Origin of the sequence: Bacillus proteolyticus, from assembly GCF_001884065.1 — a bacterium.
Classification (GTDB): Bacteria; Bacillota; Bacilli; order Bacillales; family Bacillaceae_G; genus Bacillus_A; species Bacillus_A proteolyticus.
The window spans coordinates 115,343-173,013 of sequence record NZ_MACH01000002.1 but is presented as its reverse complement, the minus strand read 5'-3'; the positions used below and the strand labels follow the sequence as shown (position 1 = coordinate 173,013).

General features: G+C 35.0%; 52 protein-coding genes (2 of these 52 running past the window's edge). 38 read left to right on the top strand and 14 right to left on the bottom strand.

The window, feature by feature from the left end:
- Together BAQ49_RS00905 and BAQ49_RS00900 are read left to right on the top strand one after the other, a co-directional pair.
- A protein-coding gene (locus BAQ49_RS00905; protein WP_116733410.1) for an ATP-binding protein crosses the window boundary here: on the top strand, positions 1 to 176 show its end. It extends 1,429 nt beyond the left edge of the window; the window shows 176 of its 1,605 coding nt (coding positions 1,430–1,605); the start codon falls outside the window, past its left edge; the stop codon is at positions 174 to 176.
- Positions 176 to 868: a response regulator gene (locus BAQ49_RS00900; RefSeq protein ID WP_071743844.1), complete on the top strand. Its 693-nt coding sequence runs from the start codon at positions 176 to 178 to the stop codon at positions 866 to 868. Before BAQ49_RS00905 ends, BAQ49_RS00900 begins: the two co-directional genes overlap by 1 nt.
- 45 nt (positions 869 to 913) lie before the next feature.
- Here BAQ49_RS00900 and BAQ49_RS00895 read toward each other — a convergent pair whose 3' ends face one another.
- Positions 914 to 2,218: a CitMHS family transporter gene (locus tag BAQ49_RS00895; protein WP_071743843.1), complete on the bottom strand. Its 1,305-nt coding sequence runs from the start codon at positions 2,216 to 2,218 to the stop codon at positions 914 to 916.
- A 256-nt stretch (positions 2,219 to 2,474) separates the two neighbouring features.
- On the opposite strand from BAQ49_RS00895, the gene BAQ49_RS00890 reads away from it, so the two are divergent.
- From BAQ49_RS00890 to BAQ49_RS00805, 18 genes are all read left to right on the top strand, one after another.
- Positions 2,475 to 2,729 carry a hypothetical protein gene (locus tag BAQ49_RS00890; protein ID WP_071743842.1) on the top strand — a complete coding sequence of 85 codons (255 nt, stop codon included), beginning with the start codon at positions 2,475 to 2,477 and terminating at the stop codon, positions 2,727 to 2,729.
- A 134-nt stretch (positions 2,730 to 2,863) separates the two neighbouring features.
- On the top strand, positions 2,864 to 3,367 hold the full coding sequence (locus BAQ49_RS00885) for a nitrous oxide reductase accessory protein NosL (protein ID WP_071743841.1): 504 nt from the start codon (positions 2,864 to 2,866) through the stop codon (positions 3,365 to 3,367).
- Positions 3,368 to 3,629: 262 nt separating this feature from the next.
- Positions 3,630 to 4,502, top strand: a complete 873-nt coding sequence (locus BAQ49_RS00880) for an ankyrin repeat domain-containing protein (RefSeq protein ID WP_116733409.1) — start codon at positions 3,630 to 3,632, stop codon at positions 4,500 to 4,502.
- Positions 4,503 to 4,634: 132 nt separating this feature from the next.
- Positions 4,635 to 5,333, top strand: coding sequence for a GNAT family protein (locus BAQ49_RS00875; RefSeq protein ID WP_071743840.1), 699 nt, complete (start codon positions 4,635 to 4,637; stop codon positions 5,331 to 5,333).
- Positions 5,334 to 5,641: 308 nt separating this feature from the next.
- Positions 5,642 to 6,238, top strand: coding sequence for a glycerol-3-phosphate responsive antiterminator (locus BAQ49_RS00870; RefSeq protein ID WP_071743839.1), 597 nt, complete (start codon positions 5,642 to 5,644; stop codon positions 6,236 to 6,238).
- On the top strand, positions 6,204 to 7,301 hold the full coding sequence (locus tag BAQ49_RS00865) for an ABC transporter ATP-binding protein (protein WP_071743838.1): 1,098 nt from the start codon (positions 6,204 to 6,206) through the stop codon (positions 7,299 to 7,301). The genes BAQ49_RS00870 and BAQ49_RS00865 overlap by 35 nt, the downstream gene beginning before the upstream one ends.
- Complete coding sequence (locus tag BAQ49_RS00860; protein WP_071743837.1) at positions 7,301 to 8,233, top strand: carbohydrate ABC transporter permease; 933 nt, start codon at positions 7,301 to 7,303, stop codon at positions 8,231 to 8,233. Before BAQ49_RS00865 ends, BAQ49_RS00860 begins: the two co-directional genes overlap by 1 nt.
- Entirely contained in the window at positions 8,230 to 9,051 is an 822-nt protein-coding gene (locus BAQ49_RS00855; protein ID WP_071743836.1) for a carbohydrate ABC transporter permease, read from the top strand. The genes BAQ49_RS00860 and BAQ49_RS00855 overlap by 4 nt, the downstream gene beginning before the upstream one ends.
- Before the next feature lie 21 nt (positions 9,052 to 9,072).
- Positions 9,073 to 10,449, top strand: a complete 1,377-nt coding sequence (locus BAQ49_RS00850; protein WP_071743835.1) for an ABC transporter substrate-binding protein — start codon at positions 9,073 to 9,075, stop codon at positions 10,447 to 10,449.
- Positions 10,450 to 10,856: 407 nt separating this feature from the next.
- The gene (locus BAQ49_RS00845; RefSeq protein ID WP_071743834.1) at positions 10,857 to 11,561 is read left to right on the top strand and encodes a metallophosphoesterase family protein; all 705 of its coding nucleotides are present in this window, start codon (positions 10,857 to 10,859) and stop codon (positions 11,559 to 11,561) included.
- Positions 11,562 to 11,773: 212 nt separating this feature from the next.
- A complete protein-coding gene (locus BAQ49_RS00840) occupies positions 11,774 to 12,445 on the top strand; it encodes a response regulator transcription factor (RefSeq protein ID WP_071743864.1) in 672 nt (223 codons plus the stop codon).
- Positions 12,442 to 13,713, top strand: coding sequence for a sensor histidine kinase (locus BAQ49_RS00835; protein WP_071743833.1), 1,272 nt, complete (start codon positions 12,442 to 12,444; stop codon positions 13,711 to 13,713). The genes BAQ49_RS00840 and BAQ49_RS00835 overlap by 4 nt, the downstream gene beginning before the upstream one ends.
- Before the next feature lie 236 nt (positions 13,714 to 13,949).
- On the top strand, positions 13,950 to 14,771 hold the full coding sequence (locus tag BAQ49_RS00830) for a transporter (protein WP_071743832.1): 822 nt from the start codon (positions 13,950 to 13,952) through the stop codon (positions 14,769 to 14,771).
- Between the two features lie 43 nt (positions 14,772 to 14,814).
- Positions 14,815 to 15,543, top strand: coding sequence for a C39 family peptidase (locus tag BAQ49_RS00825; RefSeq protein ID WP_071743831.1), 729 nt, complete (start codon positions 14,815 to 14,817; stop codon positions 15,541 to 15,543).
- Positions 15,544 to 15,936: 393 nt separating this feature from the next.
- Positions 15,937 to 17,541 (top strand): sensor histidine kinase, encoded by a 1,605-nt coding sequence (locus tag BAQ49_RS00820; RefSeq protein WP_071743830.1) that lies wholly within the window; start codon positions 15,937 to 15,939, stop codon positions 17,539 to 17,541.
- Positions 17,538 to 18,245, top strand: a complete 708-nt coding sequence (locus BAQ49_RS00815; RefSeq protein ID WP_071743829.1) for a response regulator — start codon at positions 17,538 to 17,540, stop codon at positions 18,243 to 18,245. The genes BAQ49_RS00820 and BAQ49_RS00815 overlap by 4 nt, the downstream gene beginning before the upstream one ends.
- A 122-nt stretch (positions 18,246 to 18,367) precedes the next feature.
- Positions 18,368 to 19,714: a 2-hydroxycarboxylate transporter family protein gene (locus BAQ49_RS00810; RefSeq protein ID WP_071743828.1), complete on the top strand. Its 1,347-nt coding sequence runs from the start codon at positions 18,368 to 18,370 to the stop codon at positions 19,712 to 19,714.
- 60 nt (positions 19,715 to 19,774) lie between these two features.
- Complete coding sequence (locus BAQ49_RS00805; RefSeq protein ID WP_071743827.1) at positions 19,775 to 20,977, top strand: NAD(P)-dependent malic enzyme; 1,203 nt, start codon at positions 19,775 to 19,777, stop codon at positions 20,975 to 20,977.
- Positions 20,978 to 21,270: 293 nt separating this feature from the next.
- Here BAQ49_RS00805 and BAQ49_RS00800 read toward each other — a convergent pair whose 3' ends face one another.
- Positions 21,271 to 21,795 carry a DUF4871 domain-containing protein gene (locus BAQ49_RS00800; RefSeq protein WP_071743826.1) on the bottom strand — a complete coding sequence of 175 codons (525 nt, stop codon included), beginning with the start codon at positions 21,793 to 21,795 and terminating at the stop codon, positions 21,271 to 21,273.
- A 183-nt stretch (positions 21,796 to 21,978) separates the two neighbouring features.
- A complete protein-coding gene (locus BAQ49_RS00795; protein ID WP_071743825.1) occupies positions 21,979 to 22,905 on the bottom strand; it encodes a DMT family transporter in 927 nt (308 codons plus the stop codon).
- 120 nt (positions 22,906 to 23,025) lie between these two features.
- On the opposite strand from BAQ49_RS00795, the gene pdxR reads away from it, so the two are divergent.
- Positions 23,026 to 24,426, top strand: coding sequence for a MocR-like pyridoxine biosynthesis transcription factor PdxR (pdxR, locus tag BAQ49_RS00790; RefSeq protein ID WP_071743824.1), 1,401 nt, complete (start codon positions 23,026 to 23,028; stop codon positions 24,424 to 24,426).
- 33 nt (positions 24,427 to 24,459) lie between these two features.
- Here the strand turns inward: pdxR and BAQ49_RS00785 are convergent, their stop codons facing one another.
- From BAQ49_RS00785 to BAQ49_RS00775, 3 genes are all read right to left on the bottom strand, one after another.
- Positions 24,460 to 24,972: a GNAT family N-acetyltransferase gene (locus BAQ49_RS00785; RefSeq protein ID WP_000351210.1), complete on the bottom strand. Its 513-nt coding sequence runs from the start codon at positions 24,970 to 24,972 to the stop codon at positions 24,460 to 24,462.
- 146 nt (positions 24,973 to 25,118) lie between these two features.
- Positions 25,119 to 26,564 (bottom strand): HAMP domain-containing sensor histidine kinase, encoded by a 1,446-nt coding sequence (locus BAQ49_RS00780; RefSeq protein ID WP_071743823.1) that lies wholly within the window; start codon positions 26,562 to 26,564, stop codon positions 25,119 to 25,121.
- 65 nt (positions 26,565 to 26,629) lie between these two features.
- Positions 26,630 to 27,301, bottom strand: a complete 672-nt coding sequence (locus BAQ49_RS00775) for a response regulator transcription factor (protein WP_071743822.1) — start codon at positions 27,299 to 27,301, stop codon at positions 26,630 to 26,632.
- 329 nt (positions 27,302 to 27,630) lie between these two features.
- On the opposite strand from BAQ49_RS00775, the gene BAQ49_RS33830 reads away from it, so the two are divergent.
- On the top strand, positions 27,631 to 27,753 hold the full coding sequence (locus tag BAQ49_RS33830; RefSeq protein ID WP_071743821.1) for a hypothetical protein: 123 nt from the start codon (positions 27,631 to 27,633) through the stop codon (positions 27,751 to 27,753).
- A gap of 447 nt (positions 27,754 to 28,200) precedes the next feature.
- Here BAQ49_RS33830 and BAQ49_RS00765 read toward each other — a convergent pair whose 3' ends face one another.
- Together BAQ49_RS00765 and fdhD are read right to left on the bottom strand one after the other, a co-directional pair.
- On the bottom strand, positions 28,201 to 28,707 hold the full coding sequence (locus BAQ49_RS00765) for a GNAT family N-acetyltransferase (RefSeq protein ID WP_071743820.1): 507 nt from the start codon (positions 28,705 to 28,707) through the stop codon (positions 28,201 to 28,203).
- A 238-nt stretch (positions 28,708 to 28,945) separates the two neighbouring features.
- On the bottom strand, positions 28,946 to 29,752 hold the full coding sequence (fdhD, locus tag BAQ49_RS00760; RefSeq protein ID WP_071743819.1) for a formate dehydrogenase accessory sulfurtransferase FdhD: 807 nt from the start codon (positions 29,750 to 29,752) through the stop codon (positions 28,946 to 28,948).
- 298 nt (positions 29,753 to 30,050) lie between these two features.
- Between fdhD and fdhF the strand changes: the two genes are divergently transcribed.
- The 8 genes from fdhF to BAQ49_RS00720 all read left to right on the top strand — a co-directional run bounded on the left by fdhF (position 30,051) and on the right by BAQ49_RS00720 (position 42,317).
- Complete coding sequence (gene fdhF / locus BAQ49_RS00755) at positions 30,051 to 32,993, top strand: formate dehydrogenase subunit alpha (protein WP_071743818.1); 2,943 nt, start codon at positions 30,051 to 30,053, stop codon at positions 32,991 to 32,993.
- A 12-nt stretch (positions 32,994 to 33,005) separates the two neighbouring features.
- The gene (locus tag BAQ49_RS00750; protein WP_002091031.1) at positions 33,006 to 33,488 is read left to right on the top strand and encodes a helical membrane plugin domain-containing protein; all 483 of its coding nucleotides are present in this window, start codon (positions 33,006 to 33,008) and stop codon (positions 33,486 to 33,488) included.
- Between the two features lie 164 nt (positions 33,489 to 33,652).
- On the top strand, positions 33,653 to 35,524 hold the full coding sequence (locus BAQ49_RS00745) for a glycerophosphoryl diester phosphodiesterase membrane domain-containing protein (RefSeq protein WP_071743817.1): 1,872 nt from the start codon (positions 33,653 to 33,655) through the stop codon (positions 35,522 to 35,524).
- Between the two features lie 369 nt (positions 35,525 to 35,893).
- On the top strand, positions 35,894 to 37,027 hold the full coding sequence (gene ald / locus BAQ49_RS00740) for an alanine dehydrogenase (protein WP_071743816.1): 1,134 nt from the start codon (positions 35,894 to 35,896) through the stop codon (positions 37,025 to 37,027).
- 103 nt (positions 37,028 to 37,130) lie between these two features.
- On the top strand, positions 37,131 to 38,546 hold the full coding sequence (locus tag BAQ49_RS00735) for an amino acid permease (protein ID WP_071743815.1): 1,416 nt from the start codon (positions 37,131 to 37,133) through the stop codon (positions 38,544 to 38,546).
- Positions 38,547 to 38,688: 142 nt separating this feature from the next.
- Positions 38,689 to 39,261, top strand: coding sequence for a class I SAM-dependent methyltransferase (locus tag BAQ49_RS00730; protein ID WP_071743814.1), 573 nt, complete (start codon positions 38,689 to 38,691; stop codon positions 39,259 to 39,261).
- A gap of 291 nt (positions 39,262 to 39,552) precedes the next feature.
- Complete coding sequence (locus BAQ49_RS00725) at positions 39,553 to 39,930, top strand: ArsR/SmtB family transcription factor (RefSeq protein WP_000829679.1); 378 nt, start codon at positions 39,553 to 39,555, stop codon at positions 39,928 to 39,930.
- A 20-nt stretch (positions 39,931 to 39,950) separates the two neighbouring features.
- The gene (locus BAQ49_RS00720; protein ID WP_071743813.1) at positions 39,951 to 42,317 is read left to right on the top strand and encodes a heavy metal translocating P-type ATPase; all 2,367 of its coding nucleotides are present in this window, start codon (positions 39,951 to 39,953) and stop codon (positions 42,315 to 42,317) included.
- 203 nt (positions 42,318 to 42,520) lie between these two features.
- Here the strand turns inward: BAQ49_RS00720 and BAQ49_RS00715 are convergent, their stop codons facing one another.
- Entirely contained in the window at positions 42,521 to 43,984 is a 1,464-nt protein-coding gene (locus BAQ49_RS00715; RefSeq protein WP_071743812.1) for a nicotinate phosphoribosyltransferase, read from the bottom strand.
- Between the two features lie 198 nt (positions 43,985 to 44,182).
- Between BAQ49_RS00715 and BAQ49_RS00710 the strand changes: the two genes are divergently transcribed.
- The 3 genes from BAQ49_RS00710 to BAQ49_RS00705 all read left to right on the top strand — a co-directional run bounded on the left by BAQ49_RS00710 (position 44,183) and on the right by BAQ49_RS00705 (position 47,456).
- Positions 44,183 to 45,460: a tetratricopeptide repeat protein gene (locus BAQ49_RS00710; protein WP_071743811.1), complete on the top strand. Its 1,278-nt coding sequence runs from the start codon at positions 44,183 to 44,185 to the stop codon at positions 45,458 to 45,460.
- Positions 45,457 to 45,585 (top strand): NprX family peptide pheromone, encoded by a 129-nt coding sequence (locus tag BAQ49_RS31960; protein ID WP_098888237.1) that lies wholly within the window; start codon positions 45,457 to 45,459, stop codon positions 45,583 to 45,585. The genes BAQ49_RS00710 and BAQ49_RS31960 overlap by 4 nt, the downstream gene beginning before the upstream one ends.
- A gap of 170 nt (positions 45,586 to 45,755) precedes the next feature.
- On the top strand, positions 45,756 to 47,456 hold the full coding sequence (locus BAQ49_RS00705) for a M4 family metallopeptidase (protein ID WP_071743810.1): 1,701 nt from the start codon (positions 45,756 to 45,758) through the stop codon (positions 47,454 to 47,456).
- Between the two features lie 63 nt (positions 47,457 to 47,519).
- Here the strand turns inward: BAQ49_RS00705 and BAQ49_RS00700 are convergent, their stop codons facing one another.
- Positions 47,520 to 48,068 carry a TVP38/TMEM64 family protein gene (locus BAQ49_RS00700; protein WP_071743809.1) on the bottom strand — a complete coding sequence of 183 codons (549 nt, stop codon included), beginning with the start codon at positions 48,066 to 48,068 and terminating at the stop codon, positions 47,520 to 47,522.
- Between the two features lie 399 nt (positions 48,069 to 48,467).
- On the opposite strand from BAQ49_RS00700, the gene BAQ49_RS00695 reads away from it, so the two are divergent.
- Together BAQ49_RS00695 and BAQ49_RS00690 are read left to right on the top strand one after the other, a co-directional pair.
- Positions 48,468 to 48,986: an RNase A-like domain-containing lipoprotein gene (locus BAQ49_RS00695; protein ID WP_071743808.1), complete on the top strand. Its 519-nt coding sequence runs from the start codon at positions 48,468 to 48,470 to the stop codon at positions 48,984 to 48,986.
- 15 nt (positions 48,987 to 49,001) lie between these two features.
- Positions 49,002 to 49,274, top strand: a complete 273-nt coding sequence (locus BAQ49_RS00690) for a hypothetical protein (RefSeq protein ID WP_071743807.1) — start codon at positions 49,002 to 49,004, stop codon at positions 49,272 to 49,274.
- Positions 49,275 to 49,321: 47 nt separating this feature from the next.
- Here the strand turns inward: BAQ49_RS00690 and BAQ49_RS00685 are convergent, their stop codons facing one another.
- The 3 genes from BAQ49_RS00685 to BAQ49_RS00675 form a co-directional block, all read right to left on the bottom strand.
- Positions 49,322 to 50,584 carry a VanW family protein gene (locus BAQ49_RS00685; protein ID WP_071743806.1) on the bottom strand — a complete coding sequence of 421 codons (1,263 nt, stop codon included), beginning with the start codon at positions 50,582 to 50,584 and terminating at the stop codon, positions 49,322 to 49,324.
- A 234-nt stretch (positions 50,585 to 50,818) separates the two neighbouring features.
- Positions 50,819 to 51,835 carry an LCP family glycopolymer transferase gene (locus BAQ49_RS00680; protein ID WP_279626789.1) on the bottom strand — a complete coding sequence of 339 codons (1,017 nt, stop codon included), beginning with the start codon at positions 51,833 to 51,835 and terminating at the stop codon, positions 50,819 to 50,821.
- Between the two features lie 186 nt (positions 51,836 to 52,021).
- A complete protein-coding gene (locus BAQ49_RS00675; RefSeq protein WP_071743804.1) occupies positions 52,022 to 53,200 on the bottom strand; it encodes a NupC/NupG family nucleoside CNT transporter in 1,179 nt (392 codons plus the stop codon).
- A gap of 91 nt (positions 53,201 to 53,291) precedes the next feature.
- Here BAQ49_RS00675 and gloA2 point away from each other — a divergent pair, with 91 nt between their 5' ends.
- The 3 genes from gloA2 (at position 53,292) to aspA (ending at position 56,701) form a co-directional block, all read left to right on the top strand.
- Positions 53,292 to 53,678 carry an SMU1112c/YaeR family gloxylase I-like metalloprotein gene (gene gloA2, locus BAQ49_RS00670; RefSeq protein ID WP_071743863.1) on the top strand — a complete coding sequence of 129 codons (387 nt, stop codon included), beginning with the start codon at positions 53,292 to 53,294 and terminating at the stop codon, positions 53,676 to 53,678.
- Positions 53,679 to 53,787: 109 nt separating this feature from the next.
- The gene (locus tag BAQ49_RS00665; protein WP_071743803.1) at positions 53,788 to 55,086 is read left to right on the top strand and encodes a hemolysin family protein; all 1,299 of its coding nucleotides are present in this window, start codon (positions 53,788 to 53,790) and stop codon (positions 55,084 to 55,086) included.
- A 178-nt stretch (positions 55,087 to 55,264) separates the two neighbouring features.
- Positions 55,265 to 56,701, top strand: a complete 1,437-nt coding sequence (gene aspA / locus BAQ49_RS00660) for an aspartate ammonia-lyase (RefSeq protein ID WP_071743802.1) — start codon at positions 55,265 to 55,267, stop codon at positions 56,699 to 56,701.
- A gap of 183 nt (positions 56,702 to 56,884) precedes the next feature.
- Here aspA and BAQ49_RS00655 read toward each other — a convergent pair whose 3' ends face one another.
- Positions 56,885 to 57,671 carry the 3' portion of an L-lactate permease gene (locus tag BAQ49_RS00655; protein WP_071743801.1) on the bottom strand. 833 nt of this gene lie beyond the right edge of the window, so only the last 787 of its 1,620 coding nucleotides appear in the window; its start codon lies beyond the right edge, outside the window — the gene reads right to left on this strand; its stop codon occupies positions 56,885 to 56,887.

Genomic DNA, 57,671 nt, shown 5'->3' with positions numbered 1-57,671 from the left:
TTACTAGCATATTCTATAAAGGTTTTTCAACGAAAGAAGGAGAAAAGCGAGGATATGGATTAGCAAAGGTAAAAGAGTTAGTAGAAGATTTAAATGGAAGTATTGCAATCGAAAAAGGGGATTTAGGTGGTGCATTATTTATTATTGCATTACCGAAAGAGAGAGGCGAGTTGTAATGGGTGAGGAGATTGAAGTATTGATTGTAGAAGATGATATTCGGATTGCGGACATTCATCGTCGTTTTACTGAAAAAATTGAAGGGTTTAAAGTGATTGGAACAGCAACGACCGGAGAACAAGCGAAAGAATGGCTAGAACTTGTGAAGCCACAGCTTGTTTTATTAGATGTGTACTTACCTGATATGCAAGGAACGGAACTTGTCACATATATTAGGCATTATTTACATGATACAGACATTATTATGATTACAGCTGCGTCGGAAACAGATGTAGTACGACATGCTTTACGAGGCGGAGTAACAGATTATATCGTAAAGCCACTTATGTTTGACCGATTTAAAGCAAGTTTGGAAAGTTACCAAAAAAAGATTGTGCAGTTAAAGAAAAATAATCAATTATCTACAGAACAAATTGAACATTTATGGTCTCAAAGGGGCGTGAAGGGAAATCCAATCGAATACGCTCCAAAAGGAATAGATCCTTTAACTTTAGCGAAAATAAAAAAGCATATGTTAACAGTTAATGAAGAAGGAATTACCGCAGAAGTGTTAAGCTCAATGGTCGGGGTAAGTCGATCAACAGCGAGGCGCTATTTAGAGTATTTAATATCTGGAAAGAAAGTACATGCAGAGCTTATATATGGAAGTGTAGGGAGACCAGAGAGAAGGTATTTTCTTGTTTCTTCATAACAAAAAACAGTAGAGGATTGCATTTTCTCTACTGTTTTTTGCTTCTTATATTGGAATAATCCCAATTACAATTCCAGTAATCAACATCACCATTGTAGTTCCAACAGCCCATAATAAAGTAAAGCGTTGGTGTTCACCAAAATCAACTTTTGCCATTCCGACTAATAAATAAGTGGAAGCAACGAGTGGGCTTAATAAATGAACGGGTTGACCGAGCAAGGAAGCACGTCCCATTTCAGCTGCGCTAACTCCGTAAGCAGCAGCCGCTTTTGTTAAAATAGGTAATACACCGAAGTAAAAAGCATCGTTGGACATGAAAAATGTAAACGGCATACTTAGAAGAGCTGTAATAATTGGAAGCTGGGGTCCAAGTGCATCTGGTATGAGAGTAACTACACTTTGAGCCATCGCATCTACCATTTTTGTTCCAGATAGAATACCTGTGAAGATTCCAGCAGCGAATACGAGAGAAACAACCGCTAAGACGTTTCCAGCATGAGAAGCAATACGTTCTTTCTGTTGTTCTAAGTTCGGATAGTTAATCATAACAGCAATAGCAAAAGCGACTGTAAATAAAACAGGTAACGGCATAACTTCTAGTATGAGACAGACGAGAAGAGCGACGGTTAATAAAAAGTTAATCCATAGCAGTTTAGGGCGTTTATGCACGGCAGCTTCTACTGTGGCAGCTTGCTCATCCATTGTTTGCATTTGTTTTAAATATTGTACATCCATAATGCCTAAACGTTTTCTTTCTTTTTTTCCAAGATAGTAGGCAACGAAAACTACCCAAATTGCACCAGCAATCATTCCTGGTATAAGTGGTGTAAAGAGCTCTGATGCATCTAGTCCAAGTGCACTCATAACTCGAGCAGTTGGTCCACCCCAAGGTGTAAGATTTGTCACACCTGCCCCTAACATAACAACCCCAGCTAATATAAGTGGATTCATTCCGAGACGTTTATATAATGGGTACATTGCGGAAACAGTAATCATATACGTTGTTGTTCCGTCCCCATCTAATGAAACGATAATAGTAAGAATAGCTGTACCAACAACAATTTTTAAAGGATCCCCTTTTACAAATTTTAATATTTTACTAATGACAGGATCGAATAAACCGCTATCAATCATAATTCCAAAATATAAAATGGCAAACATAAGCATAATACCGGTAGGTGCTAATTTTTGAATACCCTCTAACATCATAGGACCCATGTCTGCATAAAAGCCGCCAATTAATGCGAAAGTAATTGGAATTAATATTAATGCTACTAATGCTGACATACGTTTCGTCATAATTAAAAACATAAAGACAAATACCATTGCAAATCCAAGTAGAGCTAACATTTGATCTCCCCCTCAAAAAAAATGATTACGCTTTCAAAATAAATCAAAAATTCAGAATAAGGTTTTTTGTTTATCATAAAAGCATCTATTCAAATGGTAAATAATTTGAAAAATAACACCATTAGAAGCATAATTTTTATTTTGGTCATATTGTTCACGAAGGTAATTTTGAATTTTTAAAAATATGATTTACTTCTAACAAGAATGATAGAATAAGGTGAAAATAGTGAAGTGCGAAGTAGGGAGTAGATTTTGAATGGAAACGAGAATAGAAGAAGTTTATAGTTCTTATGAGGGGAAAATAGAAGAGATTTTTGTTAATGAATCTTCTTACGTATATGAGTGGGAAAAATTAATGATGATTCGAAAAAATAACGGTGAGCTTGAAAAAGTCGCGGTCGGTATCAGTGGAAATATAAGATTAGTAAATGTAGAAGTTGGGCAGAAAATTAATACAGATACATTATTAGTTAAGTTAGAAGATGATTTATTAATTACAGGCTGTGAATGATGAGAGATGTGTAGAAATAGCTACACATCTTTTTTGTTTCCTATATTACAAAAAGCACATTGTTTTTTCACAAATCCCACACAAGTTTTTGATATTCTCCTTGTGGAGTATACGGTTTTTAGGGAGGAATAGTGATGAGAATAAAGTATGTTGTGCTTGCTATATGTTTATGTTTCTTATTTACGATAGTGGGATGTGGGAAAAAGGAAACAACAGCTGTGGCAATTGATGAGAAACATGATAAGTGTGATATTTGCCAAATTGGGGTAACGGATAATCAATTTGCAACAGAAATCATTTTAGAAAATGGAAAAGCTTTAAAGTTTGATGATATTGGTTGTATGTATAAATGGATGGAGATTAATTCAGGTGAAAAGACGAAAGAAAAATTTGTTCGAGATTATGATTCGAAAGATTGGATTTCGTTAGAAGATGCCACTTACGTATATGATAAAACAATAACGACACCAATGGATTATAATGTAATTTCTTTTAAAAATAAAAAAGATGCAGAGAGTTTTGTATCTAACTATAAGGGGAAAGTTCTTTCGTATAAAGAGCTAACAGAGCATAAATGGGAAATGAATAAAGAGATGATGGGGAAACCGAAAACAGGGAATCACGGTGGGCATCATTAATAATAGAAAAAGACAACTATATAGTTGTCTTTTTCTATTATTAATGAGATGAAAATAAGAGGATAAAAGGTGTAAAATATTTAAAAGAACGGTTACAATGGAATATAGTAACCTAAAGCAATCATTTATGTACTTTTTAGAAATGTATACAAATGCGGTAAAAACGTGCTAAACTAATTGCTTCGCTAATATAGGTTGAGAAACATCGATATAAGTTTAGGATAATCCGATTAAAGAAGGAATCTAAAGGGCTTATGGATAAATGTACTCAAGAAGAATTATTGTATGTGATGGAGGAATGGTTAAGAAAACATTATCTTTCATAGGAGCTGTAGTTGTGAGAAAACAAAAAATTTTATTATGTATGTTATTAGGACTTTTAATGACGGTAGTGGCTTGCGATAAGCAAGAAGAGCCAGAATCAAAACCGGTTCATGTGAAAAACGAAAAGAAAAAAGAAAAGCATAAAGAACAGGAAGAATTTAAAGAAGAAAAAAGTATAAATTTAATGGACAAACAGTTGCTACTTTCTGCGACACTTGGAGACACAGAAACAGCTATGAAGCTGATCCAAGATGGAGCGAATATCAATGTAGAAGGTGACAACGGAGAAACGCCTGTCCTTGCAGCGACGTATCAAAATCATGTAGAAACAGTTAAAGCATTAATTGGTGCAGGTGCTAATATTGAAATTAAAGATGAGAAACAAAGCAATCCACTTCTTTATGCAAGTAGAGAAGGATATACGGATATTGTAAAAGTATTAATTAATGCAGGAGTTAATACGAAAGAAACGACTAAGTCAGGTGGAACAGCACTTATTTCTGCATCTGAGCGTGGCCATGTAGAGGTTGTTAAAGAATTATTAGAGCATACAGATATTGATGTGAATTATAAGAATGAACGTGGTGGAACAGCTTTATTAGAAGCAATTGTATTAGGAAATGGTAGTGAAAGTCATAAGAAAGTAATTCAAATGCTTATTGACCACGGGGCAGATATAAATATGGCCAATAAGGAAAATATTACGCCGCTGCAATATGCTGAAAAAAGAGGTTTTAAAGATATTGCGAATATGTTGAGGATAGCTGGAGCGAATGAAGTAGTACAGCCGCAACCACAACTAGCGGAATAACAAGTACGAAATAATCCCATTTAGATAGACAGAATGAAGAAGTCATTTTAGTATGATGGATTCAGTAATGTGTATTTAAATGGGATTTTTGTTTTGAAAAAATGGATGGATATTATATCGAGGAGGCTGCAAATGAAATTTTCAGAACTTGAGTTAATAGCAATTCAAGCAGAGGTTTTATTTGTTCATAATCAAGTAGGAAGAATAAAGTGTGTAAATGAAAATGAAAATGAAAATGGAAATGGAAATCTGAAAGCACCACGTTTTTTTCTGAGCAGAACTCGTGAAGGGAATATAACGAGATATCATGATAAACTGCATGATGAAATGGTAAGTAAGATCGAGAAATTAATTCGAGAACATTCAAAACATATAGAGATAGCAAAAATCATTAAAGTATTAAATGAAGAGAGAACGGTGGAGAATATTTGGGTGGGTCCTGCTTACATGTTTCCAAATAATTTAATTAAGCCAACTAGAACAATACGAATAACAGAGAAGAATAAAGAGCTTTTGCGAGAAAATTTTCCTAATCTAATAGAACAGATGGAATGGAGGCAACCTTATTTTGCAATTGTAAAAAATGAAAAAGTAGTTTCTATATGTTGCAGTGCCAGAAGTACGCCCGTAGCTGCTGAGGCAAGTGTGGAAACTTTAGCGGAGTTTCAAGGGAATGGATATGGTGTTGATGTCGTTACAGCCTGGGCAATATCAATACAAGAGGAAAAGCGCATTCCGCTTTATAGCACCTCTTGGGATAACTTTGCTTCGCAAGCAGTGGCAAGAAAACTAAAACTCATTAATTATGGCATGAACTTACATATGGATTGAATTTTAAACATCGTTGCATTTTGTTGGAAAATATTCGTATATATAAATTAATGTAAATGGTGATGTGGTGAATATTTACGTTCGATTAACACCTAATTAACAATTTATCAAAACTGACTTAATAAATGCGTAATATAGTAAAGATAACAAAATAACTAGGGTAGAGAACATTTGAGAACACCCGCTTACATATAACGTGCTACTTTCTTAGGTGTGCTCTATTCCCTAGAGTTCAAATAAGGAGAAAGGTGTTCTATGTAAGTAGGTGTTTTTAGTTTGGATAAAAATAGAAAAGCTAGGTGGAATGAATGTTTAAAGAACCTTATACTGCGATGATAAAGGATTGGGAAGGGTATAAAGCATACAAAAAATTACCGAAAACAGTTTTTCTTATGACGGGTTCAATGCTGGAGTTACCAGAGCGTGTATATGAATTACAGAAACATGGACATGATGTATTTCTTCATTGTGATTTTATACAAGGTTTAAATACGAATGCAGAGGAAGCTCTTTTGTATATTCAAGATGTTATCGGAGCACAAGGTATTATTTCAACAAAGGGATCGACAATTCGAAATGCCAATAAAATTGGATTAAAAACGATTCAACGTATTTTTATTGTCGATACTTTATCTCTTACAAAATCAATTGAAAATTGTAAAACGACTAAACCAAATGCGGTAGAGATTATGCCTGGAATTATGCCTTCTATCATTAAACAGCTAGCAGGGGAAATAGAATTTCCTATTATTGCAGGTGGATTGATTCAAACGCGGGAAGATGCGGAAATTGCCATTCGTGCAGGAGCAAGTGCGATTTCAACGAGTCATTATGAAGTATGGATACAAGAAGAAAAAGGAGTGCAACCTTGTGATCGAATTGAAAGATATTTCAAAGGTATATAAAAATGCGGAAGAGACAGCGGTTAAAGACGTATCGGTTCATATTAAGAAGGGAGAATTTTTTGTTTTAGTTGGACCTTCGGGATGTGGAAAAAGTACATTACTACGAATGATCGCTGGCTTAGAAGAAATTTCTTCGGGAGATTTAATGATTAATGAACGTGTTGCAAATGATTTGGAGCCGAAAGACCGTAATCTATCAATGGTATTTCAAAATTATGCATTATATCCACACCTAACTGTAGAAGAAAATATTTTATTTGGACTTAAGGTAAGGAAAGTACAAAAAGAAGAGCGACAAAAACGATTAATGGAAGCTATTAAAATGGTAGGACTGAAAGAGTATGTGAAAATGAAACCGGGCCAATTATCAGGCGGACAAAGACAGCGTGTTGCGCTTGCCAGGGCGATCGTGAGTCAAGCACCGATTTGTTTAATGGATGAACCACTTTCAAATTTAGATGCGAAATTACGTGCGCAAATGAGGATTGAAATTAGAGAAATTCAGCAACGACTAGGAATTACGATGATTTACGTTACTCACGATCAAATAGAAGCGATGACTATGGGAGATCGTATCATGGTCTTAAATAAAGGAAGTATACAGCAAGTTGGAACACCGCTTGATATATATAACGAACCAGCAAACGAATTTGTTGCAAGTTTTATAGGTTCTCCTTCTATGAATATAAATGATGGAGAAGTGGATAAAGAAAAAGGCGTATTACATATAGGGCAATTACAAATTCCATTATCTATTGGACAGTTAAAGCAATTACCAAAAGGAACAATTCGAGTAGGTATGCGTCCTGAGCATATTGCATTGTCTGAGGAAGGACAAGAAGTTACGCTACAATCTATAGAAGTATTAGGAAATGAATCTATATTAAACTTTGCGGTAAATGGTGCAACTTGGAGTGCGAAAGTTATCGGGCAGTTACTTCTGAACAAAGGTGACAAAGTAAAATTATTATTCTCACAAGATAAACTATGCTTCTTTCACCAAAATACGAATGAACGATTAAAAGTGATGGCTGAAGAAGAGTTGAAAGTGGTGGCGAAATAATGATTGAAGTAAGTAAGTTACCAGTTCAAACAACAGTGTCAAAAAAGAAGAGTTTATGGGGCAGAACGAAAGATTTAAGAATAGGATTATTGTTTTTGGCGCCATCTATTTTACTATTTTCGATTTTTCTTTTCTATCCATTGTTTAGGACGATTTACTATAGCTTTTATTTAACAGATATACATGGAGAAGCTAATCTTTTCGTTGGCTTAGAAAATTATCAATATTTATTTTCTGATCCTGCTTTCTACAAAAATATAAAGTCAACGTTATTATTTGTTTTATATACAGTGCCTACTAGTATTATATTCGCCTTATTTCTTGCATTACTTGCAAATGAAAAAGTAAGAGGTATTGGATTATTTCGAGTCCTGTTTTCTTCAACAATGGGTATATCAGTAGCTGCTAGTGCAGTGATTTGGCTATTTTTATTTCATCCAAGTGTAGGGTTATTTAATAATATATTGGCCTCTATGAATCTTCCTGCAATCGCATGGTTAACGAGTCCAGAATGGGCACTGTTTTCTGTATCGGTTACAACGGTTTGGGTGAATACAGGATTTGCATTTTTAGTTATATTAGGCGGTTTACAAAATATTGATACGTCTTTATATGAGAGTGCATCTATAGATGGTGCTAGCTATTTATATAAGCTTCGCCGCGTTACATTACCGATGCTATCACCAACTTTATTTTTTATCGTGACAGTAACGTTAATTAGTGCGTTCCAAAGCTTTGGACAAATTGATATTTTAACGCACGGTGGACCAAATGATGCAACGAATTTAATTGTGTACTCGATTTATAAAGAAGCATTTGTAAATCATCAATTTGGAACAGCAAGTGCACAAGCGATGGTATTATTTGTTTTCATTTTCATTGCTACATTACTTCAATTCAAGTTTGCTGAGAGAAAGGTGCATTATAAATGATCGTTAAACAGTGGAAACAAAATTTCCTATTATACATGCTGCTCATTATTAGTGCAGTAATGGTGTTTTTTCCTGTCCTGTATGCGTTTTTAATAAGCTTTATGACACCAGATGATATTCAAATGAGAAGATTATTTCCAACTCAATTTACTTTTGATAATTTCATTAATATTTTTCAAAAAGTACCGCTTTTTACATACTTATATAACAGTTTAATTGTATCGACAGTTGTTATGATTGGACAACTTATTGTGTCAAGCTTAGCGGCTTATGCTTTTGTTTTTCTCCAGTTTAAAGGAAGAAACGTAATTTTCTTCTTGTTTATTTCAACGATGCTTATTCCGTGGGAAGCAACGATGGTACCGAACTTTTTAACGATTCAAAACTTTGGTTGGATCAATAGTTTTGCTGGGATGACAGTGCCGTTTTTTGCAACAGCTTTCGGTATTTTCTTACTACGTCAACATTTTATGACGCTTCCGAATGAACTGAAAGAAGCTGCTTTTATTGAAGGGATTGGAAATGTAAGATTTTTATTTAGCGTTGTAATTCCGTATTGTAAAACGAGTTTTATTACGCTTGGAGTATATAGTTTTTTAACAACATGGAATATGTACTTATGGCCACTTTTAGTGACCACTGATGAAAAAGTAAGAACAGTCCAAATTGGTATAAAGCAGCTTCAGTCTCAAGAAGTTGCGACTGATTGGGGAAGCGTAATGGCCGGTGTTACGGTTATTGTCATTCCAACACTGATTTTACTATTTGTAGGGCAGAAGCAATTACAACAAGGATTAACAAAAGGTGCAATTAAATAACGAAGAGAAGGTGAGATTTAAATGAGTCTAGTTAACAAAGGTGCTGCTCTTTTAATGGCAGCCACAATGGCATTAACCGGGGTAGCTTGTTCAAATAGTAAAACAGAGGGTAAGCCTGAAGCACAGGCAAAAGTAGCTCCAGTTGAAAAGAATGGTGATAAAACTGTAATTCGTTTCTGGCATGCAATGGGTGGAAAAACACAAGGTGTACTAGATGGGCTTGTTGCAGACTATAATAAGTCGCAGAATAAATACGAGATAAAGGCAGAGTTTCAAGGAACATACGAAGAGTCTTTAACGAAGTTTAAAACGATGTCTGCAACGAAAGAAGCGCCAGCTCTTGTTCAATCGAGTGAAATTACAACGAAGTATATGATTGATAGCAAAAAGATTACGCCTATCGATAGCTGGATTAAAAAAGATAAGTACGATACATCAAAATTAGAAAAAGCAATTACGAACTATTATTCAGTTGATGGAAAAATGTATTCTATGCCGTTTAATTCATCTACACCAGTATTAATTTATAATAAAGATGTTTTCGCGAAGGCTGGATTAGATCCAGAGAAAGCTCCGCAAACATATGCTGAGTTAAAAGAAGCGGCGAAAAAGTTAACGATTAAAGAAGGCGGAAATGTAAAGCAGTATGGATTTTCAATGCTGAACTATGGTTGGTTTTTTGAAGAGTTGTTAGCGACACAAGGTGCTTTATATGTAGATAATGAAAATGGTCGTAAAGATGCTGCACAGAAAGCGGTATTTAACGGAAAAGAAGGCCAAAAAGTATTTGGGATGTTAGATGAATTAAATAAAGCTGGTGCACTAGGAAAGTATGGAGCAAGTTGGGATGATATTCGTGCCGCGTTCCAGTCTGGACAAGTTGCTATGTATTTAGATTCTTCAGCTGGTGTTCGTGATTTAATTGATGCATCTAAGTTTAACGTAGGCGTTTCGTATATTCCGTATCCAGAAGATTCAAAGCGAAATGGCGTTGTTATTGGTGGTGCATCATTATGGATGACGAATATGGTTTCAGAAGAAACGCAACAAGGTGCTTGGGACTTTATGAAATATTTAACGAAGCCAGATGTACAAGCAAAATGGCATACAGCAACAGGGTATTTCTCAATTAATCCAGATGCATATAATGAGCCGTTAGTAAAAGATCAATACGAAAAATATCCACAGCTAAAAGTAACAGTAGAACAATTGCAAGCGACGAAGCAATCTCCAGCAACTCAGGGGGCACTAATTAGTGTATTCCCAGAATCAAGAGATGCAGTTGTAAAAGCATTAGAAGCAATGTATGACGGAAAGAATAGTAAAGAAGCTTTAGATGAAGCTGCAAAAGCAACAGATAGAGCAATTAGTATTTCAGCTCGTACGAGTCAAAAATAAGAGAAAGCCGGATCCTTTTTCAGGATGCGGCTTTCTTTATAGGGAGATAAGGGATCAAAGAAATGATGAACTCTTATCTCTTTTATATGAGTAAAGTGTCTAGAACGAATGTTGTCTTTTTCATTATTTATTTAACTCCATTGCAACCTGTTTCCCATTTACGAAAACCTCTGCCACCGCTACTACAACTTCCATCACTTTTTTCATATCTCATCTCTCCTTGTTTTTTGTTTCATTTCTTACTTTTAGTATAAGGAAATGCAGTAACTGCAACTATCGAATTGGATGACAAGAGACTTACATTGTTGTAAGGATAATAGTTTTAGTTTGTAATAAATGTGATTCGGAAATTTCTGTCTTTTTGAATTATAATTAGAAAGAGAATGTTTTAGAAAGAAGGGGATAATATGAAAAGAATTCTTGTTATTAGTGATATTCATGGAGAAATAGAAAAGTTCGAACAATTATTGGAAGAAGCTCACTACGATGCAAAACAGGATCAACTAATTTTGTTGGGGGATTATGTAGATCGTGGCCCGAATGCAAGTGCTGTCATTGAAAAGGTAAAAGAGTTAAAAGAAGAGGGAGCCTTCGTTTTAAAGGGAAATCATGAAGATATGATGATTAAGGCGTTAACGACAGATGAGGAACGTTCATGGAACCATTGGGTAAAAAGGAATGGTGGAGATAAAACGTTATATAGCTATGGATTTGTAGAAGAAGACATTGAGGTTAATGAGGAAAACTTCCAAAAAACGATTTTACAATCTCATATATTAGAGGAACATGTAACGTTTATTCAAGAATTAGATCATTACATTGAAACAGAAGAGTATATCTTTGTACATGCTGGTGTTGAGCCAATGAAACGAGTTTCTGAATCTGAACCATATACGTTAATGTGGATCCGTAATGAGTTTCATAGTGGGTATAGTGGCGAAAAGGTTGTTGTATTTGGCCATACGGAAACAAAGACGCTCCATGGAAATGATAATTGTAATGTGTATTTTGGGGATAACCGTATTATAGGGATTGATGGCGGTGCTGTGTATGGTGGTCAGTTAAATTGTTTGGAGTTGCCGAGTAAAAAGATGTATGTAGTAAAAAATTGAAAGCGATAAGTGAAATCTTATTTCTTTCAATTTTTTATTAAGCAAAATTTAAGAAAGAGCTTTTATAATAAAGGTTCAAAATTCTATATCAAGCAAAACCTTAGAAGGAAATAGTTAAAAATAAAATTACATAATATGATTACATTCTTTCGTTATGAAGAGAAGAAATGTAATAATAAAAAGAGTTGAAATAGATTGTGGAAGGTGAGAATATGCGCTTACTTGTAGTAGAAGATAATGCTTCTTTATTAGAGTCTATTGTCCAAATCTTACGTGATGAGTTTGAAGTAGATACAGCGTTGAATGGAGAAGATGGATTATTTTTAGCACTGCAAAACATTTATGATGCAATCCTACTTGATGTGATGATGCCAGAAATGGACGGATTTGAAGTGATTCAAAAAATACGTGATGAAAAGATTGAAACGCCAGTCCTGTTTTTGACAGCGAGGGATTCTTTGGAAGACCGGGTGAAAGGATTGGATTTTGGTGGAGACGACTATATTGTTAAGCCATTTCAGGCTCCTGAATTAAAAGCGAGAATTCGTGCTTTGCTACGCAGAAGTGGTAGTTTAACGACACAGCAAACTATTCGCTATAAGGGGATTGAACTGTTCGGAAAAGATAAAGACGTTCAAGTGGATGGACAAGGTATTAAGCTGACATTGAAACAATATGAGCTACTAGAGTATCTCATTCAAAATAGCGGTAAGATTTTAATGCGTGAACAAATTTTCGATCGTGTTTGGGGCTTTGATTCAGATACGACAGTAGCAATTGTAGAAGTGTATGTGCATCATTTACGTAAAAAATTAGAACCATTCGGTTATCAGAAAGATATTCAAACCGTTAGAGGTATTGGATATATATTAAAAGAACAATGAAAAAAGGAAGTATGTTTCAAAAAACACGCATTCGTCTGACTATATTAAATTCGTTAGTGTTTATTATATTAATTGGAGTGTTAGGAAGTTTAGTGTATTCATATACATCCAATGAAATTTATAAGGGAGTAGATGAATCGATAAAGGACTTTATTATAAAGATAACGAGAGAAAAGCCACTAGGACCTCCACGATTTGAGGTGGGTAAAGAATTACGTATAGGGGATTCAAAAGCTTTTTACTTAATATGGGACGAAAGTAAGCAATTGCGAGAGATTGATCCGAGAGTTCGAGATCGTAGTTTTCTGGAAGAAAACAAAATAAAGCTATCCCCAAAAAAAATTGGAGATTTCTATGATATAGAAATAAAAGGAAAAAGTTATAGAACCGTGGCAGTCAAAGAAACTATACGTTCGGGAGAGAATGTCACATTTCAAATATTACGTGAAACTACGACTGAAACAGAAGTACTGCGTACATTGTTTTTAATTCTTGTTATTGGTTGTAGCATAGGAAGTCTATGTGCAATAGGTATCGGCTTTTTCCTAGCTGGTAGAGCGCTCATACCTATTCAAAATTCATGGGAAAAGCAGCAACAGTTCGTGTCTGATGCATCACATGAATTAAGGACACCACTTGCAGTTATTCAATCAAAAACGGATGTGTTATTCCAGTCACCATCCGCTACGATAGAAGAAAAGGCGATGGATATCTCTACAATTTCAAAGGAATGTAGGCGATTATCGAAACTAGTTAGCAATTTATTATTGTTAGCGCGTTCGGATTCTAATCAAATTGAGATGGATAAGAAAACATTTGAACTAGATAAATTGTTAGAGGAAATAGTAGATCCATATAAAGAAATTGCCTCTTATCAAGAAAAAGAGATGATATTAACAGTAGAACGTGACATATCGTTTATGGGTGATAGAGAGAGAATCCATCAAATGATGGTCATATTGTTAGATAATGCGATGAAGTATACGAATGAAGGTGGGCATATTCAAATTGATTGCATGCAAACGGGCGGTTCAATTCGTATACAGGTGAAAGATGATGGAATAGGGGTGAAAGAAGAGGATATTCCAAAATTATTTAATCGTTTTTATCAAGGTGATAAAGCGAGAAGTGCATCAGAAGGTGCCGGATTAGGCCTTTCAATCGCCAATTGGATTGTAGAAAAGCATTACGGAAAAATATCAGTAGAGAGCAAATGGGGAGATGGTACTTGCTTTGAAGTGATTTTTCCTAAAAACCAAAGAATATAAGTGAGAAGACGACCTTGTTTTTACAAGGTCGTCTTTTTTTTAAGGGAAAGTTAAGGAATTGTTTATAGTATGTATTGCATATAGAAAGTTCGTTACAGGAAGAAACGATTATAGAAGTGTATTTGAGTAGATTTTATCAATCATAATGTTACCTCAAGCAGCGATGAGATGTATGTATAGTATTAAAAAAATTATGGGAATGATGGAAAAGACAGTGAAAGAGGGAGGAAGTAAATATGAAAAAGAAAATGATGACGGTATTCACTATTGGAGTAATGAGTTTAAGTATATTAGGGGGTGCCTCTCCTTCTGAAGCACAAAAAGGAAAGACAGATTACGCGCAGCGCAGTAAAGAACAATTAAACAATGGTAAGATACATGCAGTGCATACAGAAGAAAAAGCAGAGAAACTAGGTATTGAAACGGAAGGCAAAGAGCAAATCACGTTAGAAAAAGAAATTCATGAAACGGAAGTAGGAAGAGAAGCAGAACAGTTAGGAATTTCGATTGAAGGAAAAGATGTTGGGACTCTTTCAGAAGAAATCTATGAAACAAAAGTGAAGCAAGAAGCATCAAAATTAGGCATATCTATAGAGAATACATCGATTGTAAATTTAATTACTCAAATTAATACGATTAAAATTAATGAAGAAGCAGATAAATTAGGGATTTCGACAAATGGAAAAGAAATAGAAGACATTGAGGAAGAAATTTACGGAACAAAAGTAAGAGAAGAAGCAGATAAGTTAGGTATCTCTCATAAAGAGAAAGAAATAGAAGAGTTAGTACAAGAAGTGTACGAACAAAAAGTACAAGAAGAAGCAAAAAAATATCATATTGATTTATATGGGAAAGATATATATCAAGTATTAAGAGAAATCAATGAACAAAAGGTAATACAAATGGCGGATGAGCTTGGTATGGATAGAGAGAATTTGAATATTCAAGATTTGGCGGAGAAGATAAATCTTGAACAACCTGAAAAGGGAAAAGAGCTTAAGCTTGTTCCTATGGTTCAAACAGATGCTGATGCGTTTTATTCGTATTTAACGAATTAAAAAGGGCGTGAGGGTGATACGAAAATGGAAGTGGTATATATGTATGGCCGTACTTTGTATAGGGATATGGGGTGCATATACAAATGGAATTACAAAGTATGTGGAGAAAGTAAAGGGGTTACTATTTTCAAGTATACAAAGTCAAAAACGAACAGAGTTTAGTAATAATGATGAAAAAGTCATTTTATCAAATGTGCCTTTAATTCAGCAATTACCAGAGTTAGAGAGAGGCTGCGAAGTAACAAGCTTAGCGATGATGTTACAATATGCGGGTGTTTCTGCAGATAAGATGAAATTAGCAAATGAAATAAAAAAAGTTAACTTTATAGAAGATGGTGTACGCGGGAATCCGAATGAAGGATTTGTTGGGAACATTTATACGTTTTCTGAATCGGGATACGGTGTATATCATGGACCACTTTTTCAGTTAGCGAAAATATATTTACCGAATAAAGCTGTGGATTTAACAGGGAAGAGTATAGAAGAGATTTATAAGAGTGTAAAAGCTGGGCAACCAGTAGTCATGATTACGAATGCAACATTTGCACCACTAGATGAGGATGAATTTACTATATGGGAAACAAATAGTGGAGATGTTTCTATTACCTATAATGAACATTGTGTTGTACTTGTTGGATATGATAAGGAATCTGTATATATTCGAGATCCTCTCAATGATAGCTTAGATGTAAAGGTACCGAGAGAAGACTTTGAACAGGCATGGGTGCAGATGGGGAGCCAAGCAATTAGTTATGTGAAAAGTTCAAAGTAAAGTAAGGGAATAAGGGTATACAGATTATAAAGAAGGTTTTGTGAGAAGTGTTTTAAAGAAGTAAAATTGATAAGAAGAAAGAGAACTTCTATGTATGGAAGTTCTCTTATTTTGTAATTTAAACTTTGAAGAATAATTACATATGTAAAAATGCATAATCAATAAAAAAAATACGTGTTATTATTATATTTTGTTTCTAAAATTAATTGAGCAGCAGAAACAATGAAAGGTTTAGCAGGCGATGAAAATGAAGTAACGAATGCTATTGGTGAAATTGAACAGGTTACAGAAGAACTATAAGAAATTAAAGTATAATAACAGCAAATAAGTAAGGTGAAAATAATATCACCTTACTTATTTTTCTATTCAGCAATTAGGGGAGTTATTAACGGGATGAAAAAAAGAAAAAAACTATGGAATTTATGGAAAACGATTACATTATTAGTGTGCACAGTTGTAATTTTTTCTTTACTCGTAACAGATATTTTAATTAGCCATAATGTTGAACGAACGACAGAGGAAAGCCAGGCGGAGAAGGCAAAAACGATTGCACGTATTGTGGCAAATGATTCTATTGTAATTGATGGGTTGGCGGGGAAGGTAGATCCCTCTTTGATTCAAGTGTATACAAATAAGCTATTAAAGAGTACGGATGTTCAATTTATTGTAGTTATGGATATGGATGGAATAAGAAAATCGCATCCAAATCCTCAAAAAATAGGTCATCATTTTATTGGGGGAGATGAGGGACCTGCATTGAAAGGGAAGGAACATGTATCGCTAGCAGAAGGAACTTTAGGTATTTCAATGCGAGTATTTGTACCAATATTTTCTGAAACAGGTGAACAAATTGGAGCGGTGGCTGTCGGTATTTCAGCAGATAATGTAAAAGAAAGGGTTAAGGAAAGTAGACATATTATTTATATTGGTGTTGGAGTTGGAGTACTAGTCGGAATTATAGGAGCAATATTGCTAGCTAGGCATATAAAGAAAAGCTTATTCGGTCTTGAGCCACACAGGATAGCGAAAATTCTTGAGGAAAGAAATACGATGTTACAATCTGTAAAGGAAGGTATTATCGCTGTAGATAAAGAGGCGAGAGTAACGTTAATTAATAATGAAGCGAAACGGCTATTTAAAAAAAGTGGACTGGAAGAAGATTTTATTGGTAAAGATGTTGAATTGTATATGCCGAATTCACGTATAAAAGAAGTGTTGCAAACAGGAGAGGTACAATTAAACGAGGAACAAAAAATTTATGGGATTACGATTGTTACTAATCGTGTTCCTTTATATGTAAAAGGAGAAATAGTTGGTGCAATTGCAACATTTCGTGATAAAACAGAAATTAGAAAATTGGCAGAAGAACTAACTGGTATTAGGCTATATGCGGAAGCTTTACGGGCACAATCTCATGAATTTATGAATAAAATGCATGTCGTATTAGGGTTAACGCATATGAAACAGTATGAAGAATTGCAGAAATATGTAAGTAGTATGGTATCAGAGCATCAATATGAAATTGGGGGGATTATGAAAAAAATTCAAAGCCCAGTATTTGCTGGATTTTTACTAGGTAAACTTAGTTATGCTAGAGAGAAAAATATAAAGTTAATTATAAAAGAAGATTCTTACTTACCAGAAATATATGATGAACGTATCATTCATGAACTAATCACTATTGTCGGAAATTTAATTAATAATGCATTAGACGCAGTGACAAATTGTGAGAAGAAGCAGGTTGAAATTGGAATACAATATGGGGATACATTAATCATTACAGTACAAGATACGGGGAAAGGCATAAAAGAAGATGAAATTGATGCATTATTTATAAAAGGTTATTCTACAAAGGGTGATAATCGGGGGTATGGTTTGCATCTTGTAAAGGAAAGCATACAGCGAATAAACGGGGAAATTTATGTTCATTCATTGTTAGGAACGGGGACGACAATAACGATTGAAATACCTAAAGGTAGGGATGAGAGGCAAATATGATTAAAGTTTTAATTGTAGAAGATGACCCGATGGTAGCGATGTTAAATACACATTATTTAGAGCAAGTAGGAGGGTTTGAACTTGTTCATGCAGTTAATTCGGTAAAATCGGCGATAGAAGCATTAGAAAAGTCACGAGTAGATTTAGTATTACTTGATATTTTTATGCCTGAAGAGACTGGATTCGAGCTTTTAATGTATATTCGGAATCAAGAAAAAGAAATCGATATTATGATGATTTCAGCTGTACATGATATGGGGAGTATAAAAAAAGCATTACAATATGGGGTTGTGGATTATTTAATTAAACCATTTACATTTGAACGATTTAAAGAGGCATTAACTATATATCGAGAAAAACTCACTTTTATGAAAGAACAACAAAAAATTAGTCAATCGGAATTAGATTCATTAATTTTGCAAAAAGAAAAAAGAGAATCTTTTGTTAATAAAGAACTTCCAAAGGGATTAACGAAGCAAACGTTGCAATTAATTTGGCAGAAGATCGAGTCGCTGAATGGACGAGCTTTTACAACAGATGAAATGGCGCAATTAGTAGGGGTTTCAAGAGTTTCTATTCGAAAGTATGTAATGTTTTTGACTGAAATTGGAGTGTTAGAAAACGAAATGGTGTACCAACATGTGGGAAGACCTGTGAGTAAATTAAGATGCATTGACCAAAATAAAATAGAGTTTTACGTATAAGCGACTTATTATAAGTCGCTTATACTTTTTTTAATTACAAAACCAATTACAAAACTTACAAAAACTATTTTTACTATTGAAAGCGTTTTAATATTGTTATTAAGAAAACAAGGGGGTGCCATATGGAAATTCAAAAGAATGTGGAAGCGGTATCATTTCCTGAGGAGAATGAGGTACAAAGAGAATCGTTTGCTTCTAAAATTATGAATGTAAAAATCGGTGTAATACCTTTACCGTTATATGTAGTATTGGCTGCTATTATTTATGGGGCATCTGTATATAATAAATTGCCAGCAGATATGATTGGTGGATTTGCAGTTATTATGATCATGGGGATTTTCTTAGGTGACATTGGGATGAGAATTCCAATTCTAAAAAACATCGGTGGTCCAGCAATTCTTTCGTTATTTGTTCCATCGTTACTTGTATTTTTTAACTGGATGAATCCAGCTTCAATGGAAGCTGCAACTATGTTAATGAAAAAATCGAACTTTTTATATTTATATATTTCTTGTTTAGTAGTTGGAAGTATTTTAGGAATGAACCGTAAAGTATTAGTACAAGGTTTCGTTCGCATGTTTATTCCTTTAGTGGTAGGGACGCTAGCTTCTATAGCAGTAGGCCTATTAGTAGGTTCACTATTTGGATTTGAAATGAAGCAGACATTCTTCTTTATCATTGTACCAATTGTGAGTGGTGGTATTGGGGAAGGGATTTTACCATTATCGTTAGCTTACGGTGATATTTTAAATGAGCCATCAGCAACATTTGTATCACAACTTATTCCTGCAGCTATTATCGGGAATATGTTTGCAATTGTGAGCGCAGGCTATATGAAGCGTTTAGGTGAGAAGAGACCTGAGCTTAGTGGGAATGGTGTATTAGTAAAAACAGATAATCAGGCAGAGTTATTAAAAGAGCAAAATACAGAAAAACCAATTGATTTCTCATTAATGGGAGCTGGGTTATTGATTGCATGTACGTTCTTCATCTTTGGAGGATTCGCTTCTAAGTTCATCGGTATTCCTGGGGCAATTATTATGATTTTCTCAGCAGCACTTGTGAAGTACTTTAAATTAATGCCAGCAAAAATGGAGCAAGGAGCATTCCATTTATATAAATTTATTTCAAAAAATTTAACATGGCCGTTAATGGTCGGCTTAGGATTGCTATACATTCCGTTAAAAGACGTAGCAGCAGTTCTTTCAGTAGGATATGTTGCTGTGTGTGCATCAGTTGTTCTTACAATGGTAGCATCAGGTTTTCTTGTAGGGAAAGTGATGAAAATGTATCCTGTTGAATCAGCAATTGTAACGGGATGTCATAGTGGTTTAGGTGGAACTGGAGATGTCGCGATTCTATCAGCTTCAAATCGTATGGAATTAATGCCTTTTGCGCAAATTTCAACGCGTTTAGGCGGAGCGGCAGTGGTCGTAACAGCGACAATTTTATTGAAAATGTTTTCATGATCAAAACAAGCTAGCTATATTCGTATAGCTAGCTTGTCAAATTAAGGGGAGATTATAAGTATGTTAGAAAATCAAATTAATGAAAGATCATTGTTATTGCATAAAGAGTTAGTAGGGAAAATTGAGATTACAAGTAAAGTAGAAGTGAATTCAGCGGATGATTTAAGCCTGACTTATACACCAGGCGTGGCGGAATCTTGCAAAGCAATTGCAGCAGATGAGGAAACGGCTTATGACTATACAGCACGTGGGAATATGGTAGCGGTTGTCTCAGATGGAACTGCAGTACTTGGTTTAGGGAACATTGGACCGAAAGCGGCAATGCCTGTTATGGAAGGGAAAAGTATTTTATTCAAGAAATTTGCGAATGTAGATGCTTTTCCATTATGTCTAGGGACGACGGATGTAGATGAAATCGTTACCCTTGTGAAAAATTTAGAGCCTACATTTTCTGGTATCAATTTAGAAGATATTGCAGCGCCACGTTGCTTTGAAATTGAAAAACGATTAAAAGAAGAAACGAATATTCCTGTATTCCATGATGATCAACATGGAACAGCTATTGTCGTTTTAGCAGCTGTTATTAATGCACTAAAAGTCGTAAGTAAACAAATGGATAATGTGAAAATTGTTATTAACGGTGCGGGTTCGGCAGGAATTGCAATTGGAAAATTATTATTAAAAGCTGGCGCAAAACACATTACATTAGTAAGTTTAGAAGGTATTGTTTGTGAAGGTGAAGCGTGGATGAACGAAGCACAAGTAGAAGTTGCAAAGCGGACGAATCGCGAACATGTACGCGGAACGCTAAAAGAAGCGATTCATCAAGCTGATATTTTCATTGGCGTATCTGCTCCTAACGTATTAACGAAAGAACTTGTACAGACGATGAATGGGAAAGCGATTGTGTTTGCAATGGCGAATCCAATTCCAGAAATATTCCCAGAAGATGCATTAGCAGCTGGTGCAGCTGTAGTAGGAACTGGACGTTCTGATTACTCGAATCAAGTAAATAATGTATTGGCGTTCCCAGGAATATTCCGCGGTGCGTTAGATGTGCGAGCGACTGATATTACAGAAGAGATGAAATTAGCGGCAGCATATGGAATCGCTAACATCATTACGGATGAAGAGCTTCATGCGAGTTATGTAATTCCAAATCCATTAGATAAAAGAGTTGTTCCAAGTGTTGCAGAAGCAGTAGCAAAAGCAGCCATTGATTCAGGAGTGGCGAAAATTACGAAAATGCCAAGTTATAAATAGTCAAAAGCAGCGCCTTAAAAAGGCACTGCTTTTTTTGAGATAAGAAATCAAAACAATGAAGAAGTGTAAATTTATTCAAGCCCCTTTCATTATTTATTTAATTCCATTGCAACTTGTTTACCATTTACTAAAACCTCAGTTACTGCTACGATCACTTCTATCATTTTTTTCATCTCTCATCTCTCCTCGCTTCATTTCTTACTTTAAGTATAAGAGAAGAGAGATAATCCAACTATCGAAGTACGTGACGTAGAAATTACATTGTTGTAAGGAAGTGTTTCAGTTTTGTCACTTTATTCGGCGTTGATTACAAACTGATCATAATATTTTTCATTCACATATATATTTAATACCCATAATCCAGAGGAAGGTAGTGACATTACGAGAGGGAGTTCCTTTATGGTTGTATTGACTGTATTTGAAGTAGTCCAAGTTTGTTTGGAAGTTTCTTTTTGAAAGAGTACTGGTGTTGGAGTTGTAGTTCCTTGTTTTAACGCGATAATAGATAGTTTTCCAGTTGGCATTTCAGGATCTAGGAAGAACCACATTATTTCATTTTGTTCATTTGCGATAATAGAGCTATCAGCCATTGCAATTTTTCCTTCAATGCCTTTTAAGGGCATTTTCCCCTCTGTAAAGGAAGGTGCTTCTTCCCAATTTACATCTTTTAAAACACTAAGATGAAAAAAGGAAGGTGCGTTAATTTGAGAGGATGACGTTTCTAGTACTTCTTTTTTAGGTACATTTGAATCTGGTTGCACTTGTGCGCAGCCAGTAATGAGGAAGGAGAAAAGTAGCATAGTTCCGATTTTTTTCATGTTGCCACACTCCTAATTTTTATTGTTAGTGTAATTGTATTTGCTAGCAAGCGGGACAATTCCTTTAAATCATAAAAAGAGGTCGTAAGTTTTGTACGACCTCTTTTGACATTTTCTATCCCGATTGGTGAAGGCTAATAATCATTGGGGATGAACAAAACCCCCACTGATTAAAGTTTCACTTTATATTTGCTCAGTTGAAAAGGTTGGTTCTCTCTCTTTTTGAGGCATTGTTAAGAAAATAACAGAAAGAACGATACATACTCCGCCTAATAATTGATATGCTCCAAAAGATTCATTAAGCCAAGCGATTGAAACGATGGCAGCTACAAGTGGTTCAATGCTAGATAAAATACTTGTTTCTGTTGCTGCTAAATATTTAAGACTACCGATATAAAGAAGGAAAGAAAGAGTGCCGCTTATAATGATAAGAATAAGCATAGAAAAAGTTTGAAGTGTGAAAGTTTGCGAAATCTGATTCCATCCAAAAGAACGATTACAAATAAGCAGTGCAATCCCTCCGATTAACATCCCCCAGCCAATTACTACAGTTGTTCCGCATTCTTTAATGAGAGAAGCTGGATGAAGGGTATAAAATGCAAATCCTATTGCCGTTAATAGTCCGAAAATAATGGCTGCTTTAGATAAAACAATATTTTCGATTGAGCCATTTGTAATAATAAAGTATGTTCCTGTTAGCGCAGTTATAATTGCGAGTATTTGCATAGAAGCAGGGAATTTTCTTTGCTCAAATGCAACATACATTGTAATAAGAACAGGGCCTAGAAATTGAAAGAGTGTTGCTGTGACAGCATTACTAATATGAACTGTTTCGATAAAGGCATATTGCGCACCGAGCATGCCAAGAATAGAGAAAATAATAAGCTGTATAGAATGTCTAGGGTGTTTCCAAATTTGAAATATGTTTTGTTTCTTTATTAGTAAGAAAGACAAAATAAATATTCCTGCAAGCAACAAGCGAATTGTTAAAAAATCAATTGATGATACGTTCGTATGTTGAAATAGCCATTGAATCATCGGTCCAGATAATCCCCATAATGTGGCTCCTGTAATAATCATAATGAGTCCAATACGTCTACTTTTGTTCATTATCATGCATCTCCTCTCTAGTATTTGATTATTAATGCGTTACATGATAAAAGGAATTATATAGAACTTCTGGTACTGTAAAAAGTATCAGTTATGTGTTTTTGAGAGGGGTCAGTTATTGTGTTAGAATTAACGCCTAATTTGAATGCAAATAGTAAGACGGCATTGTATGTACAATTGTATGAGTATATAAAAAAAGAGATTAAAGATGGAACGATTCCGGCTTTTACGAAATTACCGGCTAAGAGGAAGCTAGCAACATATTTACAAGTGAGTAAAAATACAGTTGAAGCTGCTTATGAGCAACTTCTTGCGGAAGGATATATTGAGTCGATTTCTAGAAAAGGATATTTTGCATGTGAAATCGAGCAAATGATTCATGCGGAAGGTAGCGAAGAGGTAATAGGAGAAGCGCCTTTTCAAGATAAGGAGTATAAATTTGATTTCACTCAAACGGGTGTGGATACTAATACTTTTCCGTTTCATGTATATCGAAAAATTACGAACGAGGTATGGCAATTTGAAAATAAAGATTTACTTTTTATTGGACATCCGCAAGGGGAGGTAAGTTTACGAGAAGCAATCGCGAGCTATTTGTATGAATCTAGAGGTGTACGATGCGTAGCTAGTCAAATTGTAATAGGAGCGGGTACACAAATATTAGTAAAAATGTTATTTCAGCTGTTAAAGGGAAGTCGTTATGCAGTTGAGAATCCTGGGTACCATCGGAAAATGGTTGTTTTTGAGCAAGGGGAACAAAATGTCCAAATGTTATCTTTAGATGGAGATGGAATTTGTATGTCACAGTTAACTGATAGCCATGCAAATGTTGTATTTGTTACACCTTCGCATCAGTTTCCTTGCGGGATGATTATGCCAATTACGAGAAGAATGCAGCTTTTACAATGGGCGAAAAAAGAAGAAGGAAGATATATTATTGAAGATGATTATGATAGTGAATTCCGATATTCAGGAAAGCCGATTCCGGCGCTGCAAGGGTTAGATAGAGATGGGAAAGTAATTTATATGGGTACGCTGTCTAAAGCGCTATTGCCATCATTACGGATGAGTTATATGGTGTTGCCAAAACCGCTCATTAAGCAGTATCAGGAGCAATATTTATTTTATACACAAAGCGTTTCAAGAATGGATCAAGAGGTCATTAAGAAATTTTTAAATGATGGGCATTGGGAAAAACATATTCATAAAATGCGTGTTGTGTACCGAAAGAAGAGGGACCGTCTTGTTTCGGTAATAGAAAAATATTTTTCTAATGGAGTTGAAGTAATAGGAGAGGACTCTGGCCTACATATTTTATTAAAAGTGCATAATGGGATGGAAGAGAAAGAGTTAGTGGAAGCTGCAGCTGAGAGGAGTATTAAAGTATATCCTGTTTCGATGTATTATAAGGAAAGGACTTCCCCCGAAAATACAGTATTGCTTGGATTTGCGACTTTATTAGAGGAAGAAATTGAAGAGGCTATTCAATTATTATATACAGCATGGTTTACAAGGAAGTAAAAAAACATCCTCATAAATGGAGGATGTTTTTTATTATTTTTCTTCATCTAGGAAAAGAACCATATGCTCTTCATCCCAATATTGTCCGTTATATTTTAATGAACGTTCCTGCACACCAAATGTTTTAAATCCTAATGACTCATAAAGTTTTTTTGCACCATCGTTGCCAACAACAACATCAAGCATAACTTGCTCTACTTCTAGAGATTTAGCAAGTTCAAGACATTCCTTAATAAGTGCTTTTCCTGCTCCAAGTCCGCGTGCTTTTGGAGACACGTATACTGAACCAATTTTCGCTTTATGTTCTTGTTTTACATATGGTTTCGTTTCCAGTGTTGCAACTCCGATTAATTCTCCATCTTTAAATGCACCTAGTGTATAGTTCTCATCTTGTGCTAATTTTTGGGCTTTATATTCAATAGCACACTCTTTATTAATAATATCTTCATAAGAAGAGCTGAAAGCTTCCGGGTTTTGTTTTAATCCTTCTACTCGAAGTTCTAAGTAAATTTCTGCTTCGTCTTTTGTTAATACATGGATATCCAATTATATCACCCTCCAAATCTTTTACAGTTGTACCTATATTTTATATTGAAATAAAAATAATTTCAAAAGCTTAGCTTATATGAGCTGGTTTTATAAATAAAATAGCACCAGTAGTGTTTACTACTACTGGTGTTTTCACGCATATATTATTCAAATGGTAACTCAATTATAAATTCTGTTCCGACTTCTAATTCGCTTTTAACTTCGATAGAACCATTATGAAGTTCTACAATTTCCATTGCAACAGCTAGTCCAATACCTTTTCCACCGGTAGCCCTTGTTCTAGATTTATCGACACGGTAAAAGCGATCGAAAATGTGTGGGATATCTTCTTTTGGAATACCTTCACCTTCATCTTGTACACTTATTGTAAAAGTATTCACACTGGTTAGTACACGTATTGTGATAGAAGTGTTTTCTGGAGAATGTTGATAGGCGTTGTGTAATAAATTTAACATCACTTGTTCCATACGCCTTTCATCTATACAAACTTCTAAATCATTTTTACAGTATACATGAATTTCTATTTGTTTGTTTGTTAATGTTGTTTTTGTTTTTTCAACCATTCGTTCTAAAAATGGTCTAAGGGGCATTTTTTGTTTTTTAATAACGAATTGATGTTGCTCTAATTGTACGAGCATAAATAAATCTTGTACGAGATCAGTTACACTATCCGTTTCATCCTCGATGATTTGTAAATACTCTTCACGTTCTTCCTTCGTTAAAGAATCTCTCTTTGCTACCTTCGCATAACCTTTCATATAGGTTAATGGAGTTAATAATTCGTGAGCGACACTAGCGAGGAATTCATTTCGTTCTTTTTTCATATACGTAAGTTCACTAGATAAATCTTCAATAGTTTTTGCTAAGCTTCCAAGTTCATCATTTCGTTTAATTCCTAATTGAATTGGCTTGTTCAATTTGGACATTTTTTCAGTAGCTCTTTTCATCTTTATAAGAGGTTCTGTAATAACCCGAGAAAAAACAAAGACAGAAATAGTTGTTAAAATAATTGTCAAAATACTAATGATAATAAATTGATCCATGAGTTTAAGTAACATATTTTCTAAGAAAGATGTCTTTAATAACATATGTAAGTTACCTTGAAATCCATTTATTTCAAGTGGGCTTACTGTTGAGATGAATTTCGATTTTTTCCAGTTTTTTTCTACAATCAACCCGTTTTTAGGAATAGTTTCCGTTTTACAAGTAAGTTGCTTTTGCATTTCTTTCGTTACGGGTTCTGAGGTGGAAATGATTTTGCCGTTATTGTCAGTTATAATGATAGTGATATCGGTATTAGCAATTAATTCTGAGCCAATTAATTCTTCAGCTGCATGCTCGATAGTGAACTCTTGATACCAAGGGCGTTTAGGACGTTCGGTGTTTGGATTTTGTTTAGAATGTTCATTCCATTTTGCACGGTTTACAATTTTGTCACGATACCGATTGCCTTTCTCTAATAGAGCAACTGTTTCCTCTTCAACCCGCATTTTTGAAAGGCTTTTATAAAAAGATACGAAAGCAATTGTTTCAATACATAAAGCTAATATTAAAAAGTATGTCCCAATTTTAAGGGAAAGTTTACTCATTTTCTCACCATACCTTATTTCATATAAAGGGCCAGTGGTCAACTATTGTCCACTGACCCAATTAATTATTCACTTTTCCATTTATATCCGACTTTATAGACAGTTTCTAAGTAATCTTCAACTGGAAATCCTTTTTTGCGTAACTTATCCCGTATATTACGAATATGTGAATCGATAGTTCTGTATTCGATGTCTGTTTGATAGCCCCAAATCTTCTCGATTAAATCGTCTCGGCTGTAAGCGCGGTTTGTATTTTGTAAAAATAGTCCGAGCAACGAAAACTCAATAGGAGTTAGTGAGATTTTTTCATTATAAACTGTAACAGTATGTTTCGTTTTATCCCACTCAATACCATTGAAGCTAACAAAGCCATCTTTCTTTGTGCGGCGTAATATAGCCTCGATTCGCGCGACTAATACATGTTCATCGAATGGTTTTGTAATATAGTCATCTGCTCCCATTGTTAGGCCTTTGACCATATCGTAGTTTTGGTTGCGAGCTGTTAGCATAATAATTGGAACGTTGGAAATTTGACGGATTTGATAGCAAGTATCCCACCCATCCATATTTGGCATCATAACATCTAATAAAACAATATCGAAGTCCTTCTGTTCGATTAATTCTAGCGCTTCAAGGCCAGAAGTAGCTTTCATACAAAAATAGCCACGAGGGCTTAAGAACAGATCTAATAATCGTAACATACGTTCTTCATCGTCTACTAATAGAATTTTCACCATAATCTTGTGCACCCCAAACTATTCATTCTACTTGTATAGTTTACATGAAAATAATAAAAAACTCTTTTTATGTGATTGAATGGATGGCTGATTTTTTCAATCAGGGCAATTGACATAAAAAATGCACTAGTTTTGCACAACTATTTTTTATAATAGAAAACGTAGCGACACAAATACCCTATGTTGCGACATAACGTCATGTCATTTTATTTATAAAATGACAATTCCATTCTATTGTGTATGTGAGATAGAGAGGGTTTTCGTATTCACCTCGCATCGGATAAGAAAAATTTCCTATCTCACACTTTTTTTAAAAGGAGATTGTACACATGAATAAACAAGTAGAGCATTTACAAAAAGAAAAGCAAGATCGTAATGCGGTTGTAATGTGTGTTGCGGTATCTATGCTTATTATGATAAGTTGTGTAAATAAATTTTTCGGGATTTTATAATAGAAAAAAAGCTTATTGCCTCTTACGGAGCAATAAGCTTTTTTTATGTATTCTATATAATAAACCAAGGTAAAATTGCTAATCCAGAAGTTACAATTGCTGTAGCACATATTAAAAAGATAGCTCGTTTGTTTTGTTTCATGTCATATTCTCCTCTACATATCAATTGCATCATGCTATACGTTCATTTAATAATCAGCGGGAGATGGATCCTCCTTGCCGAGTAAAGTTTCACTTTATCCCGCTATTCGCGGGCAGTAAGACTTCCATCTCAAAATTCAGTGGGGGATGGAGCTCCCGACTGAGTAAAGCTTCACTTTATATTTTTAGTATAACGAATGGAAAGGATTGGAACGATCGATAAAGGTGACATGAAGATTACATTGTTGTAATGAAAAAAGCATCTTAATTAATAAGAAGATGCTTTTGAAAAGTTATATTAAAATGTTAATTATTTAAGAATAAAACCATATGCTCTTCGTCCCAATATTGGCCATTATGTTTTAAGGACCGTTCTTGCACGCCGTAAGTTTGGAAGCCGAGAGACTCATATAATTTTTTTGCAGCAGTGTTATCAGCAACAACATCAAGCATGAGCTGTTCTACATTTAATTTATCGGCATTTTCAATAATCGCTTTAATTAAAGCTCGTCCTGCACCGAGACCACGTGCTTTTGGAGAAACAAAAACGGAGCCGATTTTTGCCTTATGCTCTTGCTTAATAAATGGCTTTGTTTCTAGAGTAGCAATACCGACTAAATCATTACCTTTGAAGACACCTAGAGTATACTTATCCGGATTGCTTAATCGCTTTGCCATGGCAGCGACAGGGTTTTCATGTTTAAGAACATCTTCATAAGAAGAGCTAAAAGCCTCAGGGTTTTTCGTTAAACCTTCCATACAAACTTTCAAATAAATTTCTGCGTCCTCTGTTGTTAATAAGCGAATTTCCATAGTTGTAACCTCCTTGGTTGATCCTAATTTAATCCATTAACTCTATAAGAATAAGGGTAGCTAAATACATTCTGTGATTATTCTTTCTTAATTTGTAAAAGAATGAAAAGATATATGCTACTATGTTTTCATTTTATTTATGTAATGAAATTATATATTAACTTTATTAACTATTCAAGTGTTAAACATATTACGTTTTTATAACTAAAAAACACCTCCTCAATTGAGAAGGTGTTTTTTAATTATTCGATTGATAACCATCGATTCGTTCTGGATGTGTATAAATATTGCAAGATTCATTTCGAATGAATCCTACTACGGTAATGCCTAAATCGTGAGCGAGTTGCAATGCTAGCTTAGTTGGAGCTGATTTAGATAGGACAATTTCGCAACCGATTTTTGAAACCTTTAACAAAATTTCAGATGAGATGCGTCCGCTAAACGCGATGATTTTCCCTTGAACAGATATATTGTTTCGTAAACAATGACCGTATATTTTATCTAGTGCATTATGTCTTCCGATATCCATTCTTGATATGAGAATATTTTTTCGATCGCATAACGCGGTATTGTGCACACCACCTGTTTGGTGAAATGTAGTTGAAGATTGTTGTAAGGAAGTCATTAGGTGAAAACATTCTTCTGGAGTAATAGATATATGTATATCGTGTAACTCTTTTGCTTTTGCGGCATCATTGACGAAAACAAAACCTTGTCTACTTTTTCCGCAACAAGAAGTTACGTATCTTTTATTATATAAAGTTTGATAGAGCGGATTAATTTTTGATGATTTTACATGGGCAATTCCGTTTTCCTTTTGGACCCATAATTCTTCAATATCTTTATAAGAAGAAAGAATTCCTTCAGAAATTAAAAAACCAATTACCATATCTTCAATGTAATTAGGCGTGCATACAACTGTTACGTATTCTTCGCTATTCAACTTAATTGTAATAGGAAATTCTGTCACAACATCATCATTTTGTTTTGAAAATGTACCGGATTGATAGCGTACAATCGTATACGTTTCTTGAGTAGGCCCCATATTAAATTCCCCTTTATATGTATTTTTCCCCATATTTATCATAAAACATCGGAAAAATAAAAGCATCTACTATCAGAAAGATGGCAGATTATTTTGGTTATTATTGTATATGTACGATATAATAGATTTGTAGAATAGTGACATTTTCAAGCTTGCGTAGCTATACCTTATAACATCTAGAATCGACTTCATAAGAAAAGTATTTGGGCAGAGCGTTTCAAAAATATGTACAGAAATACGTTTTTGAAAACGGATTCATAATCGTATTGTACAGTGAGTTGTAAGGGGAGGGGAAACTATGACAGAACAGACAGTCCGTGTAACCGTTGATGGGAAAGAACTTTTTGCATCAGGTGAAAAGACGATACTCCAATTATTTAATGAAAGTAATTTAGAACATCCTCAAATTTGTCATGTACCAGAGGTAGATCCTATTCAAACCTGTGATACATGTATTGTAGAAGTAGATGGGAAGTTAATGCGTGCTTGTTCAACGCAAATAGAGAATGGTATGCATATTGAAAGACAGTCTCAGCGTGCAAAAGAGGCACAGACTGAAGCAATGGATCGAATATTAGAGAATCATTTATTGTATTGTACAGTATGTGATAACAATAATGGTAACTGTAAAGTCCATAATACAGTACATATGATGGGGATTGAAGAACAGAAATATCCGTATGAACCGAAAGTAAGTGCATGCGAAGTGGATACATCGCATCCATTCTATCGATACGATCCAAATCAATGCATTGCTTGTGGGCAGTGTGTAGAAGTATGTCAAAATTTACAAGTTAATGAAACGTTATCAATCGATTGGAGTTTAGACCGTCCACGTGTTATTTGGGACAATGGTGTAAGTATAAATGACTCATCTTGTGTGAGTTGTGGGCAGTGTGTAACAGTATGTCCGTGTAATGCGTTAATGGAAAAAACAATGCTGGGTGAAGCAGGATTTATGACAGGATTAAAACCAGATGTGTTAGATCCAATGATTGATTTTGTAAAAGATGTAGAACCTGGATATAGCAGTATTTTAGCGGTTTCAGAAGTAGAGGCTGCGATGCGTAAGACGAAAGTTAATAAAACAAAAACCGTTTGTACATTTTGTGGTGTAGGTTGTTCATTTGAAGTATGGACGAAAGATCGTCAAATCTTAAAAGTACAACCTGTTTCAGATGCACCGGTTAATGGTATCTCTACATGTGTAAAAGGTAAATTTGGCTGGGATTTTGTAAACAGTGAAGAGCGAATTACAAAGCCGTTAATTCGCCAAGGGGATATGTTTGTTGAGGCTTCATGGGAAGAGGCTCTTGAAGTTGTTGCATCTAATATGCAACATATTAAATCAGAATACGGTAGCGATGCATTTGGTTTTATTTCTTCTTCTAAAGTAACAAATGAAGAAAACTACCTTATGCAAAAACTAGCCCGTCAAATATATGGAACGAATAACGTAGATAACTGCTCGCGTTATTGCCAATCTCCAGCGACAGACGGTTTATTTAAAACTGTCGGTATGGGTGGGGATGCTGGAACGGTAAAAGATATTGCTGAAGCAGGTCTTGTTATTATTGTTGGTGCAAATCCAACAGAAGGTCACCCTGTACTTGCAACTAGAGTAAAGCGTGCTCATAAATTACACGAGCAAAAATTGATTGTAGCAGACCTTCGTAAACATGAAATGGCAGAGCGTGCTGATATATTTGTTCACCCGAGTCAAGGGACGGATTATGTATGGCTTGCTGGTATTACGAAATATATTATTGATCAAGATTGGCATGATAAAAAGTTCATAGCTGAAAATGTAAAGAATTTTGATGAATATAGCAAAATGCTAGAAAAGTATACGCTTGATTATACTGAGAAAATTACAGGGATTTCTAAAGATAATCTTAAAGAGATGGCTCGTATGGTATATGAAGCAGATGGTACTTGTGTACTTTGGGGAATGGGTGTAACTCAAAATACAGGAGGAAGTACAACGTCAGCTGCAATTTCAAATTTACTGCTTGTTACGGGCAACTATCGTCGTCCTGGTGCAGGTGCGTATCCGTTACGCGGACATAATAACGTACAAGGTGCTTGTGATATGGCAACATTACCGAACTGGCTTCCAGGTTATCAAGCGGTTTCAGATGATGTGCATCGTGCGAAATTTGAAAAAGCATACGGTACTACCATTCCGAAAGAACCGGGACTAAATAATATCGCAATGTTACTAGCAGCGGAAGAAGGAAAACTGCGTGGTATGTATGTTATGGGAGAAGAAATGGCTTTAGTAGATTCAAATGCCAACCATGTACAACATATTTTAGCGAATTTAGACTTCCTCGTTGTTCAAGATATGTTTTTATCGAAAACAGCTCGTTTTGCCGATGTTATTTTACCGGCAGCACCAAGCTTAGAAAAAGAAGGAACATTTACAAATACAGAACGCCGTATTCAAAGATTGTATGAAGTATTGAAGCCACTTGGTGATTCTAAGCCAGATTGGTGGATTTTACAAAAAGTAGCTCGTGCACTGGGCGGAGACTGGAATTATGGAAGTCCAAGTGAAATTATGGATGAAATTGCATCGCTTGCTCCGTTATACTCACAAGCAACGTATGACCGTTTAGAAGGCTGGAATAGTTTATGTTGGGGTAGCCATGATGGTAGCGATACACCATTATTATATGTAGATGGATTTAACTTCCCGGATAAGCTAGCTCGTTTATCATTAGATGAATGGGTACCGCCAGTAGTAGCACCAGATGAGTATGATTTACTATTAAATAATGGCCGTATGCTAGAGCATTTCCATGAAGGGAATATGACGAATAAGTCGGCTGGCATTTTATCTAAAGTGTCTGAAGTATTTGTTGAAATTTCACCTGAACTTGCTAAAGAACGTAATGTGAAAGATGGTGGTCTTGTAGAATTAGCATCACCATTTGGGAAAATCAAAGTACAAGCGCTTGTTACAGATCGTGTAACTGGAAATGAGTTATATTTGCCGATGCATGCGACAGTAAATGAAGAGGCAATCAATATTTTAACAGGAACAGCAACAGACATTTATACGTGTACACCAGCTTATAAACAAACGATGGTGAAACTGCGCGTATTACGTGAAAAAGGGAATCGTCCGTTACCATCTTCAAACCCGAGAGATAAAAAACGTCATCCGCAAAATGGTGTTGAAATCGAGCAAAAGTGGCAAAGAAAACAATACGTATCACTTGTGGACCAGAATTAGGGGGCGGAGATCATGGCAAAAGAGATTACTTTAATTAAAAAGAAGGTTGTAACAGAAGAAGAAAAGAAACAGCAAGTAACAGATGAACTGTTAAATGAGCTAGCTGAAAATAGAGAAGCAGTAGAAGAGACGATGCAGCTGTTAGGACAGTTGCAAAAAGCTGGAATTTTAGATGCAGCAATTAGTTTACTTGCTGCAAAAGAAGATGTTTCCAAAATAGCTGTTGAACAATTAAATCGTGAACCAGTAAAAAATGCATTAAACAATATGATGGGGGCAGGAGAGGCATTATCTTCAGTGGACCCAGAAATAACGAAACAAATAACATCTAGTTTAGTCACTGGATTACAATTTGCAACGGATGAGCTGAAAAATGGAAAAAAAACAAAAGTGATGGATTTCTTTAAAGTATTAAAAGATCCAGATATCAACAGGGCGATAACATTTGGTTTTAGTTTCTTAAAAGCATTTGGACAAGGACTAGAGAAAAAATAGAGTGAGTGAAAAAAGTGATGGAAGTAGCCATCACTTTTTTCATTATATGTATAAGAGTGTTCATGTTAAGCGGAATATATTATTATTATTATTATTAAAAAGATGGATTGAAATTGGAAATGTGGAATCCATCTCAAATATAGTTTTAGAATGTGGAGGAATATATGCAACACCGTAAAAGACTATCTATACCAGGAGTAATGAGACATTCCTTTCAAACTGTACAATTTGCTTTTTGGAATGTGCTAACATTTCAGCTCGTCTATAAATTGTTAGCTGCAATCGTATTTATCCCCCTCTTAGGTATTATTTTCAATAAGTTATTGTACTTTGGTGGTTATGCAAATGCGACAAATGATGAATTAGTAGCATTTTTGAAAACACCATATGGGATTTTGGCGATTGTAATTTTATCGATACTAGCATTGTTTCTTATTTTTACGGAATTTGCAGTGCTTATTATCATTTCGTATTTCGCTCATAAAAGGCAAGAGGTAAGATTACGTCCGATTTTGTATAAAACAGTAACGTATTTACCTTCTCTTTTTACATATTGCTTACCAGGATTTGTGTTGTATGCAGTTGTACTATTACCGCTATTAAGTATGGGATATAAATCTGCATTGATTCCTGAAATTCAAATTCCTAATTTTATTACAGGTGAACTATTTAAGACGACAATGGGTCAGGTTGGTTATTATGCTTTCTTTGCTGTAGTTGCTTATTTAAATCTTCGTTGGATTTTTGTGTTACCTATTATTGTATTAGAAGAAAAACCATTTCGCACGGCAGCACGTAAAAGTGCGAACTTAGTAAAAGAAAGCTTTTTTAAAGTGTTGTTCTTTTTAGTAGGAGTTTTCATCTCTGTAGGAATGGTCTTTCTTTTATTTATAGGAGTGTATTTACTCTGTTTATGGGGCGTATACGAATTTACGAACCCAGAAGGGACATTTGCGCTATTAGCGGAGTCAACGATTTCAGTCTTCTTAACGAGTACATTGTATTTATTTAGCTTCATTATGACGCCGTTTTATATTATGGCGTTAACAAGATTATACTTACAGAAAGTTTCGGTTGAAGATGTATTATTAGAAGAAGGATTAGATTATTCAAAAACAAAAGCAGATAAATGTTTCTTTAAAAAACACCGTTGGAAATTTATTGGTGTATATATCGTGGGGATTATTACTGCTGGAATGGTCGTTGCCTTCATTGTGACCTTTATTTCAAACACATATAAAGAACCAATTATTATGGCGCACCGTGGATATATATCAAAAGGTGTAGAGAATACGAAAGAAGCAGTACAAGGTGCCATTGATGCAAAAGCAGACTATGCAGAAATAGATGTTTTGCAAACGAAAGATGGCGAACTAGCGGTCATACATGATTTGAAGTTGAAACGTCTTGCGAATGCGAATGTGCATGTATCGGATTTGACGATGGATGAGCTAAGAAAGCTTACTCTTAGTCAAGATGGATTCTCGGGACAAATAAGTACACTTGATGAGATCATTAAGCTTGCAAAAGGCAAAATAAAACTTAATATAGAAGTGAAACTTCACGGTAATGAGAAGGATTTCGTAAAGAAAGTACTAAAAACAATTAAAGAGAACGATTTTGAGAAACAATGTGTAATTCAAACGTTACATTACCCGCTTATTAAAGAGTTTAAGCGTGCAAATCCGGATATAAAAGTAGGGTATGTATTGTTTGCAAGCAGGGCTAATTTAAAGAATGTACAGGCGGATTTCTATGTAGCAGAAGAATATATGTTAAATAAACGCCTAGTGAAAGAAGCGAGAAAGCTAAATAAACCACTTTACGTATGGACAGTAAATGATATGGAAAGTTTAAAGGCATATTATAAGTTAAACGTGGATGGTATCATTACCGATTACCCTGAAGACGCACGCGAAACAATTAAGATGTTAAAAGAGCAAGAAGATCGTGAAAGTGATATGTTTGATAAAATTACTGAAACGACAGAAGATTTATTTTCAAAGTTATTTATAAGTTATCCAGCTGCTGGCTAAATGCTAGTAGCTGTTTTTTTATGAAAAGAATATATTTCTAAAGTATTGTACAAAGTAATAAGTGTATATGTATACGTAACTACTTAGTTTTTTTGCATTGTTACATTATTGTCAAATAATAAATAATTACTATGCGTTTTGAATGGATATAATGTAAATAGAGTGATAGATAATGGAATGGCACGGATAACTCAATAGAATCAATGTTTCGTATATTTACACTATTCTAAATATATAAACTTTAAAAAAATAGTATGTTAGCGTTTTCATAACTTTTAAGTTATGCTAGAATAAGGACATAAGTTATTAATTATTACAAAAAGAAAAAAGAATTCCTTTTTTCTGTTAATTATAAGGGGGCATTTCATTATGCGTATTGGGGTACCAGCAGAAATTAAAAACAACGAAAACCGTGTGGCAATGACACCAGCAGGTGTTGTACATTTAATTCGTAACAATCACGAAGTATTCATTCAAAAGGGTGCAGGTTTAGGATCTGGTTTCACAGATGCTCAGTATGTTGAAGCGGGAGCAAAAATTGTTGATACAGCTGAAGAAGCTTGGAACATGGAAATGGTTATGAAAGTTAAGGAACCAGTTGAAAGCGAATACAAGCACTTCAGTGAAGGTTTAATCTTATTCACATACTTACACTTAGCTCCAGAACCAGAATTAACAAAAGCGTTAATCGAGAAGAAAGTTGTTGCTATCGCATATGAAACAGTACAATTAGAAAACCGTTCATTACCATTACTTGCACCTATGAGTGAAGTAGCTGGTCGTATGGCTGCACAAATTGGTGCGCAATTCCTTGAGAAAAACAAAGGCGGTAAAGGTATCTTACTTGCAGGTGTTCCAGGGGTTAAACGTGGTAAAGTAACAATTATCGGTGGTGGACAAGCTGGTACAAATGCTGCTAAAATTGCAGTTGGACTAGGTGCGGATGTAACAATCATCGACTTAAGCGCAGAACGTCTTCGTCAATTAGATGACATTTTCGGAAACCAAGTAAAAACTTTAATGTCTAATCCTTACAATATTGCAGAAGCTGTAAAAGAATCTGATCTTGTAATCGGTGCAGTATTAATCCCAGGTGCAAAAGCACCAAAACTTGTAACAGAAGAAATGATTAAATCAATGGAACCAGGTTCTGTTGTTGTAGATATCGCGATTGACCAAGGTGGTATTTTCGAAACAACTGACCGTATTACAACTCATGATAACCCAACTTATGAAAAACACGGCGTTGTTCACTATGCAGTTGCAAACATGCCAGGTGCGGTTCCACGTACATCAACTCTTGCATTAACAAACGTAACAGTACCATATGCAGTACAAATTGCTAACAAAGGCTACAAAGAAGCATGCCTAGGCAACACTGCATTATTAAAAGGTATTAATACATTAGAAGGCTATGTAACATTCGAAGCAGTTGCAGAAGCTCACGGTGTAGAGTACAAAGGTGCTAAAGAATTATTAGAAGCAGAAACAGTATCTTGCTAATAGAAGCATTATACAAAACAAAATCGAACAATATATAAAACAACATGATAAGAGCTAAGAGATAACACCTCTTAGCTCTTCTTGGTAAAAGGGGGCATTCATCGTGGCCAACCTATTTAAAAAGAAATCCGTTACGCAATTGTTAGGGGAAAGTAAAAGTAAAACTTTGACGAAAACGCTAGGGGCATTCGACCTAACAATGCTAGGGATTGGTGCGATAATTGGTACAGGAGTTCTAGTATTAACGGGATTAGTAGCAGCAAGAGATGCTGGTCCAGCAGTTATTTTTTCATTCATGATTGCAGCAATTGTTTGTGGATTTGCAGCTTTATGTTATGCAGAGGTTGCATCTACACTTCCTGTTTCAGGTAGTGTGTACACATATTCATATGCAACAATTGGTGAATTTGTTGCCCATTTAATGGGATGGACATTGTTATCCGTATATGTCGTAACAACTGCCGCAGTAGCTGGCGGATGGACAGGTTATTTCAATAATTTAGTGAGTGGATTGGGACTTGAAATTCCAAAAGCATTGTTAACGATTCCATCGCAAGGTGGTATGGTGAACTTACCGGCAATTATCGTTACGTTGGTTATAACTTGGTTATTATCACGAGGTACGAAAGAAAGTAAGCGTGTGAATAACATAATGGTATTAATTAAAATTGGTATTGTTGTTTTATTCATTGCAGTTGGTGTATTCTACGTGAAACCAGAAAACTGGATACCATTTGCACCGTACGGCTTAAGTGGAGTCTTTGCCGGAGGAGCAGCAGTATTCTTCGCTTTCTTAGGATTTGATGCATTAGCAACTTCTGCTGAAGAAGTAAAAAATCCGCAACGTGATCTACCGATTGGTATTATTGCTTCGTTAGTTATTTGTACAATCATTTATGTTGTAGTTTGTCTCGTTATGACAGGTATGGTTTCTTACAAGGAATTAGATGTACCAGAAGCGATGGCATATGTACTAGAGGTTGTAGGGCAAGATAAAGTGGCTGGTGTAATCGCTATTGGAGCTGTAATCGGTATTATGGCTGTAATTTTCGCTTACATTTATGCGACAACACGTGTATTCTTCGCAATGAGCCGTGACGGTTTATTACCAAAATCTTTTGCGAAAATTAACAAGAAGACAGAAGCACCAACATTTTCAGTTTGGTTAACAGGAATTGGTAGTGCTTTAATTGCTGGATTTATCGATTTAAAAGAATTGTCGAATTTAGCGAATATTGGAGCGTTATTAACATTTGCGATGGTTGGTGTAACTGTCATCATTCTTCGTAAAACACATCCGAAATTACAACGTGGATTTATGGTACCACTTGTACCAATCTTACCGATTATTTCAGTTGCATGCTGTCTATTCTTAATGCTAAATTTACCATTAACAACATGGATTTACTTCGGTATTTGGTTAGCAATCGGAGTGGTTGTATACTTTGTTTATTCGAAAAAACATAGTCATTTAAAAGACGATGGAAGTTCGCAAGATAGTTTAGAAAAAGCTAATTAAAAAAAGCTAAATAAAAGGGATATAAGATAGTAAGCCTTGTGCGTCTAGGGAACGCGCAAGGCTTTTTATTATGTAAATATAAAGGGAATGGATATGGTTTTGTAGAATTTTGTATGTCGTAATATGCAAAAGGGGTGTAAGAATGAGAATAAAAGAAGATATAAAAGTTGTCGTTGGAGCAGAGGGATACAATAATAACCCTGGTTGGTTACATACGAATGAAGAAGAATTAAATTTATTAAAAAGAGCAACGTGGCTTAATAAATTTCAGCTTAATTCTTTATCAGTAATTTTAGCGGAACATGTATGGGAGCATTTATCGTACGAAGAAGGAATCGAAGCGGCAAAAATTTGTTATGAGTTTTTAACGGAGGATGGATATATTCGTTGTGCAGTACCAGATGCATTTTTTCCAGATGAAGAATATCAGGAAGGTGTACAAGTAGGCGGACCAGGTCCATTAGATCATCCAGCGGCAAGCCACAAAATCGTTCATAACTATAAAACGATCACGTCCATGTTTGAATCAGCAGGTTTTCAAGTGAGGGTTTTAGAATATTGTGATGAGAATGGTGAGTTTCATTATAATGATTGGGATGAAAAGAAAGGATTCATTTATCGATCGAAACGTTTTGATCATAGAAATCAAGATGGTAAATTAGAATTTGCTTCGTTAATTGTGGATGCAGTGAAAGTTAATAAAGTGAAACTTTAATCAGTGGGGGTTCTTGGTCTCCCGCTGATTATTAGCCTTCACCAATCGGGCTTTTACGGGCAGTTAATGTGGGGTAAATAAGAGAAGGATGCACGATAGTTTTCGTGCATCCTTTTTGTATGAAGAGTATGATGGAGGCGGAGAATATTGATATGTGCATGTTGAAATGTGAACGAAATTGTCAAAAAAATCTTTCGGATTTTATTGACACATATGAGTAGGCGCTCATATAATAAAAGTATAAGATATATGAACAGTTGTTCATATGTTCAATTAAAGAGGTGAGCTATAATGGCTGAAAATAAAGTAGAAACACCGCAGGAAACTTGTTCTCAAACGGTAATTCATGAGGAAGTCGTGGATCAAGTGAAGCAAACAATTCCGACTGATGAAAGTTTAAGTAAAGTAGCAGAACTATTTAAAGTATTAGGTGACCGTACGCGTACGAGAATATTACATGCATTATTTGAAGCTGAAATGTGCGTTTGTGATTTAGCTTATTTATTAGGAATGACACAATCGTCTATTTCACATCAGCTACGTGTGTTAAAGCAAGCGAAACTTGTAAAGAATCGTAAAGAAGGCAAGGTCGTTTATTATTCGTTAGCTGACCAGCACGTAATTCATATCTTCGAGCAAGCGTTTGAACACGTAAACGAGGAAGAATAAAAACGCGAGGAGGGAGAACGATGGCAGAAGCATTAGTGAAAAAGAAACTGATGTTAGAAGGTTTAGATTGTGCGAACTGTGCAATGAAAATTGAAAAAGGCGTTGGGAATATAGAAGGAGTAAATTCTTGCTCTGTAAACTTCGCAACAAAGACGATGGTTTTAGAAACAGCACAAAATAAAGAAAATGAAGTTGTGACAGAAGCGAAACAGCTTGTTACAAAGTTAGAACCACATATTAAAGTGCAAGAAAAGCAAAAAACAAAACCGGCAAAAGAAATTTTTATATTAGAAGGTTTAGATTGCGCGAACTGTGCAATGAAGATTGAAAATAAAGTTAAGGAAATGCCGACAGTTTCAGAAGCAACTGTTGATTTCGTATCAAAGAAATTACGAGTAGAAGTTGCGAATAAAAGAGAGTTAGAATCGACTGTAGAAGATATAAAAAATGTCGTTCAAAAGTTAGAACCAGATGTGAAAGTTGTTCGTGAAGAAAAGAGCGGTCATGACCACGGACATAGTCACGACCATGGTGAAGCAAATGTGAAAAAGATGATAGGGCGATTAGTAGTCGGTGGAATTTTGACAGGAATTGCTGCCTTAGCTGATTTACCACAAATGATAACAATTCCGTTATTCGTCCTTGCGTATTTATTAATAGGTGGAGATATCGTTTGGAGAGCGGTAAGAAACATAACTCGCGGCCAAGTATTCGATGAAAACTTTTTAATGGCAATTGCAACTGTAGGGGCTTTTGCAATTCAACAATATTCAGAAGCTGTTGCGGTAATGCTATTTTATCAAGTAGGGGAACTATTCCAAAGTATTGCAGTAAATCGCTCGCGAAAATCAATTACTTCATTAATGGATATTCGTCCTGATTATGCGAACGTAAAGGTTGGAAATGAAACGAAACAAGTATCACCAGAGGATGTGCAGATTGGTGATTATATTATTGTGAAACCAGGTGAGAAAGTACCGTTAGATGGAAAAGTAGTCGAGGGAACATCAATGATGGATACTTCAGCACTTACAGGTGAATCTGTACCGCGTGAAGTAGAAGTTGGTAATGACGTATTAAGTGGTTTTGTAAACCAAAATGGTGTATTAACAATTGAAGTTACAAAAGAATTTGGTGAATCTACTGTATCGAAAATTTTAGATTTAGTTCAAAATGCAAGTAGTAAAAAAGCGCCGACAGAAAACTTTATTACGAAATTTGCGCGCTATTATACTCCTGTTGTAGTTATTACAGCAGCGATCATGGCGTTTATTCCACCGCTTATTTTAGAAGGTGCTACATTCTCCGAGTGGATTTATAGGGCTTTAGTATTCTTAGTTATCTCTTGTCCATGTGCGTTAGTCGTATCCATTCCTCTTGGATTCTTTGGAGGTATTGGTGGTGCATCTAAAAGTGGGATTTTAGTAAAAGGAAGTAACTATTTAGAGGCATTGAATGATGTGAAATATATCGTCTTTGATAAAACGGGTACATTAACAAAAGGTGTCTTTAAAGTTACAAAAATGGAGCCAAGTGAAGGTACTACTAGTGAAGAACTGTTAGAGTATGCAGCGTTTGCCGAAGTATATTCAAATCATCCAATTGCACAATCTATACGAAATGCATATGGAAAATCAATCGATGAAAATAGTATTGAAGACTATAGTGAAATTTCTGGTCATGGTACGGTTGTAAAGGCACAAGGAAAAGAAATTTTCGCAGGTAATGCTAAATTAATGAGAAAAGAAAACATTACATTTAAGCAACCAAATACAGTAGGTACACTAGTTCATGTTGCTGTAGATGGTAAATATGCAGGTTATATTGTTATCTCTGATGAGGTAAAAGAGGATTCAAAACAAGCAATTCAAAAGTTAAAAGAACTAGGTATTAAGAAGACAGTCATGTTAACTGGTGATGCAAAATCAGTTGGTGAAGCTGTTGGTAAAGAATTAGGTTTAGATGAAGTGCATGCCGAATTATTACCACACCAAAAAGTAGAAGAAATCGAAAAAATTGATGCAGCAAAACACGGTAAAGAAAAGATTGCATTCGTCGGTGATGGTATTAACGATACGCCAGTATTAGCGAGAGCGGACGTTGGTATTGCGATGGGCGGTTTAGGATCAGATGCAGCAATTGAAGCTGCTGACATCGTCATTATGACTGATGAACCTTCAAAAATCGCGACAGCTGTAAAAATTGCAAAACGTACACGTAGTATTGTATGGCAAAATATTATATTTGCATTAGGTGTAAAAGGGCTAGTTTTATTACTTGGTGCCTTTGGTATTGCAACAATGTGGGAAGCGGTCTTCTCAGATGTTGGTGTGACATTACTTGCAGTTTTAAATGCAATGCGTGTACTACGAGTGAAAGATTTATAAAAAAGAGGACGCAACCCGCGTCCTCTTTTTTATCGGTTATTTTGTCGAAATTGACTTAATAAAATAATATCAAATATTATTTTAGTTTTAAATAACGTAATATTAAATTTTATAAATAAAAATATTCTTCTTGTTATTTTAATATATTTTTTACAAATATCCATATAGTATTGAAAAAACAGAGAAGGAGGAAACTTCTCTGTTTATTTTTGTATGTTTTTTTCAACTTGTTCGCGAACAGTTTGAATATAATTCATTTTATGATCCCAGCACTCTTGGCTTAAATCGACGGGATACTCTTCGGGGTTTAAAGTTCGCATGTATTCTTCCCAAAATAGAGCGAGACTCTGTTCGTTATATTTTTGAATATCTAATATACTTGGTAGTTCATATGTTCTTTCACCGTTAACGAAAATGTCTTTATGCAGTTCACGTGCTTCAAAGTTTGTCACGAATTTACTTATATATGTGTGAACGGGGTGGAACATTTTTAAGCGTTCTTCTTTTTCGGGCTCTTCAGAATCTAACGCAATATAATCGCCTTCAGCATGATTATTAACCCTGTTGACTATACGATAAATTCGTTTAAGCCCTGGAGTTGTAATCTTTTCAGGGTTAGATGAAATTTTAATCGTGTCATTTAATTTCCCGTCAGTATCTTCAATCGCAACTAGTTTGTAAACAGCCCCTAATGCAGGTTGCTCAAAGGATGTAATTAATTTTGTTCCAACACCCCATACGTCAATTTTTGCTCCTTGAGATTTAAGGTGCATAATTGTGTATTCATCTAAATCGCTAGAAGCAATAATTTTTGTATTTGTAAATCCAGCCTCATCTAGTAATATTCTTGCCTTTTTAGACAAATAAGCCATATCGCCACTATCAAGACGAATGCCATAGAAATCAATGCGATCTCCAAATTCTTTTGCGACACGAATCGCATTTGGAACACCAGATTTTAATGTGTCATATGTATCAACGAGAAAGACACATTTTTTATGAGTTTCAGCGTATTTTTTAAACGCGACATATTCATCGCGATACGCTTGAACGAAAGAGTGAGCATGTGTGCCGGCTACAGGTATCCCGAAGCGTTTTCCAGCACGAACGTTGCTTGTAGATGAGAAACCACCAATAAAGGCAGCTCGTGTTCCCCAAAGGGCAGCATCAAACTCATGAGCGCGTCTTGTACCGAACTCTAAAAGCTCATCATTATTTGCAGCGTGCTTCATACGTGCAGCTTTTGTAGCAATTAATGTTTGGTAATTTACAATATTTAAGAGGGCGGTTTCAATTATTTGTGCCTCACCGAGTGGTGCATCAACCCGTAATAAAGGCTCATTATTAAAAACAACTTCACCTTCTTGCATACTACGAATCGTTCCAGTAAATTTCATGTTTTGTAAATAATGAAGGAAGTCTTCTTCAAATTGAAGCTCTGCTAAATAAGCGATGTCACTTTCGGTAAAACTGAAATTTTCTATGTACTCTACAATTTTCTCAAGACCAGCAAAAACAGCATAGCCGTTTTCGAAAGGAAGCTTTCGAAAGTATAAATCAAAAACAGAACGGCGATTATGAATACCATCTTTCCAATATGTATAAGCCATGTTGATTTGATATAAATCTGTATGTAAGGCGTAACTATCGTCTTTATAATGATTCATTGCGAAAACACCTCCGTAATTTGGTTATAGTATACCAATTTTTCCCCTCGCGTAGCAAAGAAGTAATAGGGAGTGAAGTCAAGAGAGAAAAAAATGAAATAATGCATATTTTTTAGAAAATTTACATTTATCAATTTATATTTCTCTAGATTTTATGTATTATTAGAGTAATGGGGGTAATGAGAATGGAGGAGGACAATGCAACAAACATTAGAAAAAATAGGCAAGCAAGTTTTTTATAAACGGCTACAGCAAAAAATGACACAAGAAGAATTATGTCAGGGCATTTGTTCTGTCTCATACTTAAGTAAGATCGAAAATGGAAAGATAGAAGCATCAGAAGAGATTCTACAATTGCTCTGCACAAGATTAGAGATTGCTGTGACGGATTTGAGAGATGTAGAAGAAGATGTGAAGGTGAAGTTGGATGAGTGGTTGAATGCATTAATCCGTTTGGACAAGGCACAGGTTGAACGTATATATAATGAATTACAAGAAGATATGCAACATGTTTTAGATTTTGAAATTATAAATTATTATAAACTACTTAATATACGTTATTTAATGATAAAAAGGGACTTGCTGACGATTGCAGAAGAGTTGGAGAAACTTAAGAAGGCATATAAGAAATTCTCGCCTTTTCAGAAGTTGTTGTATACGTATAGTAAAGGATTATTATGCTGTTTACAATATAAGTGGAAAAAGGGATTAAGTTATTTGCTAGAGACAGAAATTATGGCAAAAGAGCTAGGATATCATGAGACAGGAATTTATTATAATATCGCTCTTACTTATAGTCATTTGGAAATCCAACATCTTACGTTGCATTTTGCAAATATTGCACTAGAGGCATTTAGAAATGAGTATAAATTTAGGAACGTGATAAACTGTCAAATTCTTATTGCATTAAGTTATGCGGAACAAGGGCAATATGAAGAAGCTTTAGAAATGTATGAGAGTATACTGAGGGAATCAGAAGCTTTTGCAGATAAAGACGTTCTAATGGCTATTACTTTAAGTAATATCGGGAATATATACTATAAAAAGAAAAAATATAATCAAGCGAAAGATTATTATTTAGAGAGTTTACAACTTCAAAAACAAATAGATTTAAATTATATAGACACATTATATGAAATGGCATTAGCGTGTATTAAATTAGAGCAGTTTGAAGAAGCAAGAGAATGGATTGAGAAAGGTATTGGCGCTGCTAAACGTGAAGAGAGATTTAATACAAAATTGTATTTGCTGCTTATGCTTCGAAATAAGTATTTTGAAGAGGCGCGAGAGTATAAACAATTTTTGGAATTAGAAGCTATTCCGTTTTATAAATCAGCAGGCAATAAAATAGAACTAAAGAAAGTATATGTGGAGCTTGCGGAATATTTTTCTAAGTCACTAAACTTTGAGCAAAGTAATCACTATTATAAGCTAGTTATTGAAATGTTAGAAAATCATAAGGAGGATGAAAAATGAAAAAAGCATTAGCTGGAATTTTAGTAGTTGCAGTAGTACTTACAATTGTCGGCGGAGTACAGTATACGAGTAAACCGGATACTTATGGATTAGATACTAGTGTATCACAAACTGTAAATGTATAATATTGAGAAACCCCTTTCCAATCGGAAAGGGGTTTTTCAATATTTGTTCCTCAAAATTCTACAAAACTTGAGAAAAAAGTTATTTGAATTTTTAGTATATTAATAGTGAAAACATAATGCTAATATGAAATTACTCTTTTTCAAAAATTTTTTATTAGGGGGAATGTTAGATGAAAAAGAAGAGTTTAGCGTTAGTGTTAGCGGCAGGAATGGCAGTTACTACGTTCGGAGGGACAGGCTCTGCATTTGCGGATTCTAAAAATGTGCTCTCTACTAAGAAGTACAATGAGACGGTACAGTCACCTGAGTTTATTTCTGGTGATCTAACTGGAGCGACTGGTAAGAAAGCGGAATCTGTTGTGTTTGATTACTTAAACGCGGCAAAAGGTGATTATAAGTTAGGGGAAAAGAGTGCGCAAGATTCTTTCAAAGTGAAGCAAGTGAAAAAAGACGCTGTGACTGATTCAACAGTAGTACGTATGCAACAAGTTTACGAGGGAGTACCTGTATGGGGATCTACTCAAGTAGCTCACGTAAGTAAAGATGGTTCTTTAAAGGTATTGTCTGGAACAGTTGCGCCTGATTTAGACAAGAAGGAAAAGTTGAAAAATAAAAATAAGATTGAAGGCGCAAAAGCAATTGAAATCGCACAACAAGATTTAGGAGTAACACCTAAATATGAGGTAGATCCAAAAGCGGACTTATATGTATATCAAAACGGTGAAGAAACGACATATGCGTACGTTGTAAATCTAAACTTCTTAGATCCAAGCCCAGGAAATTACTACTATTTCATTGAGGCGGAAAGCGGCAAAGTATTAAATAAGTTTAATACAATTGATCGTGTAACAAATGATGATAAGTCACCAGTTAAACAAGATGCTCCTAAACAAGAAGCGAAAGCAGCTGGAAAACCTGTAACTGGAACAAACAAAGTAGGGACAGGTAAAGGGGTATTAGGAGATACGAAATCAATCAATACAACGTTATCTGGATCTTCTTACTATTTACAAGATAATACGCGCGGAGCAACGATTTTCACATATGATGCGAAAAATCGTTCGACGTTACCAGGAACATTATGGACAGATGCAGATAATGTTTTCAATGCAACATATGATGCAGCGGCAGTTGATGCTCATTACTATGCAGGTAAGACATATGATTATTATAAAGATACATTTAACCGAAATTCTATTAATGATGCAGGAGCACCATTAAAATCAACTGTTCATTACGGAAGTAAGTATAATAATGCATTCTGGAACGGCTCACAAATGGTATACGGAGATGGTGATGGTGTAACATTTACTTCATTATCTGGCGGGATTGATGTAATTGGTCACGAATTAACGCATGCTGTTACGGAAAATAGCTCGAATTTAATTTATCAAAATGAATCAGGAGCGCTAAATGAAGCAATCTCTGATATCTTTGGTACTTTAGTAGAGTTCTATGATAACCGTAACCCAGATTGGGAGATTGGTGAAGATATTTATACACCTGGTAAGGCGGGAGATGCACTTCGTTCTATGAGTGATCCAGCGAAATATGGTGACCCAGACCACTATTCTAAGCGTTACACTGGTTCAAGTGATAACGGTGGTGTTCATACAAATAGCGGTATTATTAACAAACAAGCGTATTTATTAGCGAATGGTGGTACGCATTCTGGTGTAACTGTAACTGGTATCGGTAAAGATAAATTAGGTGCGATTTACTACCGTGCAAATACACAGTATTTCACGCAATCTACTACATTTAGTCAAGCTCGTGCTGGTGCAGTACAAGCTGCAGCAGATTTATATGGTGCTAGCTCTGCAGAAGTAAATGCAGTGAAGCAATCATTTAGTGCTGTTGGTGTAAACTAAGGCTTTAAAGGATAGTTATTAATAAAATACTTCAAAAATAAAGAAGGGGCCTATGCTCCTTCTTTATTTTTTTCTCCATTTTTTCCACAAATAAAACAATCCAATAGCGCCCGCGATTGTTACAATCCACTTCGCTTCATTCGTTCCATTCATGACATGATAGGCAGAATATACTTCGATTAACAAAGCCGGTATTTTACCTATTGTACTGGCAATACTGAAGGATAGTAATGACATTTTGCCTAGAGCTGCAAATAAAGTCACGATACTGGACGGAATGAAAGGGATAAGACGGAAAGATAGGACGAGTAGAAAGGCTTCTCTGCCTTTTACATAAAGAAGACGCTCTACCTTTGGGTACTTATTTACTTTATCGTGAGTGAACTTTTGAAGGCCTATACGATAAATATAAAACGAGATAATAGCCCCTAATGCCTCACCTGCGATCGAAATAATGGTTCCGTTTGTTACACCAAAGAGCTGTATGTTAATAGCGGTCAAAAAAATACTAGGGATAAAACCTAAAAGACTGATGATGATGTTGATTAAGATACTAAGTGGAATTGCGATTGAATAATAGTCTGTTAAGAAGTTTTGAATTGTTTCAGCCATCTTGTAAAATCCTTTATCTTTTTTTGCATTACACCATATTTCTATTGTGTAGGCAAGTGTAAATTTACATAATGTAGAAAATAGTTAATAAAAAGAGGTCTGTATACCGTATATGGGTATTGGGTATATAAAAATAGGGGTATATTTAGTTTGTTTTGAAAACACTCCATAAATCTTATATTTAAAGGGTTTATATAGTATTATGATTGGTAATTTCGTTCGGGAAATAATCGTAAAATTATGGGGGTATATTTTAAGGTAGGCGAAAAACAGTGGTTTGATGAAAGTAGGTTGGAAATATAGAAAAATGAATGCGAAACTTTAAAACTATGTACGTTTTTTCTTTGTGAAATTGACTTTTAGTGGAGTTACGATAATAATCATGGAAGAGGTGATATGATGAAACGACTAAGTAGTCTTTTCTTGAGTGGTTTATTGGCACTAATGCTGATTTTAAGTGGATGTGCAGGAAAAGAACAAAAAACAGAAAAACCAAAAGAGGATCATTCTACATCAGTAGAAAAAATTAGTGATAATATTTTAGATGAAATGGAAGGACCACCGAAAAATGGTCATACGATTGAAAGGCATGTAGGCAAATCAGAAGAGGATTTGAAGAATCGTTTGAAGACAGATAAAGTATCAGCGGCAAGTACATACTATGATAAAGAAACAGCGACGAAAGCTGTAAAAGATAGTTTGAAGCAACATGATAAGGAAATTCAGGATTGGTTAAAAAATTCTAAAGAAGCTCGTCTTGTGTTAAATACAACTCATTCATTCCCAGTTGGAAAAACGGTAATAAAGAAAAATATGAATGTAAAAGACAAGTTAGTAAAAACTGTTACTGTTTTAGCGAGAGATAAATCAGGAGAATTAGGATATAAGATCATTACTTCTTATCCATCTGACAAATAAGAAGGGGGAGTACATATGTATACGACATTACAATACTTTCTTAAATCGTACTGTACGTTAAGTATTCATGAGGATGAAATAGTGAGTGTGATGAAAGAGTTTATAGAGCAAGAAGAAGAAGAAATTGTTTTGAAATTACGTGATGAATTAGTATATATGAAGAAAAAGAACGCATGGGAAGAAGCGTGCGTATTAGCTGCGAAGCAAGGAAATCGTATGTGGTCTTTAGAAGAAACGAAAGACCATCTTGAAATTTTTTTACTATTATTGCAAAAGAAAAAGGCGTGATCTACTCACGCCTTTTTCTTTTTAAAATTTGTCCGTTTAATAGTATCTTATTGTTTTGGGGCACTTTTATATACGCTTTTTGAAATTTGTCCATTTGATATTACTTCACCATTTTGTGTTACCTTTTTATATGTAACCGCGGTTATTTTATCACCAGTATTACTAACTACTTGAGAAGAAACTTCAACATTTTTGCCAGTATTTGTACCGAAAATACGTGTAGTAATACTACCTCCATTTGAAAATGCTTGAATGTAAATATGCTTACCTGTATTGTTTTTAAATTTTAAATCTGGACCATAATCTGCGACGGCTGCATCTTGCCCAAGTGGTAAATAATTTACGGGCATAGAATGATTACTTCGAGAAACAATTCCTAAATCTGCCCTTAAAGCTGTGCTATATAAAGTACTACTGACTTGGCAAACGCCTCCGCCTGCACTTTGTATAACTTTACCTTGTGAATATACTGCTGCGGATTTATAACCATGTGCAGCATCAGTTACGCCAACACGGTCATTAAAACTAAACGTTTCATCAGGTGCTACAATAACTCCACTTAAAGTATTAGCTGATTTATTTACGTTATAAGACTGATTTCCATTACGGCCAGCCATTGGAGTCGAGTATTCAGCAATTACTTCTTTAATCCCCATTTTCTGTATATCTTCTGTAGAACGTTCTGGTTTTATTAATGTAACCGGTAATGTAACATCTGATTTACCAGTAGTAATAGCTTCGTTTGTTAAATCGTTTAGTTTGCCTTTATCAATTTTTTCTCCGTTTTGACTTTGACTAACATTTACTGTAGAGCCTTCAACACTTAATTCTGCATTAACAGGATTTTTTAATGTTTCATTATATTTATCTTTTATAAAGGCTTCATAAGCTGTTGTATTTAATTGTGGTGTTAATTTATAGTCACGTTTTAATTCATCGTTTTCAGCTTGCTTCCGCATTTTGTAACGACTCATTACGTTTCCTTCTTGTTCTTTAAAGATTTTGTTTACAATATCTTTCTCTTTATAATTTATCCCTAAATCTTTCCATGTGTAAGTTTGTTTATCATCTTGGAATATGTAGGTAAGGGATTTTTGATCTAATTCATTTACTTTTTGATTAATAATTGCTTGAATATCTGCTTTATTTTTTCCATCAAGAGAAATACCTTCAAATGTAGTGTTTGGTAATGCAGTTGTATTCAGTTGATCATTTAATTTGGATACATATTGATATCCACCAACACCACCAACACAAAGTAATATGCCACCAGCGATAGTGGAACCGATCAGTATTTTGCGTAGCTTCATTTATTTCCCCCCAGAAAAATTTGTATAAATATATGTATGACATTTTTTGTATAAAAATGATGAAAATAACATTATGTACGTACTAGTATACTATTATTTTCACTATGCGTGTAATGTTTTTATAAAAAATGTTACACTGATGTAATAATTGTCTCTTTTTGTCACAATATGTACGAGAAATATGTTGAAAATTATAATAAAAAGGCTGCTTAGAAAAATCTAGCAGCCTTTTTATTATAATTTTTTATGCTCATTTTTATTCGTAACACCGAGATGTTCTTGAAGTGTTGTCGATATATCATTAACACTTTTTTCGTTTGGAACGTAATAATAAATACCACCTATATATTTATCAGTACCTTCCACTTGCAATTTATCCATTTTTAAATTTGAATCCATTGAACTTTTTGCAATAGCCATCATATCATCAAAAGTTAAATTTGTTTTTAAATCTTTATCGACAGCATCTAATAAGCTTCCGATTTTATTAATGGAATTGAGAGATACTGCTTTTTCAGCAATAGCCTCTAAAACAAGTTGTTGTCGTTGACCACGCATATAATCACTATCAATATGACGAGTTCTAGCTAGTGCAAGTGCCTCTTCTCCATTTAAATGTTGACGTCCTTTTTCTAGGTGAATTGCATTTGCTTCGTCTTTACTATTTTGTTCTGTAAACTCAACGGGAACATCGACAGTAATACCACCAAGGGAATCAACGATTTTGATAAAGGATTTAAAGTTGAATTTTACATAGTAGTCAACTGGAACGTCTAAAAAGTTCTCTACTGTATCAATCGTGCTGTCTACACCACCGAACACGTGCGCATGTGTAATTTTATCATATTTATCACGTGATTTAATGTAGACGCGTGAATCACGTGGAATGCTGACAAGTTTAACGGATTTATCGTTTTTATTAATTGTTGCAAGTAATAACGCATCCGTACGAGTCGCTTTTCCATAATCCTTGTCCCTAATATCACTTTCATCAACGCCCATAATAAGGACAGAAATATTGTCAGTCAAAGGTTTAACGGCTTTTTCACGTTTGCTGGATTTATCTCCTCGGCCGAGTTCAGAATAGGCGTTGCTTAGGACGGATTTTGCTTTACTGTATATATGGAAGGAGTAACCTCCTGCTCCCATTGCTACAATAAGTAAGGGAATAAGAATGAACCAAAGTAGGCGCTTTTTCTTTGAACGTCCTTTTTTGGCTCGAGTTTCTTTGTTAATGTCGGATTTCATCATTTTTTCTCCTTTAAAACAATCAAAGTGTATACATCTAGAAGTGTATTAAAACACATAAAAAATATTGTACGCTAAATAAAAGGTATTGTACATGTATAAAAAATAGATGTCTTGATTATTTATAAGACACCTATTCGTTATTGTATACAAAAGACAAGGATAAGAAAATGATAAAATTTTACCTAATTAAAGCATAATACTTACAATAATCGCAGATAAAATGCTAACAAGAGTAGCTCCGTATAGTAATTTTAGGCCAAAGCGGGCAACGACATTTCCTTGTTCTTCGTTTAACCCTTTTACCGCACCGGAAATAATTCCAATGGAAGAAAAGTTAGCAAAAGAAACGAGGAAGACAGAAATAATACCAACTGTACGGATAGAGAGCGTGCTGGAAATTTTACTAAGATCCATCATTGCTACAAATTCATTTGTTACAAGCTTCGTTGCCATAATGCTACCAGCTGTGACAATTTCAGAAGTTGGTACGCCGATAAGAAATGCAATAGGGGCGAATACATAGCCTATTATTTGTTGGAAAGTAACTCCAAATATAATGAGGAATAGGTCATTAATACAACTCATTAATGCGACGAATCCAATGAGCATAGCACCGACGACAATTGCTACGCGAAAACCATCAAGAATGTATTCCCCAAGCATTTCAAAGAAACTTTGTTTTTCCCCTTTGATTTCCAAAATGTCTTCATCATCGTTAACGTCGTAAGGGTTAATAATGAGTACGATAATAAAACCGCTAAATAAATTGAGAACGAGTGCGGTTACTACATATTTTGGTTCGATCATTGTCATATAGGCACCGACAATGGACATAGATACTGTTGACATAGCAGAGGCGCAAAGTGTATAAAGTCGATGTTTTGGAATTTGGGCTAATTGTTTTTTTACCGTAATGAAAACTTCTGATTGGCCGACAATAGCGGAAGCGATGGCGTTGTAAGATTCCAATTTACCAAGACCGTTTATTTTACTAAGAAAGAAACCAATCCAACGAATAAAGAATGGTAGTATTTTGAAATGTTGTAATATACCAATTAAGACTGAGATGAAAACAATCGGTAATAATACGTTAAGGAAAAATGGCATTTCTCCTTTATTTGCAAGACCCCCAAATACAAAATTTATTCCACTGGCAGCATACCCAAGTAGCCTTGTAAACAGATTGGAAATTATCGTAATAAGTATGAGGCCAATTTCTGTATTTAATAATAAATAAGTTAAAATTAACTGTATAATAAGCATGATAAAAATTGGTTTGAATTTAATATGGTTTTTATTGTTGCTAGCAATGTAGGCAAGAAAAAAAACAACGATAAGTCCAACGAAAAAAGTGATAAATTTCATAATAAGCCCCCTAAAAGAGATATTCTGCTATATATGTTTTTCATTTAAAAGGAGAATATGCATGTTTAGTAAAGAGAGGAATAGAGGAATCATGAATATATGTAGAGTACATCACGTTGCAATTATTAGTTCAAATTATGAAGTGTCAAAGGATTTTTATACACGAATATTAGGTTTCAAAGTGATGAATGAAGTATACAGAAAGGAACGAAATTCTTATAAGTTAGATTTATGTGTAGGAGAAGAGTATCAAATTGAATTATTTTCATTTCCAAATCCGCCTAACCGCGCAAGCTTTCCGGAGGCTGCTGGGCTTAGGCATTTAGCTTTTGCCGTTACTGATATAGAAGAAGCTGTTAAACATTTAAAACGATGTGATGTTGAGACGGAATCGATACGTGTTGACGAGATAACGGGAAAAAAATTCGTCTTTTTTCAAGATCCTGACGGTTTGCCATTAGAATTGTATGAGGACTGAAAATTGGTGAATTTTATGTAGGGTTGCTTTCAAGTAAATGAAGAAACTAAAGTGAAACTTCTTTTTTAAAGGAGGTGTAACTTTAGCTAAGAAAAGCTAAAGGACATATGTGGATATTTTAAAATTATTGATGGTAGCTGTTCTGATTGCGCTAACAGGTTTTTTTGTAGCTGTAGAGTTTGCAATTATTAAGGTACGTAGCAGTCGTATTGATCAACTCGTCAGTGAAAAAAAGCGAGGGGCATTGGCAGCGAAAAAAGTAACTTCAAATTTAGATGAGTATTTATCAGCATGTCAGTTAGGGATTACGATTACTGCTTTAGGGCTCGGGTGGTTAGGGGAGCCAACCATTAAACATTTACTTGAGCCGTTATTTTTAAAGGTACATTTATCTCCTGCAATTTCCAGTACAGTTTCATTTATTATTGCCTTTGCAGTAATTACATTTTTACATGTTGTAATTGGTGAACTTGCTCCAAAGACTTTTGCAATCCAAAAAGCAGAGCAAGTTAGCTTATTATTATCAAAGCCCCTTATTTATTTTTACCGAGTTATGTATCCATTTATTTGGGCTTTAAATGGCTCTGCACGATTTGTGACAGGCTTATTTGGCTTACATCCCGCTTCTGAACATGAAGTTGCGCATTCTGAGGAGGAACTAAGATTAATCTTGTCTGAGAGTTATGAGAGTGGCGAGATTAATCAAGCTGAATTTAAATATGTAAATAACATCTTTGAATTTGATAACAGGTTAGCGAAGGAAATCATGGTACCTCGTACTGAAGTTGTTGGTTTATATGAAGATGAGCCGTTTGAGACACATATTAAAGTAATTGCTCAAGAAAAATATACGAGATATCCAGTATTTGGTGAAGATAAAGATGAAATTATTGGGATGGTTAATGTAAAGGACTTATTTATTCGTTATATGGATGGTAATCGAGATGAAGAGTGTTCGATTACACCATATACACGTCCAGTTATTGAAGTGTTAGAAAATATCCCAATCCATGATTTATTATTGCAAATGCAAAGAAAGCGCATTCCATTAGCTGTATTATATGATGAATATGGTGGCACAGCAGGAATCGTTACATTAGAAGATATTTTAGAAGAAATTGTTGGAGAAATCCGAGATGAATACGATGAAGATGAACATCCACCAATAGAGCATATAAGTGAAGTGTGTAAAATTGTAGAGGGGAAAGTGCTTATTAGCGAAGTAAATGATTTATTTGGCACACATTTGGTTGCTGATGATGTTGATACAATTGGTGGGTGGTTTATGGTACAAAATCAAATCGTTGCTGAGGGGGACATTATTGAGAAACACGGCTTTTCTTTTAAAGTTCTTGAAAAGGATATGCATCAAATTAAGCGAGTTGAAATAAAGAAAGTAGAAGAATGAATTTTTTATTATATAAACTTTAATAAAAAGGATATATAGAAAAATAAATGTTTGCGCTTTCAAAAAAGGTGCTTTATAGTGAAGGTGGATACTGAAGAATTCTTTTTAATGATACTCGTATTTTATAGGGCGAATTCTTTGGATAAGGATTTAGAATGAAAAGTATAGGTGATGAAAAATGATAGCAACGAAGGATATACGTATAGAAAAAGATTTTTTAGGTGAAAAGGAAGTACCGAGTGTAGCTTATTATGGTGTACAAACATTACGTGCCGTAGAAAATTTTCCGATTACAGGATATCGCATTCATCCGTCACTCATTACGGCAATGGCAATTGTAAAAAAAGCGGCAGCGCTTGCGAATATAGATACAGGTTACTTGGCTAAAGATATCGGACAAGAAATTGTAGAAGCTGCACAAGAGATTATGGATGGAAAGTTCCATGATCAATTTATCGTAGACCCAATTCAGGGCGGAGCAGGGACTTCAATTAATATGAATACTAATGAAGTAATTGCTAATAGAGCTTTAGAACGTATGGGGTACGAAAAAGGTGAGTATGCGAAAGTTAGCCCAAACACTCACGTGAATATGGCCCAATCAACAAATGATGCGTTCCCAACTGGGATTCATATTGCAACTCTTATGATGTTAGAAGAGCTTCTTATTACAATGGAAGAGCTTCATTCTGCTTTTCGTAAAAAAGCAAAAGAGTTTGATCACGTTATTAAAATGGGACGCACACATTTACAAGATGCAGTTCCAATTCGCCTTGGACAAGAATTTGAAGCGTATAGCCGAGTGCTTGAGCGTGATATAAAAAGAATTAAACAGTCTCGTCAACATTTATATGAAGTGAATATGGGGGCGACAGCTGTTGGTACAGGATTAAATGCAAATCCTACGTATATTGAACAAGTGGTAAAACATTTAAGAACGTTTAGTGGATTCCCACTTGTTGGTGCAGAGCATTTAGTTGATGCAACACAAAATACAGATGCATACACAGAAGTATCTGCAGCACTTAAAGTATGTATGATGAACATGTCTAAAATCGCAAACGATCTTCGTATTATGGCGTCTGGGCCACGTGTTGGGTTAGCTGAAATTCAATTGCCAGCACGTCAGCCAGGTTCATCGATTATGCCAGGTAAAGTAAATCCAGTTATGGCAGAAGTGATTAACCAAGTCGCATTCCAAGTAATTGGAAACGATCATACAATTTGCTTAGCATCAGAAGCAGGGCAATTAGAGTTAAACGTAATGGAGCCTGTGCTTGTATTTAATTTAATTCAATCTATCAGTATTATGAATAACGGATTCCGTGTATTCCGTGAATATTGTATTGAAGGAATTACAGCAAATGAAGAATTGCTGAAGCAATATGTTGAGAAAAGTGTTGGAATTATTACAGCAGTTAATCCTCATATTGGTTATGAAGCAGCATCTCGTATTGCACGTGAAGCAATTGAAACAGGAAAATCTGTTAGGGAGTTATGTTTAGAACATGGTGTACTTACAGCAGAAGAGCTTGATATTATTTTGGATCCATATGAAATGACGCATCCTGAAATTGCTGGAGCTTCTTTATTAAAGGATAAAGTGAAACTTTAATCAGTAGGGGGGGAATCCCCCACTGATTATTAGCCTTCACCAATCGGGCTTTACGGGCAGCCCGACTCCCACCTAACTCCCTCGCATTCGCCGAATTTTTGGGTGGGAGTTTTACTGCCCACAAATAGCGGGATAAAAAAATGTAATGTAAAAAGAACCGATCCATTTGGATCGGTTCTTTTTTTAGAAGATATTAAATACAGCGTTTAATTGAAGTAAGCTAATAACAGCTAAGAAGATTAAACTGTATTTCATTGCTGTTTTAAATAAGGCAGATTCTTGACCAACTAGTCCAACTGCTGCACAAGCAACTGCTACAGATTGTGGTGAAACCATTTTCGCCATTGTACCACCTACTACGTTTAATGCAACGAGTGTAGAAGGAACGATGTTTAATTGGTCTGCAGTTACCGCTTGAAGTGGTGCGAATAATGAACCACTTGATACTACTGATCCTGTAATGAATACGCCAATCCATCCTAAGATTGGAGAAAGAACTGGGAATGCATTACCAGTAGAAGAGAATGCAAGTCCAAGTGTAGATGACATACCAGAGTAGTTCTCTACGTAAGCTAAAGCGATAACGCTACAAATTGTATATACTGGAGCTTTTAGTTCTTTAATTGTTTCAACCATTAGTTCTTTAATCATTTTACCTTTTACGCGGTAAACGATAAGTGAAACGATAATTGCTAGTACGATCGCAGTAGTTGTAGAAGAGAATACATCGAATTTGAAAATCGCTGCGAAAGGTGTATCTGCTTTTGTAATTGGTGTAGTTTTCATAACCATATTATGAAGACCAGGGAATTGAATGTTAAATACTAAGTTTGCTAACGCACCATCCGGAGCAAATAAAGCTTTAATTGGTTTTAAATTAAAGATTGTTACGAATGCAGTTAAGAATACGAATGGAGACCAAGCATATAAAATTTGATTGAATGTATGAGATGCTCTTGCTTCTTGTTTT

What these genes read in the sequence shown, in the direction of transcription:
- BAQ49_RS00900 (WP_071743844.1), top strand. Translation starts at nt 176, where the DNA reads ATGGGTGAGGAGATTGAAGTATTGATTGTAGAAGATGATATTCGGATT.
- BAQ49_RS00895 (WP_071743843.1), bottom strand. Translation starts at nt 2,218, where the DNA reads ATGTTAGCTCTACTTGGATTTGCAATGGTATTTGTCTTTATGTTTTTA.
- BAQ49_RS00890 (WP_071743842.1), top strand. Translation starts at nt 2,475, where the DNA reads ATGGAAACGAGAATAGAAGAAGTTTATAGTTCTTATGAGGGGAAAATA.
- BAQ49_RS00885 (WP_071743841.1), top strand. Translation starts at nt 2,864, where the DNA reads ATGAGAATAAAGTATGTTGTGCTTGCTATATGTTTATGTTTCTTATTT.
- BAQ49_RS00880 (WP_116733409.1), top strand. Translation starts at nt 3,630, where the DNA reads ATGTACTCAAGAAGAATTATTGTATGTGATGGAGGAATGGTTAAGAAA.
- BAQ49_RS00875 (WP_071743840.1), top strand. Translation starts at nt 4,635, where the DNA reads ATGAAATTTTCAGAACTTGAGTTAATAGCAATTCAAGCAGAGGTTTTA.
- BAQ49_RS00870 (WP_071743839.1), top strand. Translation starts at nt 5,642, where the DNA reads ATGTTTAAAGAACCTTATACTGCGATGATAAAGGATTGGGAAGGGTAT.
- BAQ49_RS00860 (WP_071743837.1), top strand. Translation starts at nt 7,301, where the DNA reads ATGATTGAAGTAAGTAAGTTACCAGTTCAAACAACAGTGTCAAAAAAG.
- BAQ49_RS00855 (WP_071743836.1), top strand. Translation starts at nt 8,230, where the DNA reads ATGATCGTTAAACAGTGGAAACAAAATTTCCTATTATACATGCTGCTC.
- BAQ49_RS00850 (WP_071743835.1), top strand. Translation starts at nt 9,073, where the DNA reads ATGAGTCTAGTTAACAAAGGTGCTGCTCTTTTAATGGCAGCCACAATG.
- BAQ49_RS00845 (WP_071743834.1), top strand. Translation starts at nt 10,857, where the DNA reads ATGAAAAGAATTCTTGTTATTAGTGATATTCATGGAGAAATAGAAAAG.
- BAQ49_RS00840 (WP_071743864.1), top strand. Translation starts at nt 11,774, where the DNA reads ATGCGCTTACTTGTAGTAGAAGATAATGCTTCTTTATTAGAGTCTATT.
- BAQ49_RS00835 (WP_071743833.1), top strand. Translation starts at nt 12,442, where the DNA reads ATGAAAAAAGGAAGTATGTTTCAAAAAACACGCATTCGTCTGACTATA.
- BAQ49_RS00830 (WP_071743832.1), top strand. Translation starts at nt 13,950, where the DNA reads ATGAAAAAGAAAATGATGACGGTATTCACTATTGGAGTAATGAGTTTA.
- BAQ49_RS00825 (WP_071743831.1), top strand. Translation starts at nt 14,815, where the DNA reads ATGGCCGTACTTTGTATAGGGATATGGGGTGCATATACAAATGGAATT.
- BAQ49_RS00820 (WP_071743830.1), top strand. Translation starts at nt 15,937, where the DNA reads ATGAAAAAAAGAAAAAAACTATGGAATTTATGGAAAACGATTACATTA.
- BAQ49_RS00815 (WP_071743829.1), top strand. Translation starts at nt 17,538, where the DNA reads ATGATTAAAGTTTTAATTGTAGAAGATGACCCGATGGTAGCGATGTTA.
- BAQ49_RS00810 (WP_071743828.1), top strand. Translation starts at nt 18,368, where the DNA reads ATGGAAATTCAAAAGAATGTGGAAGCGGTATCATTTCCTGAGGAGAAT.
- BAQ49_RS00805 (WP_071743827.1), top strand. Translation starts at nt 19,775, where the DNA reads ATGTTAGAAAATCAAATTAATGAAAGATCATTGTTATTGCATAAAGAG.
- BAQ49_RS00800 (WP_071743826.1), bottom strand. Translation starts at nt 21,795, where the DNA reads ATGAAAAAAATCGGAACTATGCTACTTTTCTCCTTCCTCATTACTGGC.
- BAQ49_RS00795 (WP_071743825.1), bottom strand. Translation starts at nt 22,905, where the DNA reads ATGAACAAAAGTAGACGTATTGGACTCATTATGATTATTACAGGAGCC.
- BAQ49_RS00780 (WP_071743823.1), bottom strand. Translation starts at nt 26,564, where the DNA reads ATGAGTAAACTTTCCCTTAAAATTGGGACATACTTTTTAATATTAGCT.
- BAQ49_RS00775 (WP_071743822.1), bottom strand. Translation starts at nt 27,301, where the DNA reads ATGGTGAAAATTCTATTAGTAGACGATGAAGAACGTATGTTACGATTA.
- BAQ49_RS33830 (WP_071743821.1), top strand. Translation starts at nt 27,631, where the DNA reads ATGAATAAACAAGTAGAGCATTTACAAAAAGAAAAGCAAGATCGTAAT.
- BAQ49_RS00765 (WP_071743820.1), bottom strand. Translation starts at nt 28,707, where the DNA reads ATGGAAATTCGCTTATTAACAACAGAGGACGCAGAAATTTATTTGAAA.
- fdhD (WP_071743819.1), bottom strand. Translation starts at nt 29,752, where the DNA reads ATGGGGCCTACTCAAGAAACGTATACGATTGTACGCTATCAATCCGGT.
- fdhF (WP_071743818.1), top strand. Translation starts at nt 30,051, where the DNA reads ATGACAGAACAGACAGTCCGTGTAACCGTTGATGGGAAAGAACTTTTT.
- BAQ49_RS00750 (WP_002091031.1), top strand. Translation starts at nt 33,006, where the DNA reads ATGGCAAAAGAGATTACTTTAATTAAAAAGAAGGTTGTAACAGAAGAA.
- BAQ49_RS00745 (WP_071743817.1), top strand. Translation starts at nt 33,653, where the DNA reads ATGCAACACCGTAAAAGACTATCTATACCAGGAGTAATGAGACATTCC.
- ald (WP_071743816.1), top strand. Translation starts at nt 35,894, where the DNA reads ATGCGTATTGGGGTACCAGCAGAAATTAAAAACAACGAAAACCGTGTG.
- BAQ49_RS00730 (WP_071743814.1), top strand. Translation starts at nt 38,689, where the DNA reads ATGAGAATAAAAGAAGATATAAAAGTTGTCGTTGGAGCAGAGGGATAC.
- BAQ49_RS00725 (WP_000829679.1), top strand. Translation starts at nt 39,553, where the DNA reads ATGGCTGAAAATAAAGTAGAAACACCGCAGGAAACTTGTTCTCAAACG.
- BAQ49_RS00720 (WP_071743813.1), top strand. Translation starts at nt 39,951, where the DNA reads ATGGCAGAAGCATTAGTGAAAAAGAAACTGATGTTAGAAGGTTTAGAT.
- BAQ49_RS00715 (WP_071743812.1), bottom strand. Translation starts at nt 43,984, where the DNA reads ATGAATCATTATAAAGACGATAGTTACGCCTTACATACAGATTTATAT.
- BAQ49_RS00710 (WP_071743811.1), top strand. Translation starts at nt 44,183, where the DNA reads ATGCAACAAACATTAGAAAAAATAGGCAAGCAAGTTTTTTATAAACGG.
- BAQ49_RS31960 (WP_098888237.1), top strand. Translation starts at nt 45,457, where the DNA reads ATGAAAAAAGCATTAGCTGGAATTTTAGTAGTTGCAGTAGTACTTACA.
- BAQ49_RS00705 (WP_071743810.1), top strand. Translation starts at nt 45,756, where the DNA reads ATGAAAAAGAAGAGTTTAGCGTTAGTGTTAGCGGCAGGAATGGCAGTT.
- BAQ49_RS00700 (WP_071743809.1), bottom strand. Translation starts at nt 48,068, where the DNA reads ATGGCTGAAACAATTCAAAACTTCTTAACAGACTATTATTCAATCGCA.
- BAQ49_RS00695 (WP_071743808.1), top strand. Translation starts at nt 48,468, where the DNA reads ATGAAACGACTAAGTAGTCTTTTCTTGAGTGGTTTATTGGCACTAATG.
- BAQ49_RS00690 (WP_071743807.1), top strand. Translation starts at nt 49,002, where the DNA reads ATGTATACGACATTACAATACTTTCTTAAATCGTACTGTACGTTAAGT.
- BAQ49_RS00685 (WP_071743806.1), bottom strand. Translation starts at nt 50,584, where the DNA reads ATGAAGCTACGCAAAATACTGATCGGTTCCACTATCGCTGGTGGCATA.
- BAQ49_RS00680 (WP_279626789.1), bottom strand. Translation starts at nt 51,835, where the DNA reads ATGATGAAATCCGACATTAACAAAGAAACTCGAGCCAAAAAAGGACGT.
- BAQ49_RS00675 (WP_071743804.1), bottom strand. Translation starts at nt 53,200, where the DNA reads ATGAAATTTATCACTTTTTTCGTTGGACTTATCGTTGTTTTTTTTCTT.
- gloA2 (WP_071743863.1), top strand. Translation starts at nt 53,292, where the DNA reads ATGAATATATGTAGAGTACATCACGTTGCAATTATTAGTTCAAATTAT.
- aspA (WP_071743802.1), top strand. Translation starts at nt 55,265, where the DNA reads ATGATAGCAACGAAGGATATACGTATAGAAAAAGATTTTTTAGGTGAA.